The 57,671-nt window shown below is 39.6% G+C and carries 55 protein-coding genes, 3 riboswitches and 3 other annotated features (2 of these 61 running past the window's edge); of the genes, 48 read left to right on the forward strand and 7 right to left on the reverse strand.

All coding sequences use genetic code 11. The features are described from left to right. The 10 genes from IQ283_RS06650 to IQ283_RS06695 all read left to right on the forward strand — a co-directional run. Positions 1–72: the 3' end of a cytosolic protein gene (locus IQ283_RS06650; RefSeq protein ID WP_194219318.1), read on the forward strand. The gene continues 318 nt to the left of window position 1, outside the view; only the last 72 of its 390 coding nucleotides appear in the window; its start codon lies off the left edge, out of view; it ends in the stop codon at positions 70–72. A 73-nt stretch (positions 73–145) separates the two neighbouring features. After that, positions 146–604, forward strand: a complete 459-nt coding sequence (gene nrdR, locus IQ283_RS06655) for a transcriptional regulator NrdR (RefSeq protein WP_194219319.1) — start codon at positions 146–148, stop codon at positions 602–604. Positions 605–677: 73 nt separating this feature from the next. After that, complete coding sequence (locus IQ283_RS06660) at positions 678–2,024, forward strand: replication initiation and membrane attachment family protein (protein WP_242057289.1); 1,347 nt, start codon at positions 678–680, stop codon at positions 2,022–2,024. 15 nt (positions 2,025–2,039) lie between these two features. After that, positions 2,040–2,972, forward strand: coding sequence for a primosomal protein DnaI (gene dnaI / locus IQ283_RS06665; protein ID WP_194219321.1), 933 nt, complete (start codon positions 2,040–2,042; stop codon positions 2,970–2,972). A 103-nt stretch (positions 2,973–3,075) separates the two neighbouring features. Then, positions 3,076–3,912, forward strand: a complete 837-nt coding sequence (locus IQ283_RS06670) for a putative sporulation protein YtxC (protein WP_194219322.1) — start codon at positions 3,076–3,078, stop codon at positions 3,910–3,912. Between the two features lie 56 nt (positions 3,913–3,968). After that, positions 3,969–4,184: a binding site (T-box leader), on the forward strand. A 43-nt stretch (positions 4,185–4,227) separates the two neighbouring features. Next, a complete protein-coding gene (thrS, locus tag IQ283_RS06675; RefSeq protein WP_194219323.1) occupies positions 4,228–6,165 on the forward strand; it encodes a threonine--tRNA ligase in 1,938 nt (645 codons plus the stop codon). Between the two features lie 177 nt (positions 6,166–6,342). Continuing rightward, positions 6,343–6,464: a sequence feature (ribosomal protein L20 leader region), on the forward strand. A gap of 89 nt (positions 6,465–6,553) precedes the next feature. Continuing rightward, complete coding sequence (infC, locus tag IQ283_RS06680) at positions 6,554–7,057, forward strand: translation initiation factor IF-3 (RefSeq protein WP_194219324.1); 504 nt, start codon at positions 6,554–6,556, stop codon at positions 7,055–7,057. Between the two features lie 22 nt (positions 7,058–7,079). Beyond that, positions 7,080–7,280 carry a 50S ribosomal protein L35 gene (gene rpmI / locus IQ283_RS06685; protein WP_048312400.1) on the forward strand — a complete coding sequence of 67 codons (201 nt, stop codon included), beginning with the start codon at positions 7,080–7,082 and terminating at the stop codon, positions 7,278–7,280. A gap of 45 nt (positions 7,281–7,325) precedes the next feature. Continuing rightward, positions 7,326–7,682, forward strand: a complete 357-nt coding sequence (gene rplT / locus IQ283_RS06690; protein WP_098444486.1) for a 50S ribosomal protein L20 — start codon at positions 7,326–7,328, stop codon at positions 7,680–7,682. A 166-nt stretch (positions 7,683–7,848) separates the two neighbouring features. Next, entirely contained in the window at positions 7,849–8,127 is a 279-nt protein-coding gene (locus IQ283_RS06695; RefSeq protein WP_242057262.1) for a DUF1294 domain-containing protein, read from the forward strand. Positions 8,128–8,200: 73 nt separating this feature from the next. On the opposite strand, the gene IQ283_RS06700 is transcribed toward IQ283_RS06695, so the two are convergent. Further along, complete coding sequence (locus IQ283_RS06700) at positions 8,201–9,241, reverse strand: cytochrome d ubiquinol oxidase subunit II (RefSeq protein WP_408962569.1); 1,041 nt, start codon at positions 9,239–9,241, stop codon at positions 8,201–8,203. A gap of 33 nt (positions 9,242–9,274) precedes the next feature. Next, on the reverse strand, positions 9,275–10,597 hold the full coding sequence (locus tag IQ283_RS06705) for a cytochrome ubiquinol oxidase subunit I (RefSeq protein ID WP_194219326.1): 1,323 nt from the start codon (positions 10,595–10,597) through the stop codon (positions 9,275–9,277). A gap of 143 nt (positions 10,598–10,740) precedes the next feature. Between IQ283_RS06705 and IQ283_RS06710 the strand changes: the two genes are divergently transcribed. Continuing rightward, positions 10,741–11,313 (forward strand): TVP38/TMEM64 family protein, encoded by a 573-nt coding sequence (locus tag IQ283_RS06710; protein WP_194219327.1) that lies wholly within the window; start codon positions 10,741–10,743, stop codon positions 11,311–11,313. Positions 11,314–11,374: 61 nt separating this feature from the next. On the opposite strand, the gene IQ283_RS06715 is transcribed toward IQ283_RS06710, so the two are convergent. Beyond that, the gene (locus tag IQ283_RS06715) at positions 11,375–11,770 is read right to left on the reverse strand and encodes a sigma-w pathway protein ysdB (protein WP_194219328.1); all 396 of its coding nucleotides are present in this window, start codon (positions 11,768–11,770) and stop codon (positions 11,375–11,377) included. Positions 11,771–11,867: 97 nt separating this feature from the next. Between IQ283_RS06715 and IQ283_RS06720 the strand changes: the two genes are divergently transcribed. Together IQ283_RS06720 and IQ283_RS06725 are read left to right on the forward strand one after the other, a co-directional pair. Then, positions 11,868–12,356 carry a dUTP diphosphatase gene (locus IQ283_RS06720; RefSeq protein ID WP_194219329.1) on the forward strand — a complete coding sequence of 163 codons (489 nt, stop codon included), beginning with the start codon at positions 11,868–11,870 and terminating at the stop codon, positions 12,354–12,356. An 80-nt stretch (positions 12,357–12,436) separates the two neighbouring features. Continuing rightward, the gene (locus tag IQ283_RS06725) at positions 12,437–13,522 is read left to right on the forward strand and encodes a M42 family metallopeptidase (RefSeq protein ID WP_194219330.1); all 1,086 of its coding nucleotides are present in this window, start codon (positions 12,437–12,439) and stop codon (positions 13,520–13,522) included. Positions 13,523–13,562: 40 nt separating this feature from the next. Here IQ283_RS06725 and sspI read toward each other — a convergent pair whose 3' ends face one another. Further along, positions 13,563–13,769, reverse strand: coding sequence for a small acid-soluble spore protein SspI (sspI, locus tag IQ283_RS06730; protein ID WP_194219331.1), 207 nt, complete (start codon positions 13,767–13,769; stop codon positions 13,563–13,565). A 138-nt stretch (positions 13,770–13,907) separates the two neighbouring features. Here sspI and IQ283_RS06735 point away from each other — a divergent pair, with 138 nt between their 5' ends. The 3 genes from IQ283_RS06735 to pheT all read left to right on the forward strand — a co-directional run bounded on the left by IQ283_RS06735 (position 13,908) and on the right by pheT (position 18,476). Then, positions 13,908–14,660 (forward strand): TrmH family RNA methyltransferase, encoded by a 753-nt coding sequence (locus IQ283_RS06735; RefSeq protein WP_194219638.1) that lies wholly within the window; start codon positions 13,908–13,910, stop codon positions 14,658–14,660. Between the two features lie 54 nt (positions 14,661–14,714). Further along, positions 14,715–14,940, forward strand: a binding site (T-box leader). A gap of 65 nt (positions 14,941–15,005) precedes the next feature. Then, the gene (gene pheS, locus IQ283_RS06740; RefSeq protein WP_194219332.1) at positions 15,006–16,040 is read left to right on the forward strand and encodes a phenylalanine--tRNA ligase subunit alpha; all 1,035 of its coding nucleotides are present in this window, start codon (positions 15,006–15,008) and stop codon (positions 16,038–16,040) included. Between the two features lie 27 nt (positions 16,041–16,067). After that, positions 16,068–18,476, forward strand: coding sequence for a phenylalanine--tRNA ligase subunit beta (gene pheT, locus IQ283_RS06745; RefSeq protein WP_194219333.1), 2,409 nt, complete (start codon positions 16,068–16,070; stop codon positions 18,474–18,476). Between the two features lie 53 nt (positions 18,477–18,529). Here the strand turns inward: pheT and IQ283_RS06750 are convergent, their stop codons facing one another. Further along, positions 18,530–19,720 carry a NupC/NupG family nucleoside CNT transporter gene (locus IQ283_RS06750; protein WP_194219334.1) on the reverse strand — a complete coding sequence of 397 codons (1,191 nt, stop codon included), beginning with the start codon at positions 19,718–19,720 and terminating at the stop codon, positions 18,530–18,532. A gap of 144 nt (positions 19,721–19,864) precedes the next feature. Next, a riboswitch (purine riboswitch) is annotated at positions 19,865–19,967 on the reverse strand. A gap of 140 nt (positions 19,968–20,107) precedes the next feature. Continuing rightward, a riboswitch (purine riboswitch) is annotated at positions 20,108–20,207 on the forward strand. Between the two features lie 97 nt (positions 20,208–20,304). On the opposite strand from IQ283_RS06750, the gene IQ283_RS06755 reads away from it, so the two are divergent. Continuing rightward, positions 20,305–21,276, forward strand: coding sequence for a nucleoside hydrolase (locus IQ283_RS06755; RefSeq protein WP_194219335.1), 972 nt, complete (start codon positions 20,305–20,307; stop codon positions 21,274–21,276). Positions 21,277–21,333: 57 nt separating this feature from the next. Here the strand turns inward: IQ283_RS06755 and rnhC are convergent, their stop codons facing one another. Further along, positions 21,334–22,284: a ribonuclease HIII gene (gene rnhC, locus IQ283_RS06760; RefSeq protein WP_194219336.1), complete on the reverse strand. Its 951-nt coding sequence runs from the start codon at positions 22,282–22,284 to the stop codon at positions 21,334–21,336. 152 nt (positions 22,285–22,436) lie between these two features. Between rnhC and zapA the strand changes: the two genes are divergently transcribed. From zapA to IQ283_RS06870, 21 genes are all read left to right on the forward strand, one after another. After that, entirely contained in the window at positions 22,437–22,697 is a 261-nt protein-coding gene (gene zapA / locus IQ283_RS06765) for a cell division protein ZapA (RefSeq protein WP_194219337.1), read from the forward strand. A gap of 6 nt (positions 22,698–22,703) precedes the next feature. Continuing rightward, positions 22,704–23,246 (forward strand): CvpA family protein, encoded by a 543-nt coding sequence (locus tag IQ283_RS06770; protein WP_194219338.1) that lies wholly within the window; start codon positions 22,704–22,706, stop codon positions 23,244–23,246. 175 nt (positions 23,247–23,421) lie between these two features. Continuing rightward, positions 23,422–25,137: a DNA polymerase/3'-5' exonuclease PolX gene (polX, locus tag IQ283_RS06775; RefSeq protein WP_194219339.1), complete on the forward strand. Its 1,716-nt coding sequence runs from the start codon at positions 23,422–23,424 to the stop codon at positions 25,135–25,137. 31 nt (positions 25,138–25,168) lie between these two features. Beyond that, positions 25,169–27,514: an endonuclease MutS2 gene (locus IQ283_RS06780; RefSeq protein WP_194219340.1), complete on the forward strand. Its 2,346-nt coding sequence runs from the start codon at positions 25,169–25,171 to the stop codon at positions 27,512–27,514. A 17-nt stretch (positions 27,515–27,531) separates the two neighbouring features. Next, positions 27,532–27,939: a DUF350 domain-containing protein gene (locus tag IQ283_RS06785; RefSeq protein WP_194219341.1), complete on the forward strand. Its 408-nt coding sequence runs from the start codon at positions 27,532–27,534 to the stop codon at positions 27,937–27,939. Positions 27,940–28,273: 334 nt separating this feature from the next. Continuing rightward, positions 28,274–29,968, forward strand: coding sequence for an AMP-binding protein (locus IQ283_RS06790; protein ID WP_194219342.1), 1,695 nt, complete (start codon positions 28,274–28,276; stop codon positions 29,966–29,968). A 256-nt stretch (positions 29,969–30,224) separates the two neighbouring features. Then, complete coding sequence (locus IQ283_RS06795; RefSeq protein WP_226614598.1) at positions 30,225–30,818, forward strand: TetR/AcrR family transcriptional regulator; 594 nt, start codon at positions 30,225–30,227, stop codon at positions 30,816–30,818. Between the two features lie 52 nt (positions 30,819–30,870). Then, on the forward strand, positions 30,871–31,644 hold the full coding sequence (locus IQ283_RS06800) for an enoyl-CoA hydratase (RefSeq protein ID WP_194219344.1): 774 nt from the start codon (positions 30,871–30,873) through the stop codon (positions 31,642–31,644). A gap of 29 nt (positions 31,645–31,673) precedes the next feature. Further along, positions 31,674–32,444: an electron transfer flavoprotein subunit beta/FixA family protein gene (locus tag IQ283_RS06805; RefSeq protein WP_194219345.1), complete on the forward strand. Its 771-nt coding sequence runs from the start codon at positions 31,674–31,676 to the stop codon at positions 32,442–32,444. Between the two features lie 12 nt (positions 32,445–32,456). Then, positions 32,457–33,434: an electron transfer flavoprotein subunit alpha/FixB family protein gene (locus tag IQ283_RS06810; RefSeq protein ID WP_194219346.1), complete on the forward strand. Its 978-nt coding sequence runs from the start codon at positions 32,457–32,459 to the stop codon at positions 33,432–33,434. Between the two features lie 254 nt (positions 33,435–33,688). Beyond that, on the forward strand, positions 33,689–34,000 hold the full coding sequence (gene trxA, locus IQ283_RS06815) for a thioredoxin (RefSeq protein WP_194219347.1): 312 nt from the start codon (positions 33,689–33,691) through the stop codon (positions 33,998–34,000). Between the two features lie 145 nt (positions 34,001–34,145). Next, positions 34,146–35,342 (forward strand): hypothetical protein, encoded by a 1,197-nt coding sequence (locus IQ283_RS06820; protein ID WP_194219348.1) that lies wholly within the window; start codon positions 34,146–34,148, stop codon positions 35,340–35,342. Between the two features lie 87 nt (positions 35,343–35,429). Continuing rightward, complete coding sequence (locus IQ283_RS06825; protein ID WP_194219349.1) at positions 35,430–36,377, forward strand: NAD-dependent epimerase/dehydratase family protein; 948 nt, start codon at positions 35,430–35,432, stop codon at positions 36,375–36,377. Continuing rightward, entirely contained in the window at positions 36,350–37,294 is a 945-nt protein-coding gene (locus IQ283_RS06830; protein WP_194219350.1) for a lysylphosphatidylglycerol synthase transmembrane domain-containing protein, read from the forward strand. Before IQ283_RS06825 ends, IQ283_RS06830 begins: the two co-directional genes overlap by 28 nt. After that, positions 37,291–38,754 carry an alkaline phosphatase family protein gene (locus tag IQ283_RS06835; protein WP_194219351.1) on the forward strand — a complete coding sequence of 488 codons (1,464 nt, stop codon included), beginning with the start codon at positions 37,291–37,293 and terminating at the stop codon, positions 38,752–38,754. The genes IQ283_RS06830 and IQ283_RS06835 overlap by 4 nt, the downstream gene beginning before the upstream one ends. Further along, positions 38,751–39,524: a glycosyltransferase family 2 protein gene (locus tag IQ283_RS06840; RefSeq protein WP_194219352.1), complete on the forward strand. Its 774-nt coding sequence runs from the start codon at positions 38,751–38,753 to the stop codon at positions 39,522–39,524. Before IQ283_RS06835 ends, IQ283_RS06840 begins: the two co-directional genes overlap by 4 nt. Positions 39,525–39,590: 66 nt before the next feature. Then, positions 39,591–40,358 (forward strand): hypothetical protein, encoded by a 768-nt coding sequence (locus IQ283_RS06845; protein ID WP_194219353.1) that lies wholly within the window; start codon positions 39,591–39,593, stop codon positions 40,356–40,358. 30 nt (positions 40,359–40,388) lie between these two features. After that, a complete protein-coding gene (locus tag IQ283_RS06850; protein ID WP_194219354.1) occupies positions 40,389–41,327 on the forward strand; it encodes an FTR1 family iron permease in 939 nt (312 codons plus the stop codon). A gap of 113 nt (positions 41,328–41,440) precedes the next feature. Further along, a complete protein-coding gene (locus tag IQ283_RS06855; protein WP_194219355.1) occupies positions 41,441–42,949 on the forward strand; it encodes a glycosyltransferase family 39 protein in 1,509 nt (502 codons plus the stop codon). Positions 42,950–43,026: 77 nt separating this feature from the next. Further along, the gene (gene uvrC, locus IQ283_RS06860) at positions 43,027–44,808 is read left to right on the forward strand and encodes an excinuclease ABC subunit UvrC (RefSeq protein ID WP_194219356.1); all 1,782 of its coding nucleotides are present in this window, start codon (positions 43,027–43,029) and stop codon (positions 44,806–44,808) included. 79 nt (positions 44,809–44,887) lie between these two features. After that, positions 44,888–45,076, forward strand: a riboswitch (Lysine riboswitch). Between the two features lie 246 nt (positions 45,077–45,322). Next, a complete protein-coding gene (locus tag IQ283_RS06870; protein WP_194219358.1) occupies positions 45,323–46,558 on the forward strand; it encodes an aspartate kinase in 1,236 nt (411 codons plus the stop codon). A gap of 30 nt (positions 46,559–46,588) precedes the next feature. Here the strand turns inward: IQ283_RS06870 and IQ283_RS06875 are convergent, their stop codons facing one another. Then, positions 46,589–47,032, reverse strand: coding sequence for a YslB family protein (locus IQ283_RS06875; RefSeq protein ID WP_194219359.1), 444 nt, complete (start codon positions 47,030–47,032; stop codon positions 46,589–46,591). A 308-nt stretch (positions 47,033–47,340) separates the two neighbouring features. On the opposite strand from IQ283_RS06875, the gene IQ283_RS06880 reads away from it, so the two are divergent. The 10 genes from IQ283_RS06880 to racE form a co-directional block, all read left to right on the forward strand. Then, entirely contained in the window at positions 47,341–47,949 is a 609-nt protein-coding gene (locus tag IQ283_RS06880; protein ID WP_194219360.1) for a succinate dehydrogenase cytochrome b558 subunit, read from the forward strand. 74 nt (positions 47,950–48,023) lie between these two features. Further along, a complete protein-coding gene (sdhA, locus tag IQ283_RS06885; RefSeq protein ID WP_194219361.1) occupies positions 48,024–49,787 on the forward strand; it encodes a succinate dehydrogenase flavoprotein subunit in 1,764 nt (587 codons plus the stop codon). Next, positions 49,787–50,545, forward strand: a complete 759-nt coding sequence (sdhB, locus tag IQ283_RS06890) for a succinate dehydrogenase iron-sulfur subunit (protein WP_194219362.1) — start codon at positions 49,787–49,789, stop codon at positions 50,543–50,545. The genes sdhA and sdhB overlap by 1 nt, the downstream gene beginning before the upstream one ends. A 359-nt stretch (positions 50,546–50,904) precedes the next feature. Beyond that, on the forward strand, positions 50,905–51,132 hold the full coding sequence (locus IQ283_RS06895; RefSeq protein ID WP_369810531.1) for a helix-turn-helix domain-containing protein: 228 nt from the start codon (positions 50,905–50,907) through the stop codon (positions 51,130–51,132). Between the two features lie 531 nt (positions 51,133–51,663). After that, on the forward strand, positions 51,664–52,503 hold the full coding sequence (glcT, locus tag IQ283_RS06900; protein ID WP_194219363.1) for a glucose PTS transporter transcription antiterminator GlcT: 840 nt from the start codon (positions 51,664–51,666) through the stop codon (positions 52,501–52,503). Positions 52,504–52,669: 166 nt separating this feature from the next. After that, positions 52,670–54,706 (forward strand): glucose-specific PTS transporter subunit IIBC, encoded by a 2,037-nt coding sequence (ptsG, locus tag IQ283_RS06905; protein ID WP_194219364.1) that lies wholly within the window; start codon positions 52,670–52,672, stop codon positions 54,704–54,706. A gap of 31 nt (positions 54,707–54,737) precedes the next feature. Next, a complete protein-coding gene (locus IQ283_RS06910; RefSeq protein ID WP_136947743.1) occupies positions 54,738–55,004 on the forward strand; it encodes a phosphocarrier protein HPr in 267 nt (88 codons plus the stop codon). After that, the gene (gene ptsP / locus IQ283_RS06915; protein ID WP_194219365.1) at positions 55,004–56,731 is read left to right on the forward strand and encodes a phosphoenolpyruvate--protein phosphotransferase; all 1,728 of its coding nucleotides are present in this window, start codon (positions 55,004–55,006) and stop codon (positions 56,729–56,731) included. Before IQ283_RS06910 ends, ptsP begins: the two co-directional genes overlap by 1 nt. Positions 56,732–56,923: 192 nt before the next feature. Beyond that, positions 56,924–57,373 (forward strand): MarR family winged helix-turn-helix transcriptional regulator, encoded by a 450-nt coding sequence (locus tag IQ283_RS06920; protein ID WP_194219366.1) that lies wholly within the window; start codon positions 56,924–56,926, stop codon positions 57,371–57,373. 30 nt (positions 57,374–57,403) lie between these two features. Beyond that, a protein-coding gene (gene racE / locus IQ283_RS06925) for a glutamate racemase (protein ID WP_194219367.1) crosses the window boundary here: on the forward strand, positions 57,404–57,671 show its 5' portion. Its footprint extends 530 nt past the window's final position; the window shows 268 of its 798 coding nt (coding positions 1–268); the start codon lies at positions 57,404–57,406; its stop codon lies off the right edge, out of view.

The raw sequence follows: 57,671 nt of genomic DNA on the forward strand, positions 1-57,671 counted from the left end.
ATTGAAACCATTTATAATGATTTAAAAAAGAAACTTACGTTAATCGGAACAGGGATTTCTGAGCAGTTTTAAGGGTAGGTGTGTCTTGACACATTTTATGCTAAAATAGTAGTAGAAATCTTGTTCGTTTAGTGGAGATGATCTTATGCGTTGTCCCAACTGCAATCACAATGGTACAAGGGTGCTTGATTCTCGGCCGGTTCACGAGGGCCGTTCGATTCGTAGGCGCCGTGAGTGTGAATCGTGTACGTATCGATTTACGACATTTGAAACAGTTGAAGAAATACCGCTTATAGTAGTGAAAAAAGAAGGAACTAGAGAAGAGTTTAGCAGGGATAAAATTCTTAGAGGTTTAATTAAAGCCTGTGAAAAAAGGCCTGTTCCACTTGAAACTCTAGAAACAATTGTTAATGAAATCGAACGTGATCTTCGTAATCAGGGAGCTTCCGAGATCAGTAGTGATGCTGTGGGAGAGCTTGTTATGGATCAGCTGGCAAAAGTTGATGAAGTTGCTTATGTTCGATTTGCTTCTGTCTATCGTCAGTTTAAAGATATTAATGTTTTTATCCGCGAATTAAAAGAATTAATTAACAGAGCAGAATAACAAAGGGGGAGCTTCGCGTAAGCTCTTTTTTTGTACGGTTTCAAAAATTATGAGGAATACAAAGGTGAAGCATATGCATTGGAAAGAACTTCTTCCTGTTGATACGCTTCAGATTGAAGCATCCGGACTTTTGCACGAGTATGATCGAAGAGTACTAACATTGTTATATCAACCTTTAATCGGGGCTCCGGCCTACAGTCTTTATATGACTCTCTGGAGTGCTCATGAGCAGCAGAATCATTTTGTTACAACAATGACTCATCATAATTTGCTACTTATGATGAGATGGGATTTGAAGAGAGTACTTGAAGAGAGACGTAAATTAGAAGGAATTGGCCTGTTGAAAACATATGTAAAAGACAGTGGAGATCCTAGACATTTTACTTATGAATTGCAAGCTCCTCTCACACCGGAACGCTTCTTCAATGATGGCGTACTGAATATTTATTTATTCAATCGATTAGGACGTAATCGATACAATGATCTAAAAAAGCACTTCACAGTGGAAAAGGCAGATCTAGCTGAGTATAGTGACGTGACTGCATCATTTAATGAAGTATACGATTCTCTTCACCCGTCTGAAATGACTGGTATGAGCGAAGTAGAAGAGGAAGTAACGATAGAGAAACGTGATGAAAATAAAGGCCTTGTTTTTACTTCTTCGCAATTCGACTTCGATATGATGAAGCAGCACATTTCTGATATGATTGTCACTGAGAAAATGTTTACAGAGTCTGTTAAGAAAACGATTGAGCGACTTGCTTTTGTGTATAAAATTGAACCATATGAAATGGGCCGGATTGTGGAACAAGCTGCAATTCACCATGACGAACTTTCTGATGATCTATTGCGAAAGGAAGTAAGCAGTTGGTTCGCGCTTGAAAATCGTGGCAAAGTGCCTGCTCTCCAATATAGAAGTCAACCTGTTTCTTTACAAGAGTTTCATAAGAAAGAACCTGAGACAGAAGAAGAGAAAGCGGCGCAGAGATATGAACAGATGACGCCATATGATATTCTTCAGCGAGCAGCTGAAGGGGGAAAACCTTCTGAAGCAGATATGAAGCTTGTGGAGCGAATAATGGATGAACAAAAGCTGAATCCTGGTGTTATGAATGTCTTACTTGATTTCATTCTAGAAACGCAGGATAAGAGGTTATCGAAGAATTATGTAGAAAAGTTTGCGAGTCACTGGGCAAGGGCAAGGGTAAAGACAGTAAGAGAAGCAATGAACCTTGCCATTAAAGAGCTTCAGCAACCGGCCAAGAAAAAGACAGGCTCTTCCAATCGTGGGAAACCTGCCGCTAGAAAAGACAAAGTGCCTGAATGGATTTCAGATCAAAAAGAACCGGATATGTCTCATGAGGAGCGATCTGAGAAACAGGATCAGCTTAAAAAGATGCTAAGTAAATATAAGAAATAAGCGGGGTGAACAAGAATGGAATCAATCCAGGAATCATTTAACAAGATGCCAGGCAATAAGAAATTCCAGGAACAGTACCAAGAGATGAAGAAGGCTATTATGGCCGATGAAGATATTCGTGCATTTATTGAAGAGCATGACGAGGTCGATGACAAAATAATTGATAGAAGTCTTGCAAGACTATATGAATATACAACACAAGCAAAGCGATGTGAAGGATGCCCTGGTCTCTCGAACTGCATTAATATGATGGAGGGGTACGAGCCTGAGCTATTTATTAATCGTTCGGTGATTGATATTCGCTACAACCGTTGTCCAACAAGAATTGAAGATGATAAGAACAAAAAGCGTAATCAGATGATTCAAAGCTACTATATTCCGAAAGAAATTCTTCAGGCTACCTTCGCGGATTTGGATGATGAAGATCCTGTTAGAATTGAAGCGATTGGGACGGCGATTCAATATGTAGAAGATTTCGTTCCTGGTGAAACCACTAAAGGGCTTTATATTCATGGAGGTTTTGGGGTAGGGAAAACGTTTATTCTCGGGGCTATTGCAAACCAGCTGGCGAAAGAAAAAGGGGTTCGTTCTCAGTTTATTTATACTCCGGATTTCTTCCGTCAAATGAAAAGCGCCATTCAAGATCAATCTATTGATGAAAAGCTTGATTATTTAAAAGAAACACCGCTCTTGATACTTGATGATATTGGAGCGGAAAATATCTCAAGTTGGGTACGAGATGATATTCTTGGAGCTTTATTACAATATCGTATGACTGAGGGGTTACCAACTCTGTATTCATCTAACCTGGACTATGCTTTGCTTGAAGATCATTTAGCTTATTCCCATAAAAGTGGAATTGAAGAAACAAAAGCTAAGCGGATTATGGAGCGAATTAAGCACTTTACCACGCCTGTATTTTTAGAGGGTAAAAATAGACGAGTTTAAAGTCTTCCATTACGGAAGGCTTTTTTTTTGTGGTTCTATACATCATTTCGCATATTCTGCCATATAGATTCTAATGAGAAGGTAGTGGACAGGAGGGAATGCGTTGGTTTCGATAACATTTACTGATATAGATGACTTCCAATTTGTATTCGATCAATTGAACAAGTTCATTAAAATCGGTGACTCAGTCATTGTAAATGAAGAAGAGTTAAGTTTTTCTGTTGCGATAGGCCCATATGATACAAAACTGTGTTATCAGATTTCTCAATGCATTGCTAACTGTGTGAGTACCTTTTATGAGAAGCGTTGGATGGAACAGCTATTAACTTCAACGTATTATTATCAAGATAAAGATGAAATTGGTGAAATTACATCCATTGCTCGAAGTATTGGAGATGGGGATAAAGAAGACTATCCAGGTGCTCATCGCTATGCTAATCGAAGGGACGTACTGCTTCAGTCAACATTATCGTGTATTGAACAGGGTGGAACTATTTTGTTTGATTCTTTTTTAAGATTTCGAACGGGTCCTTATCGTGCTTTGCTAAATGAATTGATTGGAGAAGCGATTGACGAATATAAACTTGAACAAGAATATCAAAACTTCGTTGAAGGTTTAAGAATTCTATTGCGATCCAGGCAATCTCTTCAGAAAAAAGTAGTTCTTGTTTATGATAAAACATATCAATTATTTGATATGAATGGGTCACTATTAACTGGTATAGAAGGGAAGTTGGAAGACCTTCCTGTTGGGCTAACCATAGATGAGATAGATTCTGAAATTCTATTTCCCCTTCTGCTGCTTGCTCCAGAAGAAGTTTGTATTTACACGGATGATTCCGATGAGGGGCTCGTTCAAACAATCCGAAATGTTTTTGAAGAAAGGTTAAGTTTTTTTCCGTATCGTATGTCTAAACTATTTTTTTCAGGCAATCCTTAAAATAAGCTTGATTTTCATATGTACACTACTTATAATACCTACATACACGCATATACGTAATTGTTACGATAAGGACATGAGATGTGTTGTTAGCTTTCAGAGAGGGAAGGATTGGTGCGAACTTCCTAGCGAGACGAGCATACTTACCACCTTTGAACTCTGCCCTGGAAATGGGGTGGCGTTTCTGCTACGTTACAGCAGTCTGAGCCGTATAGGTTATTATCTTATGCGGGAAGCAGGGTGGAACCACGAGATCAACACTCGTCCCTTTTGGGATGGGTGTTTTTTATATGCAAAAAAAAGGAGTGAAGAAGCATGGCTGAAATGGTAAAAATAACGTTTCCTGACGGTTCTGTAAAGGAATTTAATAAAGGGACAACAACGGAAGAGATTGCAAGCTCAATCAGCCCGGGCCTAAAGAAAAAGGCTCTTGCAGGAAAAGTTAATGGTGTTCTTTTTGATTTGAGACGCGAAATTGAAGAGGATGCTTCTATTGAAATTGTAACACCTGAAAGTGAAGACGGTCTTGAAGTGCTTCGTCATAGTACAGCGCACCTGATGGCACAGGCAATTAAGCGCCTTTATAGTGATGTGAAACTAGGAGTAGGCCCGGTTATTGATAGTGGTTTCTACTATGATATTGACTGCCCTGTATCTATTACGCCTGAGGACCTGCCTAAGATTGAGAAAGAAATGAAGAAAATCATTAATGAAAATCTTGAAGTGAAGCGTATCGTTGTAAGCCGCAGTGAAGCAGAGAAAATGTTTAAAGAGATTGGCGATGAGCTGAAATTAGAGCTATTAGAAGCTATTCCAGCTGACGAACAAGTGACAATTTATGAACAGGGTGAATTCTTTGACCTTTGTCGTGGACCACACGTTCCTTCTACTAGTAAGATTAAAGCCTTTAAATTACTTTCGATTGCAGGCGCTTATTGGCGTGGAGATAGCGAAAACCAGATGCTTCAACGCATTTATGGAACTGCTTTTCCAAAGCAATCTCAAGTTGAAGAATACCTTCATCTTTTAGAAGAAGCCAAAGAACGTGATCACCGCAAACTCGGTAAAGAACTTAAGCTATTTACTATTTCCCAAGAAGTAGGACAGGGACTTCCGATTTGGTTGCCAAGAGGGGCGACTATTCGTCGGACGATTGAACGATATATTGTAGATCTTGAGGAGCGTCTTGGTTATAACCATGTATATACACCTCATCTTGCAAATGTTGATCTATATAAAACGAGTGGTCACTGGGATCACTATCAGGATGATATGTATCCTCCGATGAAAATGGATGAAACAGAAGAACTGGTTCTTCGTCCAATGAATTGCCCGCATCATATGATGATTTATAAAAACGATCTAAAAAGTTATCGTAGTCTTCCATACCGCGTTGCAGAGCTTGGAACAATGCATCGATATGAAATGTCTGGTGCGCTAGCAGGTCTTCAGCGCGTACGTTCGATGACGCTAAACGACGCTCACATCTTCTGTCGTCCTGATCAAATCAAGCAAGAATTTATCGAAGTTGTCGAGCTTATCCAGGAAGTTTATAAAGACTTTAACATCAGTGACTACTCATTCCGTCTTTCTTATCGCGACCCAGCAGATAAGAAAAAGTATATCGACAATGATGAAATGTGGGAAAAAGCACAAAGAATGCTTAAAGAAGCAATGGATGACCTTAACGTCGAATATGTGGAAGCTGAAGGCGAAGCGGCATTTTATGGTCCGAAATTGGATGTTCAGGTGAAAACAGCTCTAGGGAAAGAGGAAACTCTTTCGACTGTTCAACTTGACTTCCTACTTCCAGAGCGATTTGATCTATCTTATATTGGTGAAGATGGCAACCACCATCGTCCGGTTGTTATTCATCGCGGCGTTGTTTCTACAATGGAACGCTTCGTAGCATTCTTAATTGAAGAATACAAAGGAGCATTTCCAACTTGGCTTTCTCCTATCCAGGCGGAAATTATTCCGGTATCAGAAGTTCACTTAGAATATGCGAAGAACGTTCAGAAAAAACTTCAGCGTGCAGGAATTCGTGTCGAGGTTGACGAACGCAATGAAAAGATTGGTTACAAAATTCGTGAAGCTCAAATGCAGAAAATTCCTTACATGCTCGTAGTAGGTGATAAAGAGGTTGAAGGTGAAGCGGTTAACGTACGCCGCTACAGCCAGCAGGATTCTGAGACTGTTTCATTGAATGATTTCACAGCTAGAATTGAAGAAGAAATTAAACAGAAGAAGTAATGTAAGACCGGCATAATTGCCGGTCTTTTATTAATATAGAAAAGAAATTTACAAAAAACACTTGTCACAAAGGGAAAGATTCGTTATGATAATCAAGTGCACTTCGAACGAATCTTATCACCTTGACATACATTTGGTCAGCATGGTATACTGTCTTAGGTAATTAAATATCGGAAACAAAGCAAGCAGAAGCGCCCGCTTCTCACCTGATTGACGCCGTAATTGGTAGTTTGCAGGTACACTGTTCTTATAATTGTGTAATGTGTGGGTGCCGTATGCGCCGACGCTTTTTTTATGCTTTGAACCGGATATAAACCATTTAATGACATCATGTTAGATGATCATCATCGAACAATAACCATGGAGGTGGCTGATTATTAGTAGAGATATGAACGTCAATGAGGGCATTCGTGCTCGGGAAGTACGTCTAGTTGGTGCAGACGGAAACCAAATTGGTGTGAAATCCAAAACTGAGGCATTAGATATGGCTCGTAATGCAAATCTTGATCTTGTAATGGTTGCTCCAAACGCGAAACCTCCTGTTTGTCGCATTATGGACTACGGAAAGTTCCGCTATGAGCAGCAGAAGAAAGAGAAAGAAGCGCGTAAGAAACAAAAGATCATTACCGTTAAAGAAGTTCGCTTGAGCCCGAACATTGAAGAACACGACTTCAATACGAAGCTTCGTAATGCACGTAAGTTTCTTGAAAAAGGCGACAAAGTGAAAGCATCGATCCGTTTCCGCGGACGTATGATTACACACTCTGATATCGGTAAAAAGGTGCTTGAGCACCTAGCAGAAGATTGCAAAGATATTGCAACTGTTGAGTCCAAACCAAAAATGGAAGGACGCAGCATGTTCCTAATCTTGGCACCTATCGCAGAAAAGTAATTCTTGAAGGAGGAACTCACTCATGCCAAAAATGAAATCTCACCGTGGAGCTTCAAAACGGTTTAAGAAAACTGGATCAGGTAAACTTAAGCGCAGCCGTGCTTACACTAGCCATATGTTCGGTAACAAGTCTCAAAAGCAGAAGCGTAAGCTTCGTAAAGCTTCTCTTGTTTCCGCAGGTGACTTCAAGCGCATTAAGACTTTAATCTACAACAAGAAGTAATCGGTTATTATATTATTTAGACACAGAAATTAGGAGGGGTTTAGTATGCCAAGAGTAAAAGGTGGCTACGTAACACGTCGTAGACGTAAAAGAACGTTAAAACTCGCAAAAGGATATTACGGATCTAAGTCTTTGCTTTTCAAAGTTGCTAATCAGCAAGTTATGAAATCAAACATGTACGCTTACCGTGACCGTCGTCAGAAAAAACGCGACTTCCGTAAGCTTTGGATCACTCGTATCAACGCGGCAGCTCGTTTGAACGGACTTTCTTACAGCCGTTTGATGTTTGGTCTTAAAACAGCTGGTATCGACATCAACCGTAAAATGCTTGCAGAACTAGCAGTAAATGACGAAAAAGCATTTGCTGAACTAGCTTCAAAAGCAAAAGAAAACTTGAAATAAGTTCTTTAAAACCATCCTCACATGTTGAGGGTGGTTTTTTTGTAAGCTATGTTACTTATATCGTTGATTCTCAATTTTGTCTCACAGAGCGTAAATGAGTCAAAATCAACAGCGTTCATTAACATAGCCTTTTTGAAAAAAGTTATAATAGAGGAGAGAGTAAGTATTGGATGGTTTAATTGTATTAGGAATATATTTGGCGATCATCAATAGTTGGAGTTTCATAGCTATGGGGATCGATAAGCGTAGAGCGCAAAATGGAAAGCGAAGAATTCCCGAAAAGACGCTATGGTTTTTATTTATCTTTGGAGGAAGCTTCGGTGGTTTAACTGGAATGAAGAATTTTAGGCATAAAACAAAACACAAGCAATTTGTGTATGGCATCCCCGCTCTATTAGCTCTTCATCTCGTGCTCTTTGTTATCTATGCATACATCTATATGTAGAAAAAACGCCGAATTGGCGTTTTTTTTATTTAGTGTATTGTTCTTTTTTTTCATAAGACTAACTTGTTTTCAATTAGGATTCATTTTGCTTAAGGTACCTTTTGTCTTTCAGAAATAGGCGCCAGAAGTAGATGAATCCTGGGGTTAAAATAAAGAAGGCTACAATGTAGGTGACGATTAATGCTCTAAATGTAGCGGGGTCTGTGAATCCAGTTTCAATCGTTACATTTGGATATACGATATAAGGTAAATGAGCTGAACCATAAGCATAACTAGCAAGTAAATATTGTGTAACGATACTAACCATAGCAAGCCTCGGAATACCGACACCTGTTTTTCTAGGAATAAAGAGAGCGAGATATCCGATTGCAAAGGTTGTGATAGAACCAATTAACCACGGTACATAGTCCATTAAATTGTCATAAAGCCATGGAGCTTCCGTTCGAATAGTGAGAACGAGTAAACCCGCCATCGCTAGTGAGATTGGACCGACAAGAATAGCATCCCTTCTATAAGTTTGATAAGCTTCTTCATCTCCTGATACGTTAGAGTAATCAGAAAGCAGCAGAGATGATAGAAAGAGCGTGCTTGAGATGGCGAAGGCCATGAAAGCATAAACACTTGGACTTGTAAATAATTCACCCAATAAAAGACGTTCTATCCCGTTTGATGTTTGTATAAATCCGCCATGCGTAATAGGCAACACGCAAATCAAGAGAGCTGGAATAAGAAACCCAGTTATTCCTGATATCAAGGTTAAGAGGCGTTTGTAATTTGAAGAAGCAGAATGAGAAAATACAAGAAACGCACTCCTAAGGGCAAGTAATAGTATAATCAAACTCCCTGGAATGAGAAGGACAGTACCAAGGGTAAACGTTGCTCCAGGGAAAAAGCTGAAAAGAGCTACGACAATGGCAACGATAAATACATTTGTTACTTCCCAAGATGGAGATAAATAGCGATTCGCAATATTTGTCGCTTTCGTGTTGTTTTTATTTAAATAGATCATGGACCAAAACCCAGCACCGAAATCGATTGTGGCCATAACCGCATAAATAAAAACAAGACCCCATATTAATGTGATAGCGTAAAATGCTTCTGACATGTGGTTCACCTCTTATTCTTTTTGAACGGTATAGGCAGGTGCCTACTGATCGAGTTCCTCGCTAATCGGGTTACGATTGAAATAGTAGCGAAGGACGAGGACTGTTGAGATCATTAAAATGATATACACAATGAGAAAGAGAACAAAGAGCAGGCCGATATTTCCTGAAGTTGTGACTGCTTCTTCTGTTTTCATAACGTGATAGATAATCCAGGGCTGTCTGCCGGTACAGGCGAATATCCATCCGAATTCAATTGCTGTAATGGCGAGCGGACCTGCAGCAATAAATGCCCACATAAGCCAGCGTGGAAATTCTTTTCGTTTAAGGATTTTGTACCAAGTAAATCCAACAATAGACAATAGCATGAGTAGGGAACCAATCCCGACCATTGAATTGAACAAGGTATGGACAAATAGTGGTGGCCACTCTTCTTCAGGCCATTCTTCAAGACCGAGTACTTCCGTATCAAATGCGTCGTCGGATAGAAAACTAAGTGCCCACGGAACTTCAATAGCCCACTTTACCTCACGTTCTTCTTTATCGGTGTAGCCGCCAATGGCAAGTGGTGCATAAGTTTGTGTTTCAAACAAACCTTCCGCCGCCGCGAGTTTCTCAGGTTGATATTGATACAGTTGTTGAGCAGATTCATGTCCATTTAAGGCGGTCAAGATTGAAAAAATCCCTCCGATAACGAGCCCCATCATTAATGCTTTATGATGAAATTTATATTCTCTCGTATTACCTCGTTGACGAATCATTTTATATGCCGCAATCGATGCGATAACAAATGCCCCTGTCATTAAAGCAGAAACAGTTACGTGTCCAGCTGTAACTAGGAAGGAAGGATTGAAGAATGCCTCCCATGGATCAACGTTAACGAACTTTCCGTCTACTATCTCAAATCCAGCTGGTGTACCTTCAAAAGCGTGGACATTTGTAATTAAGATAGCTGATGCGCTCGCACCGAATGCAACAAGCGTTACGCTCACAATTCGCATGATTGGAGAAAGGCGATCTGCAGCATAAACATAGATTGACATAAAGAGAGCTTCTAGGAAGAAAGCATAAATTTCAATTTGAAAGGGCAATGCAATCACTCGTCCAACGACTTCCATAAATCCTGGCCATAAGAGAGAAAGCTGTACACCTGCAATGGTTCCTGTAGGAATCGCCACCCCTAGTAAAACAGCAAACCCTTTCGTCCATCGATTGGCCATTATCGCATAATCTCTATCTTTTGTTTTTTGATACATGAGCTCAGCTACAAGAACCATTAAAGGTAAGCCTACACCAAGTGTTGCATAAATAATATGTACGCCCATTGTCATTCCAAATAATGAACGAGCAATAACGAGTTCATCCATAATTTATCCCCTCCAATTACCGAACTGATTAAATCTCCCCTTATTGTCCACGTATTTCCAAATAATATTCTAATCGAGATCCTTCGCTTTTTGACATAACAGCTCGTCTCTTGTCATAAAGGTTAAAGGAAGGGGGGAACATCATGAATGAGCTCGTCCTACCGCTTGTGGAGGTTGTATCTAATAGCGGAATTTACGCCCCGTTCTATTTCATTATTTTTCATTTTATTCGTCAGTTTGTATTTGTTCCAGTTAGTGTTGTTTGTGTTGCTGGTGGAGTGATGTTTGGCGCAATATATGGCACGATTTACTCATTGATTGGGATTACTGTTGTAAGTACGGTTTTTTATTTAGTTGTTAAGCGGACGCCGGGTTTGTTTAAGAAGATTATTCGAATGAAAGAACGATGGACACGTAAACATATGCCAATGTCAGTTGGGCAAATTGCCATCCTTCGATTAGTACCTTTCGTTCATTTTCATTTCATTTCCCTTTGTTTAATTGAGGTGTCTAAAGACTTTAGAGATTATTTGCGGTCATCCCTCATTTCAAATGTACCTCTCGCTTTGTTATATTCTTTCTTTGGAACGGCAATTAGTAGGTTCGATCCGGTCGTTATCGTACTCATGTTGTGTGGACTTGTCATCCTTTTCTATTTACTAAGAAGAAGAGAGTGGATTATGAAGTGGGAGGATTTCTTTCAGCCTGTGAGATAAAAAAGCTTTTATTTTGATCGTAAACAAACAAAACCCCTCCAGATCGGAGGGGTTTTGTTTGTTAAGTATTTTCGCGATGGCGTAAAAATTCTTTGACTGGGCTCTTCCATTCAATTTTTGCACTAGGATAGCGGATGTCCATTTCCTTTTCAAGAAAATAGAAATCTTCTTTCTCAAGCAAATATAGTTCTGATGCATTTTTCACCCCTACTGAAAGGGTAATAATATCGAACGAATTTTCAGTAGTGCCAAGATACTTTTCACCTTCGAATAAGGCACCTTTGTAGGTGACGAGAAAATTCTTTCTTACATTGGACGAGTCATCGAAGAAATAGTATTCTTTATGATCGTGAGCTTTTTCCAGCTTTCGTTTTGGATCCATAAAAAAGCGGATGACAGCATAAGCAATCAACACCATGGCTACGAGAATGACAAGACGAAAAAGAATAATAATCATTAGTCAGCACCTCATTTTCACTATGCTTCTATTCTCTATACGTATATGATAAAGAAAGGTTTCATAAAAAGAAAAGATTTAAGAAAGGAAGAGTTCATTGAAATTCGAACAATTATTTACATTACAAAGACAACTTGATACTCGGATTGTAAAGGAACACAATCTGGAGCATGAAGATTTATTCGAGAATAAACTACTTGCTCTTAAAGTCGAGATTGGAGAACTAGCGAATGAAACACGTTGTTTTAAATATTGGAGTAAAAAAGCTCCTTCCCCTAAAGAAACGATTCTAGAGGAGTATGTGGATGGTATTCATTTTATTCTCTCATTAGGGATTGAATTGGGCATTACAACGTATGAAGCAGTGTCAAAAGGCGATCCCGCTGGCTCTGAAGTACATGCTTTCCATCGTGTCTACAAAGCGATTGATCAAGTGGCAAGTGAAAAAAATAAGGAAGCATTTAACGATTTAATGGAAAGTTATCTTTTACTTGGACAACTTATCGGGCTACGGTTTGAAGAAATGAATGAAGCATATTTGAAAAAAAATAAAGTGAATCATAATCGACAAGATCAGGGATATTAGATTCAAGAGTCCTCTGAATTGTGAAATATTTCGGAAACCGTTATAATGAACAGAGAATACATATCAAGGAGGCAATACATATGGCTAAGCTAGACGAAACGTTGCAGATGCTGAAAGAACTCACTGATGCGAATGGCGTACCAGGTAACGAACGTGAACCTCGTGAAGTGATGAAGAAGCACATTGAATCTCTTTCAGATGAAATCATGTATGATAATCTTGGCAGCTTAATTGCGGTTAAAAAAGGTAAAGCAGAAGGCCCAAAAATTATGGTTGCAGGTCATCTCGATGAGATTGGCTTTATGGTAACGCGTATTGATGATAAAGGCTTTCTTTATTTCCAAACAGTTGGCGGCTGGTGGGAGCAGGTTATGCTTGCACAGCGTGTTAACGTCATGACTCGTAATGGTAACATTATGGGCGTCATCGGTTCTAAACCACCACATATTCTTCCTCCTGAACAGCGTAAGAAATCGGTCGACAAGAAGGATATGTTCATTGATATTGGTGCTTCAAGCCGAGAAGAGGCTATGGAATGGGGCGTTAAGCCGGGAGATTCTGTTGTTCCAGTTTGTGAATTTACTGTTATGAATAACGAAAAAATGCTTATGGCGAAAGCATGGGATAACCGTATTGGCTGTGCTATTGCGATCGAAGTACTTCGTAAGCTAAAAGGAGAAGAGCATCCTAATACTGTCTACGGCGTTGGTACGGTACAAGAGGAAGTAGGTCTTCGCGGAGCGACTACGGCTACAAACATGATTAAGCCTGATATCGGCATTGCGGTTGACGTTGGTATCGCTGGTGATACTCCTGGAGTAAGTGATAAGGACGCTCAATCCAAAATGGGGAAAGGTCCTCAAATTATTATGTATGATGCTTCAATGGTCGGTCACAAAGGTCTTCGTGACTTTGTAACAGATACAGCTGATGAGAACAATATTCCTTATCAGTTTGACTCTATTGCAGGCGGTGGGACAGATTCAGGTAAAATTCATTTAACAGCAAATGGAGTACCTGCACTTTCCATCACAATTGCCACACGCTATATTCATACTCACGCAGCGATTCTTCATCGTGACGATTTTGAGAATGCAGTTAATTTGATTGTTGAAGTGATTAAAAAGCTTGATGCTGATACTGTGAAAGAAATTATCTTTAACTAGAACACAAAATCCGGTGGCTCTTGCCACCGGATTTTGCTTGTTAATTTACACCCTGTGCCATATAAGAGAGCATTTGCTCTCGCTCATTTTCTGGTGCTTCTTTCCAAAGAATTTCGAAAAGAACACCAAGCCCAGGGAGCATTTTCTCTTCTCCGCTTTGCATGGCGTCGAGGATTGTCGCTTCGAGTTGCTCCTCGTTGTTGCCATTAATATTAGCGAGAATCGCTTTGCGTAAGTTAAGGTCCATACTTTCCACCTCACCTTTCTCATTCGCTTGTTGGTTCAAGCCTCATTAGTATGAGCGAATTGAAGAAATTTCATGAGTTTTATTGGAATCTTCCCTTTCAACCCTTTATAATGGAAACATTGAAAACTGAAGGAGAGCATAATGATTATAGAATCCGCTAAAAATCAAAAAGTGAAAGATTGGAAAAAACTTCAGACGCGAAAGGGTAGAGAGAAAGCTTTCTCTTATATCATTGAAGGTCCACATATTGTAGAAGAAGCTGCGAAGGCTGAAGCTTCAATCACAGAATTGATTGTGACAGAAGGCACTGACTTATCTGCTTATCCGTTTAAAGAGCTTCCTGTTGTCTATACTGTTACGGAGAAAGTGATGCAAGAACTAACGGATACAGAAACACCACAGGGGATTATGGCCGTTTGTAAAATGGTTGAGCCTGAACTACCTCGTCATGGCAAACTATTATTACTGGACGCCATTCAGGATCCCGGTAATTTGGGAACGATTATTCGAACTGCAGATAGTGCTGGATACGACGGCCTTCTACTTGGACATGGAACCGTTGATGCTTATAACAGTAAGGTGCTTCGATCCACCCAGGGATCTATTTTTCATCTTCCTGTAATAAAAGGGGACTTAGTGACAGAAGTTCAGAAATTAAAAGAAGCTGGCATGCTGATATACGCAACAGAAGTGAGTGGAGGAACGCCATATCAAGAGCTTGATTCATCATCTCAGTTTGCTGTCATTCTTGGAAACGAAGCAAACGGTGTATCAGACGAGCTTCAACGTTTAGCAGACGTGAACGTATATATTCCGATATATGGTAAAGCAGAGTCGTTAAATGTCGCCGTTGCAGCAGGAATTCTGATGTATGGATTGTTACCTTCATAATAAGGCTTGCGGATATAGCGATTTTTTTCTATAATTAAAAGCAACTTATATATGTTAAAAACAATGATGGAGAGTAGTAAGCTGCCGCTGCCTTTGCAGGGAGGAAATGCCGAGACTGAAAGCATTTCTATTGGGACGCTGCCGAATTCGCTCTGGAGTTGCCGCTTTGTTCGTTCGAAAGCGGATCGGTTTACAAGCCGTTATTCTTTGCTTAAGGCTGATAGGTGTACTCTATCGGTGAATTAGGGTGGTACCGCGAAATCAAATCTTCGCCCCTTTCTGGGGAGCGAGGATTTTTTTATTGCAAAAAGAAGCAAACACGAAAATGAAGTGGAGGTTGAAAAGATGCAAGAGCGTTTACAAACGTTGAAAGAAGAAGCACTATCAGAAATTCAGCAAGCTTCTTCAATGAAAGAAGTGCAGGATATCAAAGTGAAATACCTTGGAAAAAAAGGTCCAATTACAGAAATTTCTAAAGGTATGGGGAAATTGTCTAAAGAAGAACGTCCGAAAATGGGGCAGCTCGTTAATGAAATTCGCTCAGCGATTTCGGATCAATTAGAGGAGAAAGTGACTCGCTTAGAAAAAGCAGCCGTAGAAGAACGATTAAAGAAAGAAACGATCGATATTTCTCTGCCGGGTCGGCCAATTAAGAGAGGAAATCATCACCCACTAACGAGGGTAATCGAAGAAATTGAAGACCTATTTCTTGGTATGGGATTCTCGATTGCGGAAGGACCAGAAGTTGAAACCGATTATTATAATTTCGAAGCGTTAAATCTTCCTAAGGATCATCCGGCTCGAGATATGCAGGATTCATTCTATATAACTGAAGAAACGCTATTAAGAACGCATACCTCTCCAATGCAAGCTAGAACGATGGAGAAGTTAAATGGAGAAGGTCCTGTTAAAATCATCGTGCCCGGTAAAGTTTATCGCCGTGATACAGATGATGCAACACACTCCCATCAGTTTATGCAAATTGAAGGACTAATGGTTGGTGAGAATGTTCGCATGAGTGATCTAAAAGGGGTGCTCCAATCATTTGCGAAGAAAATGTTTGGAGAAGAACGTGAAATCCGTCTTCGCCCAAGCTTCTTCCCATTTACTGAGCCTTCTGTGGAGATGGATATTTCTTGCTTTAATTGTGGCGGGAATGGCTGCTCTGTATGTAAAGGAACCGGATGGATAGAAATTCTTGGAGGCGGTATGGTACATCCGAATGTACTTCGCATGTCCGGCTTCGATCCTGAGAAAGTCACTGGGTTTGCATTTGGTATGGGACCAGAACGGATCGCTATGCTGAAATATGGTATTGATGACATACGTCATTTCTACACGAATGACAGCAGATTTATTAAACAATTTAATTCACTATAATATGATTGGAAGTTAGGAGGAGAAAACATGCTCGTATCAATGAATTGGCTACAGCAGTATGTAGATTTAGATAGTTACTCAGCTGATGAACTAGCAGACCTGATTACTAAGGGTGGTATTGAGGTTGAAACAGTCGAAAAGCTTAATAAAGGAATTACCGGCGTGGTTATTGGTCACGTTCTTGAATGTCAGCAACACCCTGATGCTGATAAGTTGAATATTTGTCAGGTGAATGTTGGTGAAGAAGAGCCGGTCCAAATTATTTGTGGAGCACCAAATATTGCTCAAGGACAGTACGTAGCTGTAGCAAAAGTTGGGGCTGTACTTCCAGGCAATTTTAAGATTAAGAAAGCAAAACTTCGCGGTGAAGCTTCTCATGGTATGATCTGCTCACTTCAGGAGCTTGGAATTGAAAGTAAACTTGTATCGAAAGAGTATGCAGACGGAATCTTTGTATTTAGTGAAGACGTGACACCTGGTGAAGATGCGCTTGAATACTTGAATCTAAATGATGAAGTTCTTGAGCTAGGTCTTACTCCAAACAGAGCTGATGCGATGAACATGATCGGCGTCGCTTATGAAGTTGGGGCAGTATTGAATCGCTCAATTGAGCTTCCGTCTCCAGAGCTTGTTCGCTCGGATGAAGACGTTGAAGAGTATGTGTCAGTTCGTGTAGAGAATGAAGAAGATAATCCTTATTATGGAGCTTCCATTATTAAAGACGTAACGATCAAATCATCACCGCAGTGGCTTGTAAATCGCCTCGTTTCTGCTGGTATTCGTCCAATTAACAACGTAGTCGATATTACGAACTATGTTCTTTTGGAATACGGACAGCCGCTTCATGCTTTTGATTATAATCGATTTGGATCGAAGGAAGTCGTGATACGTCGCGCAACTGAAGGAGAAAAAATTGTCACTCTCGATGATGCTGAACGCACGCTTTCGAATGAGCATCTTGTCATCACGAATGGTTCAAAACCCGTTGCCGTGGCTGGTGTTATGGGTGGTGCTGATTCTGAAGTACAAGAAGACACAACAACGATTTTGCTTGAAGCAGCTTACTTTAACAGCAAGCTTGTTCGGAAAGCATCGAAAGATCTAGGGTTACGTAGTGACTCAAGTGCGCGTTTTGAAAAAGGAATTGATCGAAACCGCGTTGTTGGTGCAAGCGAACGCGCTGCTCAGCTCATTCAAGAAATTGCCGGTGGAACAGTGTTAAAAGGTATTGCTGAACAGGGAGCTCGAACCATCGAAGCTCTTGACGTTAGTATTGAAGTGAATCGAATTAATCAAGTTCTTGGAACAGAAATTTCTGAAACAGAAGTTGCTGCTATTTTTGAGCGTCTGCAATTCTCTTATCAGAACTTTGGTGGCACATTTACCGTTCAGGTACCGCCGCGCCGCCCGGATATAACGATTTCTGAAGATTTAATTGAAGAAGTAGGACGCCTCTACGGATATGATAATGTTCCTGCAACGCTACCTCTTACAGAAAGTACACCAGGACAGCTTTCAGAATATCAAGTGAAGCGTCGCCATGTTCGCCGTACGCTTGAAGGCGCAGGTCTTTTCCAAACAGTAACGTATTCTCTTACGTCGCCTTCTAAACGTCTTTTCTTCTCTGATGAATCAGCCGAAGCTGTTCGTCTTGCGATGCCAATGAGTGAAGAAAGAAGTGAACTTAGAACGAGCCTGATTCCGCATCTTCTAGAGGTAGCGCAGTATAACCGCAACCGTCAGCTAGATAATGTTGCTTTCTATGAAACGGCTTCTGTGTTCTTACCAGGTGATGAGCTTCCGGTAGAACAGGAACACCTTGCTGGCGTAGTGTCAGGATTATGGCAAGAGCACCTATGGCAAAAAGAAAAGAAAGTCGCTGATTTCTTTGTTGTAAAAGGAATCCTCGAAGAAATAGCGGTTGAATTTGGTTTAGAGGATCGTCTTTCGTTCGCTCGTGCAGAAGAGCCAAAGCTTCACCCAGGTCGTACAGCATCGGTTTATCTCGATGATGAGCTCATCGGATATATCGGTCAACTTCATCCAGAAGTTGAGAAAGATCTTGATTTGAGTGAAACATACGTTTTTGAAATCAATCTGGAGAAGTTACTGAATGCAGAAGTTGCTCACCTTCAATACAAAAAGCTTCCACGATTCCCGTCTGTTACTAGAGATGTGGCTCTTGTTGTCAGTGAGTCGCTTGAAGCTGGAGAAGTGAAGAAAGTCATTAAAGAAGCTGGTGGATCTAAGCTTGTGGACATTCAACTATTTGATGTTTACCAGGGTGAACATCTTGATGAAGGTCAAAAGTCACTAGCCTTTTCTCTTAGATATTACAATCCAGAACAAACTTTAACAGAAGAAGAAGTGAAGAAGGCACATGACCGTGTTCTTACAGCAGTAGAAGAACAATTTGGAGCTGCCCTTCGTCGATAACTACAGAAAATCCTCCCTACGTGTATAGGGAGGATTTTTATTTATACTATTTTTTACATAAACATTCCTACAAATATAGCCGTAATAAAGGAGGCTAGTGTACCACCGATAATGGCCTTTAATCCTAATTTAGAAACTTGAGAACGTTTAGTGGGCTCGAGTGACCCTAGTCCAATAATAAGCTGCCCGATGGATGAGAAGTTAGCAAAGTTACATAGTGCGACAGAAAGAATGGCAACGGTTTTGTCAGAAAGCTGTGCTTGAATGGCGGTTAAGTTTTGGAAAGCCACAAATTCATTAATTGACATTTTCGTACCAATGATGGATGCTGCTCGAAATGCTTCATCCGTTGGAATACCTACTAATAGGGCAAATGGATAGAAGATATATCCTAGAATTGAGCTCAGGTCAGTTCCGACGAAACCTAACATGCCGTTTACAACTGCTAGAATACTGATGAATGCTATCAAAAGACCTCCAATATTTAACGCAAGCATCACACCGCTGACTGTTCCGTCGGCGATTGCCTCAAAAATATTGGCATGATCCGTTTTTTTCATTTTTACTTTATCATTAGTTTGTGAAACTTCAGTTTCTGGTTCCATCACTTTTGCAATAACAAGTGAAACGAAAGGAACGCTAAAGACAGATATCAATAAATATTTAAGTTCAATACCCATAAGTGAATAACCGACGAGGATGGCTCCACTAGCAGAAGCAGTACCTCCTACCATGATGGCAAATATCTCAGATCTGGTGAGCAATTTCAAATATGGTTTTACGAGTAAAGGCGCTTCGGCTAGACCTAAAAAGGAGTTTCCGACAGCGTTAAATGTTTCAACTTTCGTCGTTCCCATTAGCTTACCAATCGTAATGCCAATCACTTGAACGATAAGTGGGATAATGCGCATGTAATAAAGTGCTGAGACAAGAGCAGAAATGAAGATGATGACAGCTAAAACATTTATAGCAAATACAAATGTTAAGCCTGTTTCTTCATAGAGGCCGCCAAATACGAATTGAATGCCTTCGTTACTATAGTTAATAACGTTTTGTACAGCTGCAGAAGCTTTTTCGAGCATAACCTTTCCTGCATTTACTTTTAGAACAAATAAAACAAATAGCCCTTCAATTAAAACGCCAACCCCGATCGTTCTCCATTTGACTGATTTTTTCTTGTTGCTCATTAACCAGGCGATAGCAAGTACGCCAATAATCGAGAGTAGTCCTGTGAAAATATTCATGATGTCAATTCCCCCTGAAAACTAGTTGTTTCTTCACAAATCTAAATCGGATGAATACAAAAAAACCCGTACTTTGTAGAAAAAAGTCCGAGTTTACAGGAAGAAAAGTGGCACACAAATAAACAGAATATGCCTGTCTAAGTGACGATGCCATGCCTTCCCTATAGTCCAGCAATTCTCGGTTGCCGGGTAGAAACTCTTTGGACCCTATTTCCAAAATTATATAGAGATAAATGTGAAGTTGTATTCATCAATCTAGCAGAAGATAGAATAGGTAGCAAGACCTATTAAGAAAGTAGGAATGTTTGGAATATTCGAATGAAAAATGTAAACGTACGACATTTTTTTGCTTATTGCTTCCTTATTCACGCTCTGATAGAGTACAAAGTGATTAGAATAATGGAAGCTCATATATGTCGGGAATTGGCCTGAACGTTTCTACCCTGTTACCTGAAATGACAGGACTATGAGTGAATAAAAAGTTGAGAAGACCTTAAACGTACCTCAACGCTATAAATAGAAAAGGTTCACTTTCAGGAAACGATGGTTAGCGACATGCGAGTTATCCAGCAGGGGGATATAGGATGGAAAAAAAGAAGGTATATTTCAATCATGATGGTGGCGTTGATGATTTAGCATCACTGTTTCTATTATTAAACATGGAAGAGATCGAGCTTGCTGGCGTATCGGTTATTCCGGCAGATTGTTATCTAGAACCAGCTGTTTCTGCAAGCAGAAAAATAATAGATCGATTTGGAAAAGCCACTGGATTAAATGTTGCAGCTTCTAATTCAAGAGGGATTAATCCATTCCCTAAAGACTGGCGCATGCATGCTTTTTATGTCGATGCTATACCTATTCTAAATGAATCAAATAAAGTGAATACACCTATGTCAGAACTACCTGCTCATTTGCATCTGATTGATACTCTTGAACGAAGCTCTGAACCGCTAACTCTTCTTTTTACTGGACCATTAACAGATCTTGCTAGAGCGTTAGAAACAGCTCCACATATTGAACAGAGTATTGAAAAGTTAGTATGGATGGGTGGCACTTTCCTAGAAGTAGGAAATGTGGAAGAACCAGAACATGATGGTACAGCAGAATGGAATGCTTTTTGGGATCCCGAAGCAGTATCTACTGTTTTCAAAACTTCTATTAAGATCGAAATGGTCGCACTTGAAAGCACGAATCAAGTCCCGTTAACCAATGATGTAAGAAACATGTGGGCAGCTAAACGAAAGGAAATTGGTGTAGACTTTATTGGACAATGCTACGCCATGTGTCCTCCACTTGTACACGTTGAGACCAATTCGACTTACTATTTATGGGATGTTCTGACTACAGTTTCTGTGACACCAAAATCCTTTATCCATTCAAGAAAAGTAAAATGTCGTGTTGAAGTAGATGGAGTAAGTCAAGGGAGAACCGTTCTTGATGAAACAGGTCGTGAAGTGATTGTAGTAGATGACGTGGATCGTGACATGTTCTTTAACTATTTCACTTCCGTCATGCTGAAAGCAGAAGATCAATTAGAAGCTTCTCACCTTTATTAATAAAATGAACATCAAAAAAGCTGACTCACTCGAGTCAGCTTTTTTCGTAGAGTTCCTTTAACGACGTGATTGATCAGCTATTTTTTGAGCTTTTAAGCTATTAGCAAAATGTAGCTTAGCTAAATTCCCAAGAATCTGATCTCCATGTTTTTGAATAAGCTTTGCAGCTGCTATGTCTACAGCAGGTCCAGCCCCTTTAGGAAGCTTTACATTATATTCTTTTCCAAGTCGATCCATTTCCATTACAAAAGAGTACCTCGCAATAATGGATGCTGCTGCTACAGCCAGGTGAATTTCTTCGGCTTTAGTTGCGAAATATACATTTTCTTTTACGATTGTTGATTGACCTTTTAGGTAGTTGAAATAAACTTCAGGTTTAGCGAATTGATCAATGAGTATGGCATCATATCCCTGGACTTTGCGCATCACATTCTGGATGGCCTGATTATGTAGTAGAGCCTTCATTTTCCCCTGATTCGTTCCCTTTTTCTGCATAGTATTGTATTTTTCATTTGGTAGGATAAGCAGGCTATAAGGAATGGTTTTAATCAAATTTCTAGCTATTTCAATAATTTCTGGATCCTTCATTCCTTTAGAATCTCTTACACCGAGTTCCTTTAAGAGTGGAATTTGCTTCTGGTCGACATATGCAGCAACAACTGTCATTGGACCAAAGAAATCTCCTGTCCCAACTTCATCACTTCCGATGGCGGAAAGAGTTGAGATATTACCAGGTGGAGAGTATTGATGATCGCCCACTGTTTTCTTTTTCGAATTCGTTGCCTTTTTAGAACTCGCTGTTCCGCTAGATTGCCATGGTCTTGCTTCTCCTTCTGCCCCTGCGCCCTGGAACATTATTTTTCCAGATTTATAGCCTGTAATAGTACAGGCAGAAGTTTTCGCTACAAAAACGCTCCCCGGTGGCTGTTTATCGCTTAAGTGGCTGTTGTATTTCTTTTTAATTTCATTCATAATGGAAGGTGATACAGTTAAAACAACCTGTGACATAACAAAACTCCTTTTGTGAACTAGGCTTGCATCCTATTATAGCAGAATCTGAAGATGAACAAGAATGGTTCAGGAGCGCTGTGTTTCAAAAATACCACTTTTCATGCTATGATGTAAAACAGGATTCTCTCTCTTGATAGGAGGCTTATGGGGTGACAGACAGTCATGGAAAAATACGTACAACCGTGGAAATCTATGGTGAACAATATACAATAATCGGTGATAAAAGTCATCAACATATTCGTGAAGTCTCAACTTTAGTGGATGAGAAGATGAATGAGATTAAAGGAATGAATACCTATTTAGATACGAAGCGACTTGCTGTGCTAACAGCAGTTAATATTGTAAATGATTATGTGATGATTAAGAAAGAACTTGAAGAGTTAAAGAAAAAACTGAGAGAAGAGGAATAACGTAAGATGGTTGATCTAATTCTTTTTATTATACTAGTTGGAGGGTTCCTAATTGGACTTCGAAGAGGCTTGATCCTTCAAGTCGTTCATTTAGCAGGATTTATCGTTTCATTTGTTGTTGCGTATATGTATTTTAAGGATCTCTCTCCACATTTGAAGCTATGGATTCCATACCCGTCCTTCGGCAACGAGGCATCTTCAACGGCAATGGTGTTTGACGCTATAAACTTAGAGGCCACATACTATAGTGGAATTGCGTTTGCGCTATTGTTCTTTGGTACCAAAATTATTATGCAAATAGTTGGTTCTATGCTCGACTTTCTTGCAGATTTACCTATATTGAGAACTGTAAATGGATGGCTTGGCGGAGTGCTTGGATTTGTAGAAGTATACATTATCGTGTTTTTATTTCTATTTATTGCAGCGCTTCTTCCAAATGAAACCGTTCAAACAGCCATATCAAATTCGTTTCTTGCGGAAAGCATCGTCAAGCATACCCCTGTGTTGACAGAACAAATTAAAGACCTCTGGAGTACACACGTAGCATAACCCTTCAATTAGAAGGGTTATTTATTTGTATTAGCATAAGTACGATTGGTTAAATTGGTAGCGCTTGTCGGATCTAATCGAGCGCTCCCGCTTTTTTTAAGATAAATTAATTGGATTTGGGTTTGAATATGGATAGGATAGTAGTAATGATCTTATGAAGAAGGGTGAGAAAAAGATGAATAAAAAACAGGTTATTCATTTCCTTGAAGAGATAGCAGTTTATATGGAGTTGAAAGGGGAAAACCCTTTTAAAATATCCGCTTTTCGTAAAGCTGCCCGAGCACTCGAAACAGATGATCGGAGTATGGAGCAAATTGAAGATCCTGCTGAGCTAAATGGCATCGGAAAAGGGACGGCAGCGGTAATAAATGAAATCCTCGAAAAAGGAGAATCAGAAACGCTTGAATCATTAAAGAAGGAAGTCCCATCTGGTCTTGTGCCGTTACTTAAATTACCGGGACTTGGTGGTAAAAAGCTTGCTAAGCTATACAAGGAACTTGATGTTATTGATATGGCGACATTACAAAAAGCTTGTGAAGCTCATCAGATTCAAGAACTCCCTGGTTTTGGGAAGAAGAGTGAGGATAAAATTCTTGAAGCGATTGAGGAAGCAGGTAAAAGACCTGAACGCTTATCCATTGCCTACATGCTACCACTTGCTGAAAACATTGAAAGCCAATTAAAAGAAATCCAGAGCATTGACAAATTTGCAAGAGCGGGGAGCTTGCGAAGGGTAAGGGAAACGATCAAAGACCTTGATTTTATTATAGCGACAACTGCTGCTGCTGATGTGTCAGCGAGCTTACTTGAATTAGAAGGTGTTTCTAAAGTAGTCGTAAAGGGAGAGACGAAGATTACACTTGAACTTGACGATGAATATGGCGTTTCAGTAGATTTTAGAATTGTAATGCCTGAAGAATTTGCTTCTACACTCCATCATTTTACTGGCTCACAGGCTCATAATGTGAAAATGAGGCAAATCGCAAAAAAGAAAGGCGAAAAAATTAGTGAGTACGGTGTAGAGTCTTTAGAAACGGGGGAAGTTCTCACATTTGAAGATGAAAAGGATTTCTACCAGCATTTTGGTTTAGCCTATATTCCGCCAGAAATTCGCGAAGATAAAGGTGAAATTGAAGAAGCTGAGAAAGATGAGATTGAATTAGTCCAGTTGAACGATATAAAAGGAGATCTACATATGCACTCCACCTGGAGTGATGGTGCTTATACGATTGAAGAAATGGCCGAACGAGCAAGAGCAAAAGGATATTCGTATATCGCGATAACAGATCACTCTCAGTACCTTAAAGTGGCGAATGGCTTGACACCAGAAAGGCTACGAGAGCAAAGAGAAGAGATTGATCGTCTCAATCAAAAATGGAATGATTTTAGAATATTTGCAGGGGTAGAAATGGATATTTTACCTGATGGAACACTTGATTATGACGATAAGATGCTGTCGGAAATGGATTTTGTTATTGCTTCGATTCATTCATCCTTTTCCCAAGATGAGGATACGATAATGGCACGTCTTGAAACAGCACTTCGGAGTCACCATGTTGACCTCATTGCTCATCCATCAGGAAGGTTACTTGGAAAAAGGAAAGGGTATGCTTTAAGCCATGATAAGTTAATAAAGCTTGCGAAAGAAACGGATACGGCTCTTGAATTAAATGCAAATCCAAACCGATTAGATCTTGCAGCGGAATGGCTTCAAAAAGCACAAGAAAATCATGTTAAAATAATGATTAATACAGATGCTCACCATATGGACATGCTTGAGCATATGGAAATCGGCGTAGCAGCTGGGAGAAGAGGCTGGCTGCGAAAAGAGACTGTCTTAAACACATTTACGGCTAAAGATCTTGAAGCATTCTTTAACCGTCACTCATAAACAAATCCCGTTTTATTAGGAGGAACGACCATTGCAAAAAAGAGTGTTACGGCTACTCGAATATAATAAAGTGAAAGAACGATTAGGAAAACACGTTTCATCCTCATTAGGAAAACAAAAAGTAGAACAGTTAACCCCTTTGTATTCTTTAGTAGATGTTAACCATCAGTTAGCAGGAACAGAAGAAGGAAGAAAAGTGATCCGTCTTCGTGGTCAAGCTCCGCTTGGTGGCATTCGAGATATTAGACAAAGCGTGAAGCGAGCAGAGATTGGAGGGATGCTAAACCCATCTGAATTACTCGACATCTCGAGTACAATCTACGGCGGTCGTCGATTTAAAACATTTCTTGATAATATGATTGAAGATGGTGTAGAGCTTCCTCTTCTCGGAGATTTAGTTAGTCAAATTATGCCTGAAAATGAGCTGGAGAATGAGATTAACGCCTGCATAGATGAGGACGGGGATTTGCTTGATTCTGCAAGTGATGCACTTCGTCGACTTAGAACCCAGCTTCGTAGCTTTGAATCTCGCGTTCGTGAGAAATTAGAAAGTCTCATTCGATCTTCAAGCACAAGGAAAATGCTTTCAGATGCGCTCATTACCATTCGGAATGAACGGTACGTTATCCCCGTTAAGCAGGAATATAGAGGTTCATTTGGTGGAATGGTCCACGACCAATCCTCTTCTGGTGCGACGTTGTTTATTGAACCACAATCGGTCGTATCAATTAACAACCAGCTAAAAGAAGTAAAAGTTAAGGAAAAACTTGAGATTGAGCGGATCCTAACAGAATTGACTGGACATGTTGCGGAAGCTTCTGAAACGCTTAGACATAATGTTGATGTACTTGCGGATATTGATTTTATTTTTGCGCGTGCCCTATATGCTAACGAATTGAAAGCAACAAATCCTTCCATGAATGATGAGGGGGAACTAGAAATAAGACAGGGAAGACATCCCCTTCTACCTCAAGATGAGGTAGTCCCTTCTTCCCTATTTCTCGGAAAAGACTATTCATCACTAGTTATTACTGGACCAAACACAGGCGGGAAAACAGTTACATTAAAAACGGCAGGACTTCTTACGCTAATGGCTCAATCTGGACTTCATATACCAGCTGATGAAGGATCTACTATGGCTGTCTTTCAAAATATCTTTGCAGACATCGGGGACGAGCAGTCTATCGAGCAAAGCTTAAGTACTTTTTCTTCGCATATGACGAATATCGTTCATATTCTCAAGAACATTGACCACAATAGTCTTGTTCTTTTTGATGAGCTTGGCGCTGGGACCGATCCTCAGGAAGGTGCTGCACTTGCCATATCCATACTTGATTATGTATATAAACGTGGATCAAGAGTTATTGCGACGACACATTACAGTGAATTAAAAGCCTATGCATATAATCGAGAAGGCGTGATGAATGCCAGTGTAGAATTTGATGTTGAGACACTACGCCCCACGTATCGCCTATTAATTGGAGTGCCAGGCCGCAGTAATGCATTTGAGATTTCAAGACGCCTCGGGCTGATGGATGATATTATTGAGGATGCACGATCTCAAATATCAAGCGAAAGTAACAAAGTTGATCGGATGATTTCATCGCTTGAAGATAGCCAGAAGCAAGCCGAATTAGATCGAGAAGGAGCGTCTGAACTTAGAAAAGAAGCAGAGTCACTTAAGAATGACTTGGAAAAGCAGCTTGAGAAATTTGAAAAACAGCGAGAGCGACTTTTTGAGGAAGCGGAACAGAAAGCTGCTGAAGAAGTAGAAAAAGCACAAGAACAAGCCAAGAAAATCATTCAGGAACTGCGTACATTCCAAAATGGATCTGTTAAAGAACACCAATTGATTGATGCTCAAAAGCAGCTTGAAGATGCGAAACCCGAATTGAAATCTTCAAAACCAAAGCCTAAAAAAGCCCAAACTAAATCATATCAACCAGGTGATGAAGTGAAGGTGATTAGCTTTAACCAAAAGGGGCACATTGTTGAGCAAGTCGGGAAGAACGAATACCAGGTTCAACTTGGGATAATGAAAATGAATGTTAAGGCAAATGACCTGGAAGCGATTAAATCAAAACCGGTCGTTGAGCGAAAGCCGTTTGTGACAGTTCGTGGAAGTGATAGTCGAGTGAAAACTGAACTTGATTTGCGAGGTAAAAGGTATGAAGATGCTCAAATGGAAGTTGAGCGCTATATCGACGATGCCTTACTTGCTGGGTATAACCAGGTCTCAATCATTCATGGTAAAGGAACGGGTGCACTTAGAAAAGGTGTCCATGAATGGTTGAAACGTCATTCCCGAGTGAAAAATCTTCGCATGGGTGGAATGAATGAAGGCGGCGGTGGTGTAACTGTCGTTGAATTGAAGTAGAGAAAGGAATTTACACAATGGATCAATTATGGGAGAGTGTCGCATTTCAAACTGCAGCGAATTATAGCGTAGTGATTGTTTGTATGATTGTGTTTCTTTCAGTATTTGAATTTGTAACGTCCTATCGTAACTGGGAAGAAATCCAAAAAGGTAACCTCGCAGTAGCGATGGCTACTGGAGGTAAAATATTTGGTATTGCGAATATCTTTCGTTTTTCAATTGAGCATAATGATTCACTTGTGACCATGATGGGGTGGGGGGTCTTTGGATTTGTCCTTCTATTAATTGGTTACTTCACCTTTGAGTTTTTAACACCTAAATTTAGGATTGATAAAGAAATTACAGCAGACAATCGAGCGGTAGGATTCATTTCTATGGTTATTTCGATTGGTTTGTCCTTTGTTATAGGGGCAGGAATTTCGTAAGGGGAGCACATATGGAGACTTTATGGAAAGTTCTTATGGTTGTATCAGGGATATTCTTTATTGCGGGCATTGTTTATTTATTTTATTTTGTATGATCGTTCAAGAAGAGCAGGTACTTTACCTGTTCTTTTTTTGTTCAAAATTCTGTGCGCTCTTATCACAACTTAACCTAATTATGGATAATGTCGTATGCTCGTCTATCTTTTACGACTTAAAATGCCAATGTATTCAAAAAATTAAAAAAAAGATAGGATATTTGAAGCGTTTTCATTATAATTATCATATAGAGAGAGTTTTGGTTTGGAAGGAGTCGTGAAAGGGAGGTTGATGAAAATTGACAAACAATGGCGCAAAAGAATGGTTTGATTATTACCAAGAAGGAGTACCGACTTCAATAGAGTATGAGGAAAAACCCCTCCATGCGTATCTTGTTGATGCAGCTACAAAACATCCTAACAAAAAGGCAGTTCACTTCCTGGGAAAAGAACTTACCTTTCAGGAGTTATTTCATCGCTCAAGACGACTTGCGAATTCATTGCGTGATCACGGTCTGAGCAAGGGCGGGAGAGTATCGATCATGCTTCCTAATTGCCCTCAAGCTGTGATTAGTTATTACGCTGTATTGATGGCTGGGGGAGTGGTCGTTCAGACGAATCCACTATACATGGAGAGGGAACTAGAACATCAATTAACAGATTCTAAGGCGGATATGATGATCTGTCTTGATCTTGTTTTACCGAAAGTATTAAAAGTAAAAGATAAAACAGTACTAAAGCACATTGTTGTAACGAAGATTCAGGAGTATTTACCTTTTCCTAAAAATGTTCTGTATCCACTCGTGCAAAAGCAAAAGAAGCAGGGATTACTTGTTGAAATGCCTTCAACAGACCAAATTCATAGCTTTTTGGAATGGGTGGCAAACGGTAGTAACGATGATATACATGTTAATGTGGATTCCAAAGAAGATTTGGCTCTTCTTCAATACACTGGGGGAACTACAGGTCTCGCAAAAGGAGTTATGTTGACACACTATAACCTCGTTGTTAATACGATGCAATGTAAGAACTGGATTCGTGATGCTAAATATGGCGAAGAGAGTGTGATGGGAATTCTCCCGTTTTTCCATGTTTACGGAATGACTTGTGTGATGAACTTATCGATTATGTATGCTGCCAAAATGATCATACTTCCAAAGTTTGAACCTAAAGACACATTAAAAACGATTCAAAAACAAAAGCCAACCTTATTTCCAGGTGCACCAACTATTTATATCTCTTTATTAAATGATCCGAATATCGATCGCTATGATCTCTCGTCTATTAAGGCTTGTATTAGCGGTTCAGCTCCACTTCCAATTGAAATCCAACAAAAATTTCAAGAGAAGATTAGCGGTCGTTTAGTGGAAGGTTATGGTTTAACAGAGTCATCTCCTGTAACCCATTCCAATCCTTTATCAGATGGTACTGTTGTTGGTAGTATCGGTTTACCTTGGCCAGACACAGATGCAAAAATTGTGAACGCTGCAAATGAAGAAGCTGAAGTGAAGGAAATCGGCGAATTAATTGTAAAAGGTCCACAGGTGATGAAGGGGTATTGGAATCTACCAGATGAAACCGCTGCCGTATTGAAGGATGACTGGCTTTATACTGGTGACATGGCTTATAGAGATGAGAAGGGCTACTTTTATGTCGTTGATCGGAAAAAGGATATGATTATTGCAGGCGGATATAACATTTATCCACGCGAAGTTGAAGAAGTTTTATATGAACACCCAGCAGTTCAAGAAGCCGTTATTATTGGTGTACCTGATGCTTATAGAGGAGAAACAGTGAAAGCATTCGTTGTGTTAAAAAGTAACGTTGAAATAACAGAAGATGATTTAAATCAACATTGTCGACGTTACCTTGCTGCTTATAAGGTACCTCGATTATATGAATTTCGGGAGGAGCTTCCTAAAACAACCGTTGGGAAAATTCTACGTCGTGTTCTAGTCGACGAAGAGAAAGTTAAACAAAACCAATCGATGTAGCGATTGGTTTTGTTTTTTGGTTTCAGTTAAATCAATACGTATTAAATAAAAAATTCCAATTAAAACTCCGGAAAGATTCGCACATTTCTGCTTATTATGATATGATGAATTTGCAAAATAACTCTCAATTCCAACCGAGCGCTCGTTCAGAAATCTTATGTTGACAATAGCATAGTCGTATCGCTACAATAAGATTATGAATGAATGCTCATTCATTTTGAATGAGTGCCGGATAAAGAATAAGGGAGAGCTTCATATGGTTGAAAAGGGGAAAAAAAGGGGTCCGAAATACGACAAAATCATTGATGCGGCTGTTGTTGTCATTGCTCAAAATGGTTATCATCAAGCGCAAGTATCCAAAATTGCGCGTGAAGCAGGCGTGGCAGACGGTACGATCTACCTTTATTTTAAGAATAAAGAGGATTTGTTAATTTCGTTGTTTCAGAAAAAAATGGGAAGTTTTATCGATAAGACAGAGGAACAAATTGTAAAGAAAGATAATGCAATGGATAAATTGTTCACGCTTATTGATATGCACTTTAAACATCTAGGTTCTGATTATGAGCTTGCTATCGTCACGCAATTGGAACTAAGACAAACAAATAAAGCCCTTCGAGCACAAATTGGCGAAGTACTTAAGAAATACCTTACGCTCGTTGATCACATTTTGCATGAGGGAATTAAATCAGGATTGTTTATTGAGGAACTAGATATTCGTCTCGCAAGACAAATGATCTTTGGGACACTCGATGAAACCGTAACGAATTGGGTTATGAAAGACCACAAATTTGAATTAGAACCACTTGCTAAGCCACTTCATAATCTTTTGATCAATGGCTTAAGCAAATAAATAGAGACCCCGGCTTTGACTGGGGTCACAAAGTTTTGAGAGGAGTGGAGAAGTGGAATTCATTAACATTTCAACTGAAAACAAAGTGGCACAAATTACGCTGAACCGTCCACCAGCTAATGCAGTGGCATCGGACGTATTGCGAGAATTGTCAGAAGCATTCTCTCAAATTGAAAACGATCCAGCAACAAAGGTTATATTGCTCTCTGGAGAAGGAAGGTTTTTCTCAGCAGGAGCTGATATTAAAGAGTTTACAACGGTTAGCACTGAAGAGGGATTTGCTGATTTGGGGAGCTTCGGTCAACAATTATTCGACAAAATGGAAGCGTTCCCAAAACCGATCATCGCTGCTATTCATGGTGCTGCGCTTGGTGGTGGACTAGAACTTGCAATGGCATGTCATATTCGTCTTGTAACTGAAGATGCAAAGCTAGGTCTTCCCGAACTACAGCTAGGTTTGGTACCTGGATTTGCAGGTACTCAAAGGTTGCCAGCATTAGTGGGAAAAGCAAAAGCAACAGAGATGCTGCTAACCAGCGAGCCAATTTCAGGACGTGAAGCTGTTGCAACTGGTTTAGCGAATCAGATGTATACCGAAGAAGAGCTTCTTCCGAAAGCGAAAGAGCTTGCTGAGAAGATTGCTATGAAGAGCGCTGTGGCAGTTGGTTATGCACTTAAACTTCTTACTTATTCTAAATCAGAAAAGTTTGATGAAGGCGTTCAAAAAGAAAAAGAGTATTTTGGAAAGGCATTTGCTTCAGAAGATGGCCAAGAAGGCATTCGAGCCTTCATCGAGAAGCGTCAGCCAAACTTTCAAGATAAATAAGGTGAACTATTTCAGGGAGGGATAAAGATATGAACATTTATGTCATTATGAAAAGAACGTTTGATACTGAAGAAAAAATCGTAATTGAAAATGGGAGAATTAGTGAAGAAGGCGTTGAATTTATTATTAATCCATACGATGAGTATGCCATTGAAGAAGCGATCCAACTTCGCGACGATCATGGCGGAGAAGTAACGGTTGTAAGCATTGGTGACGAAGAAGTTGAAAAAGAGTTAAGAACAGCTCTAGCGATGGGCGCAGACAAGGCAGTTCTCATTAACAATGAAGACATTGATGAGAGTGATCAGTATACGACGACTGCCCTTCTTGCTGCTTATTTTGAAGATAAGGAATATGACATTATCCTTGGCGGGAATGTTTCTAATGATAACAGCACTGGTCAGATTGGACCGCGTCTTGCTGAAAAACTTGGAATCGCTTACGTAACAACGATTACGAAGCTTGATATTGATGGAACAACAGCGACAATGGAACGTGATGTTGAAGGTGATATGGAAGTTGTTGAAGCACAGCTGCCGTTACTTGTAACAGCACAGCAGGGACTTAACGAACCTCGTTATCCATCACTTCCAGGGATTATGAAGGCTAAGAAAAAGCCACTTGAAGAAATCGACTACGACGATCTTGATATAGATGAAGACGAGATCGAAGCTAAAACGGAAACAATTGAAGTTTATTTGCCACCAAAGAAAGAAGCTGGCAAAGTACTTGAAGGTGAAATTGGAGATCAAGTAGAAGAATTAGTGAAATTACTTCGCCAGGAAGCGAAAGTTATATAGGAGGGAATCATCATGGCCAAAAAAGTACTCGTATTCGCAGAAGCTCGTGACAATGAATTACGAAATGTATCATTTGAAGCAATTGGTGCTGGGAAAGAAATCGCAGCCGGTGGTGAAGTGATTGCAGCAATTGCTGGTGAAAGTATTAGTTCTTTAACAGACCAACTATTTCACTACGGAGCAGACCGTGTGATTAAAGTAGAAGATGAAAAGCTTAAAAACTATACAAGTGATGGATATGGTCAGGCATTTTTGCAAATCGTTCAGAGCGTCGATCCGGATGCTATTTTAATGCCCCATACGTCAATGGGCAAAGATCTAGCACCACGTCTTGCAAGTAAGCTTGACGCTGGACTTGTCTCCGATGCTACGGGTATTGAACTTGATGGTGAAGATGTCGTATTTACACGTCCAATTTACTCTGGTAAAGCTTTTGAGAAGAAAAAAGTAAAAGAAGGCGTTGTTCTTGCAACGATTCGTCCAAATAATATTTCTGCTCTTGAAATCGATGAATCACGCTCTGGTGAAGTCTTTGAAGAAACCGTAGAAATAAAGGACCTTCGTACGATCGTGAAAGAAGTGGTCCGTAAATCTACATCAGGTGTTGACCTTTCAGAAGCAAAAGTGATTGTAGCCGGCGGCCGAGGCGTTAAAAGTGAAGAAGGATTTGAACCACTTCAAGAACTTGCGGATCTTCTCGGTGCTGCTGTAGGCGCGTCCCGCGGTGCTTGTGACGCTGACTATTGTGATTACTCCCTTCAGATTGGGCAAACAGGGAAAGTAGTTACACCTGACCTCTATATTGCTTGCGGTATTTCTGGTGCTATTCAACACTTAGCAGGAATGTCTAACTCGAAAGTGATTGTAGCAATTAATAAAGACCCTGAAGCAAGCATTTTTAATGTTGCAGATTATGGTATTGTTGGTGATCTCTTTGAGGTTGTACCATTACTTACACAGGAGTTTAAGAAAGTATTGCAAACAAGCTAAGAAAAAAAGCGAGCTTATCTAGCTCGCTTTTTGTATAGAGATCATTACGATCTTATTTCATTATTTCAGGCTCGTTTTATTAATGAAGAGATAGGGAACAATGAAATTAAGTCAAAAGAATGGAATCAGAAAGAGTATTAATGATATACTCATTTTGTGCCTATTGATATGAAATCAAATTGGCAGAGCACACTGAGGCAACCGGCCTTAACCTGGTAAACTCAAGTGATAATGTTTAAGGAGGAAGATACAGTATGGCTATCGTACACGCAACAGATCAAAGTTTCGCACAAGAAACAAGTGAAGGTCTCGTTCTTGCAGACTTCTGGGCACCATGGTGTGGTCCTTGTAAAATGATTGCTCCAGTACTAGAAGAGCTTGATTCTGAGATGAGCGACGTAAAAGTTGTAAAGCTTGACGTTGACGAAAATCAGGAAACAGCAAGTAAATTTGGGGTAATGAGTATCCCAACACTACTTGTATTCAAAAATGGTGAGGTAGTTGACCAGGTTGTCGGCTTCCAACCAAAAGAAGCACTTGCACAAACGCTTTCTAAGCATCAATAATTAGTTAAGTTTCAAACACTCTGATCTGTTTTAAGATCAGGGTGTTTTTTTTATGTTATCTCCAGATGAAACGGTATTGACACTGATAATCGTTCTCGATATAATCATCATGGATATAAGACCTGACGAAAAGGAGTTTTACATAATGAAGAAATCGGCTATGCTATTCACTTCTATTACGCTTGCAGCTACGGTTCTTGCTGCTTGTGGTAATGATTCTGAAAATGCTACAAACACAGAAAATAACAGTTCTAAGCAAGAACAAACGAATTCTGATGATAAGTCTAGTGAGATGTCAATTGAAAGCGCTGCTACTACGAAACAAGTAGAAGCTTATCAGACGATTACTGATGAACTAAACAAAATGAAGGAAGATCAAGAAGTAGATTGGGAGTTAGTTGAAACTACCTACACTAGTGACCTAAAGAGCGCTGTGAATGAAATTGATAATGAGTTTGATACATTTATCTCTACTGGAATTCAAGCTGGAAAATCTGGAGAGCTTGATAAGAATGTAGCTCGTCAGATCATTGATAAAGGGACACAGTCATACTTTTATCAAAAGCAAAAATCCCTTCAACAGGCAGTGATTGATGCGAAGGATGCTAACAAAGAAGATGAGGCTATGCTTCATTTTGAAGAAATACAATTACTAGCAGAAAAAGTATTTGTTCCTACAGCCGAAAAACGCGACTCCTACTATGAACTTGATGGAGATTCAAGTATTGTTGAGAATATTAACAATGGCCTATCAGCGCAGGAACAGGCGCTTTCTGAAGGGAATATGGAAGATTTTGCTGTGACGAAGCAAGTAACGGATAAGTCCATTTATAAGAGCTACTACTTAGCTTCTAATTCCTATGCAGAAAAGATTGAAGAAGCGGTAAAGACTGGTGAAACAGATGAGTTACAAGTGATGCAAACAGAAGCTCTCGGTTTTTATCAAGCAATAAAAGGATCACTCTCAGGCGGCGATGAAGAAGCGGCTGAGAAGTTAAGCGAATTATTCGATATAAGTAACGATCCAGAGGCAATCAAAGCTGATGAAGTAAACGATTTGTTCGCAAAAGCGTTTACAGGAAAAATCAAAGGATATCACGAGAAAGTAGCTGAGCTAGCTAAAGAAGACAAGCTTTCTGAAGGTAAAGAAGCTGCAATGGAAGCCAATGTATTCTTAAAAGCGATTGAAATGCCATTAATGGAGGCAATCGGTGAAGAGGAAACGGATGCAGTCTATGAAGACGCACAAAACTGGTTTGATGCAGTTGCTAGTGAGAATGCAGATGAAGTGCAAAAGCTAAGTGATCGCATTTTGACCGAACTAGAAAGTGTAGTAGAATAGCTTTAGATTGAAATGGCCGCTAAATGCGGCCATTTCTCTTGTAGGACGGATTAATTTGAAACACTGAAAAATATAGGAGTGCCTGAGATGAAAATACTCATTACTGGCGGGGCAGGTTTTATAGGAAGTAGCCTTGCAAAGTCGCTTTTAACAGCTGGTCACGATGTCTCAATCATTGACCATTTCTCTTCCTATTATGATATTAATCGAAAAGAAGAACATCTAGAAGAAGTGAAAAAAGCTGGGTCAATTAAAGTTCACGTTTTTGATTTATTAGATCATGAAAAAACGGATGCTCACTTCAAAGAGCATTCTTACGATAAGGTGATTCATCTTGCTGCACTTCCAGGAGTTCAATATTCATTAACACATCCACATGACTATATTGATCAAGATATCAAAGTAGTGGTAAATGTATTAAAAGCTGCGGGTGATGCGGGAGTCCCCCATGTTTTATTTGGTTCTTCTTCATCAGTATACGGTAATCGTGAGAATGGCCCGGTGTTAGAAGATGAGGCAAATGGCAAAGTGAAGTCTCCGTATGCAGCTGCTAAAGCTGGAGCAGAATCTTTTTGCCATGCGTATCAATCGCTTTACGGCTTTAAGTTAACGGTTTTACGATTTTTTACAGTGTATGGGCCATGGGGCCGTCCCGATATGGCGATTCCTCTATTTATTAATAAGTTAATAAAGGGGGAGGAAATCATTGTTTATGATCGTGACCAGTCTAGGGACTTTACGTATATTGATGACATTGTTACAGGTATAACATTAGCATTCGAACAAAAAGGAATATCAGAGATTTATAATCTCGGTTCGGGTACACCGATTCAGCTTAATGAACTTATTACTTCGCTTGGTGTCTATTTTCCTGATGCGAAAATACTTGATGGAACATTTCGTCCAGGGGATGTAAGGCATACTTGGAGCGGTATTAGTAAGGCTAGGGAAGAATTGGGATATACTCCGAAGGTGAAGTTTGAGGAAGGATTAAGAAGGACAATCGAATGGGCAAAAAAATATCACGCTTATTAAAGTGGTCATTTGGAATTGGCCTATTCATTTCATTTGGATTTCTTCTTTTTCAAGAGTTTAATCTGTCGAGCCTTTTAGCTCTTACCTCTGAATTGCTAAGTGAACCATGGTGGTTAATCGCTATGATAACTGGATATACATGTTCTTTTTTATTGCGTAGTTGGTGCTGGCGATTACTTGTTGATAAGAATATATCAGTTAGGGTTTATTTAGCAGGGGTTTTTTATAGTCTCTTTTTTAACCATCTACTTCCTTTCAAGGGCGGAGAGGCTGTGCGTATGGGAGTGCTTGCGCAGAAACAAAAAGGGCGATGGGGAATGGCTATTCAATCCGTGCTCGTTCTCAGGTTAATTGATCTCTTCTGGTTGGGGGTTTTTTCAGTTATTGGGGCGGACCTTATTGGGATTGATATCAACCTGACTTTTTTCATAACAGCGCTTGTTATTTTTGGTGTTACCGTGAGTGGGTTGATTATCTATCTGAAAAAACATCACGCTGCTTCTTTTTTTAATAAGCAGCTAACTACCATGCAGACTCTTGTAAGTTCACCACATATGGTGCTTGTTCTAACGCTATCTTGTATAAGCTGGGTAGCTGAAGGAATCGTCGTATTTAGCGTAGCGAGTCTTATTGGACATCTGTTTACATATTCAGATGCCATGTGGGTTACATCATTATCAGTCGGATCTGGTGTCTTTCAATTAGCTCCAGGTGGCTTTGCGACTTACGAAAGTGTGATGAGCTTTTCACTTAATCGGGTAGGTTTCGGATGGGAAGAAGCCCTTTCAATTGCGATTGTCACGCATGCATTTAAGTATATTTATTCTTTTGGCGCTGGATTAGTGGCGTTCTATCTTTATCCTCTTCGATTACAGGAGTTGAAGTCGTTTATGAATAAGAAAGGAGAAACATCATGAAACAAGCGTCAGGCTTTGAAAAGATAGCAGCAAGATGCTGGAATCTGTTAAATGAAGGTAAGCCATTTACACCAATCTTTGTTACAGGGACAATTTTGTTATTTTACATTTCACAATGGACTTCTATAGAGTTCTGGGGGGCTTTCTTTGTTGGACTAGGCGTCGTATTGCCTCTTTTAGTACTCTACTACGTTTATGATTACCCATTATTTTTACGAAATTATTTATGGATGCCTCTAATTGGGTACCTGCTGATTTTTGATTCATTTTCACTTCAAGTAGCCATGCTAGGTATAGGTCTCTATTTTTTCTTTACTGTCTTTTTCTGGGGAACATTCTATTACCATCTTCGAATTGGAACGAGCTGGCTTAACTTCACTCGTTTTTGGAAGTTAGTGCTTAAGAATAGCGATTCTACTAGTGGTAACGCGCAAGAACAACTTCCGAAGTTTTTATTAATTCTACCATTATGGGTGATGGTTATTGACTCTTCAGTAAAGAATGAAATGACTTTTGAATGGACGACTCTTGTTTTCTTTTATGCAGGAATTTGGTTATTTAGTTTTATTCTTCACCATTACTTATTTGACTGGAAGCCCGCAATTAAATCAGATTATACGAAAGCTGTGCCACCTACGTCGACTAATGAGCGTGTCATTATGATTGTAATCGATGGAATGCGAAAAGAACGATTCCAGGAAGCCAATACGCCTTTTCTTGATTCATTAAAGAAAAATGGGACAGAATACAGTCAAATGGAGACGGTATACCCTGCGCGTACAGTTGTTTGCTTCTCCTCGATGATGACAGGTACATATCCTCTTGAGCATGGTATTAAGTCCAATATGGTTTGGAATCTTGGAGTGAAAGTAGAGACGATCTTTGATTCGTTAAGAAAAGTTGGGAAAACAGGAAGGTTACTCGGTATTGCCCACCTTGTTGACGCTATGGGAGATGACGTAGATACTGTAACGGCAGTTATGAATAACGATGTGGCTGATACGAAAATTATGGAGGGCGCTCGTCAGATTATGTTAGATAAAAACCCTGACTTTTTCACTGTACAGCTTATTGGGACCGACCAAACTGGTCATGCGAGAGGAGTCTTTTATGATGATTACATTCAAAAAATTGAAGAAGCTGATAAATTAGTGGAAGATTACGTTGGTTTTCTTGAAGTGAATGGGTTTATGGAAAATACAACACTCATTGTTTGTGCCGATCATGGACAAGCAGATGGCATTGGGGGACATGGTCATCTTGATGAAGGAGAACGATTTGTTCCATTCTTTATGAATGGGCCATTTATCGAAAAGGGGAAAATTGTAGAAGAAAGGCATAGCCTTACTTCAGTAGCGCCAACCGTTGCTCATTTATTAGGTGCCCCTATCCCTTCACATAGTAGAGGAGCGATACTAGAAGAAGCGCTTCAGGATAGGAAGGAAGACATTATCAAATGAAACAGCATGTGATTGTTTTTTTACCCGCGCATAATGAAGAGCATGCCATTGGAGAAGTGATTAAGCAAATTCCTAGAAGTATTCATCCTTCTGTTCAGGTGAGCGTTCTCGTAATCGATGATGGCTCAACAGATCGGACAGTAGAAGTAGCCAAAAAGGCTGGAGCTAACTATATTTATTCTTTTGATAACAATCAAGGTCTTGGTGCCGCAGTTCGAAAGGGGCTTTCCTATTCAGTAGAATTAGGTGCTGACATAGGTGTGATGCTTGACGCGGATAATGAATACCCCGCCTGGCAATTAGCTGACCTTCTCGAACCTCTATTCAAAGGGGAGGCAGACTACGTGATGGGTTCTCGTTTTAAAGGTACGATTGATGGGATGCGACTTCATCGTCGTTTAGGCAATTATTGTTTTACATTTATTCAGTCCCTTCTTTTACAAAGGTGGATTTATGATGGTCAGTCTGGGATGAGAGTTTTCTCTAGACAAGCTATGGAGCATGGAGAAATCATTCATGACTACAACTATGCACAGGTCATTACATTGAACCTTGTTCGAAAAGGATTTAGAGTTAAAGAAGTTCCAATTACGTACCAGGTTCGATCTACTGGTGAATCATATATTAAGTTTAAAGCGTATTTAACATCTGTTTTACCGGCTATTTTGAAAGAAATGATGCGACCAGTTCACAAGGTGTCGATTGACTATAGTGCGCATAAAATCTTGCCTGGACACATTACAAGTATGGTGGCAGAAAAGTCACACTAATTGCAGATCTGTTATTGACTTCAATGGTGATAATCATTATCATTATCAATGAGGAGGATATTTCAAATGATAAAACGTATTCTGTCATCAGCATTAATAATGACACTAATTTGTATACTAGCAGTTCCTGATCTTGCTAGTGCATACTCTTATGGTGACCCAACCGAAGAGAAAGTAGCTGAAGCATACAGTGAGATGTCTGCAAAACTTAATGAATCTCCTCCGAATTTTGCAGAAGCGAATAAAATTTTTGCTTCCGTTAAAGACGAAATTCAATTACATATGGGTGACGATGCGGTTCAAGCTGTTCAAAATGAGCTAGACAACGAAGATAAGGAAGCTGTGATAACGAATATGCAGCAAGTCCTGGTCTTAAATATTTCACGTCGACTTGAAAACGCTGAAACAGATTTTGAAGAATATGATACAACAAGAAAGCTAGTTGGCAAGGCAGATGCCACATATAAAACGCTCTCTCCCGTGGTGAAACAAACGAATCCAGAACTTGATGAAAAGATAAAGAATGAATTTGAGGTATTGCTTAATTCGCTTGGTAACCCTGGCCTTTTCGGAGTGGGGGAGAAAGATTCAGATGAAGAGAAATACGCTGAAAGTAAGAAAGTTATACTTGATGGACTAAAAAATCAATTTGATATGAAATCAGTTGAAATTGGTCACTTTGGAGAAAGTGCAACAGAGGATGAAAGCAGTGGTAGTGAAAAAACGGATTGGACTGATCTCAGTCAGCTATCGAATTGGCTGCCAATCGTTATTCTCATCGTTGTGATTGCAGGAGTAGTGATTTACACAACAAGAAAACGCCGACGCTCCTAAAATCTTTATTTGCGGAAAGGGGAAAGTTTAATGGAAATTCAGGCATTACTGATCATGTTCAGGGAAGTACTTGAAGCGCTTCTCATAATTGGAATCATAACCACCTATATGAAACGAATGGGACAGTGCCAGTATAATAAATATGTCTGGTTAGGTGCTGGGCTTGCTGTTGTTGCAAGTGTAGGCGTAGCCATGTTGTTCCAGGTTGTTTTCACCGGGTTCGCAGCGATGGGAAGCGAGATTTACCTGAAAATTTCCATTATGCTGATCTCCGCCGTATTATTAACTCAAATGGTTTTTTGGATGGCTTCACATAGTCGCAATCTTAAAGGAAAGACAGAAGGGAAAATGACGGAATACATTACAACGGGGAACGTGATAGGCATGGTCATCCATTCTTTCCTCGTTGTCCTTCGTGAAGGTGTAGAAACGGTATTTTTCTTTGCTGCAATTACTGGTGGCGATATTGGTAAAGGATTTGAAGGATGGGGAGCGATTACTGGAATCTTGATTGCTTCCGCTGTATCGTACTTTTTCTTTAAGGGCACGATGCGCATTCCGCTTAAATCGTTCTTTAAGATTACTGGAATCTTTATTGTACTTATTGCCGGTGGGTTATTTGTACAGGGCATTTCGATGATGCAGGATATTAAACTAATTGGTAGCGTAATGCCTCACGTATACGACCTTACATGGTTCTTGCCAGAACATCCAATTGACTACGCGCATTATGTTCGTGATCATGGTGTGGCACCTCTTCTCTCAGGAGACATTGGAATTTTCTTTAAAGCGTTGTTCGGATACTCTTCAATGCCTTCTATTGAAGAAATCATCGCGTACGTTGGTTATTTTGCAGTGATTTATCTTCTTGTGAACTCAAAGAATGAACCTGTAAAATCAGAAGTGAAAGAATCGAGTAAAGCGATTTTTAAAGCGACAAACGAAATGAAACAATCGACAGTTAAATAAACTTCCAAAGTGCAAGGCGAAATTCTTCGTCTTGTACTTTTTTTCATCGGGAATATTTAAAAAGGATAGATCAACGTATGACCCATATCAAGAATTATAAAGGATGATTAGGATTGGATCGATCAGGTAGATACCTTATACGAGCTAGAAGCATTAAAATACTCATCTGGCTGATTTCAATGAGCAGTATTCTGTTGATTGCTTGGTGGAGATTCGCCTATGCAACTGAGTTACCACGTTCTTGGGATCAAGTCGATTTCTCACTCGCCCTAAATCGATTTGATTTATTCGCCATGCAACCTCACTTTCCCGGATATCCCTATTTTATTCTAGGTGGGATGTTGTTAAATGAATGGATAGGAAATCCCGTTGAGGCTTTAACGTTATGGAATGGACTATTAATGTTACTTTCTATGTATCCAGCATATGCGGTTAGTCGCTCTTTTCTTTCAAAAACACTTAGCATGGCATCAGTAGCTCTTATTCAATCAATAGTATTTGTCAATGTGTTAACCATTCAACCGATGAGCGAGGCGGCAGCGGTGGCTATTCTATGGTGGTACTTATGGAGCTTGCAAAAAGCATTTCATCGCGAACATTCATTCATGAGCATCGTTGTCGCTTCTTTTTTGTTTAGTTTACTTTTAGGAGTTCGTTTATCTTATTTACCTTTTGGTGTCGGCCTTCTACTACTATTAATACAGAGAAAAAAGCAGCATAAGTCCATTAAATCTTACAGTTCATTTTTACTCACCCAGGTCGGTATAGCCGTTATCTTTCAATTAATTTGGGTAGGGGGTCTTGCTGCTTCTGAAGGTGGCGTAGCTGCATTTTTACAGCTAGCCTTTGGGTTTTCTGAAGGTCACTTTGAAGAGTGGGGTGGAACGGCGGTTTCAGCCTCAGCCCCACTTTTGGAACGAATATCACATCTGATATTGAATAATATAGTTTGGACAGGTCTTAGCGGTCAAGCGCTAACGATTTTACTACTATATCTAACCTTGTTTACGTTCATAATCTTCCAAGGGGTGAAAAATAGGGGGAGAACTTTACGAGAAATTTCATGGTTTGGCTGGGCATTTGTCGCTATGGCATTTAGCTATTTTCTATGGGCGCTTTTGGCGCAAAACATTGATAAGCCAAGACATATCCTGCCTCTACCTGGGATAATAATACTTGGATTTCTTTGGATAGGATTAAGAAGACAGGGGAATAACTCAACGAAAATAATGCTTGGTTTAACCGTAATGATTAGCATACAAACAATTGTTTCCTATTCAACTATGAAAGAAGCAAACGATCCAGCAGCTGTTTATCAATTGATGGATTATGTAGAGCAAATTAACGAGCCGGTCATTGTGTATACTTGGGAAGAAACTAGGGTAATGTCCTATAACAAGGTGTCATTTGAACACGAACAAATTTATACGTATTCCAACTTTCTATCTGATCTTCAATATTTTGATGAGCATCGCGTATTTTTAACAGGACAGGTTCTCGATGGATTTAAGAAACAGAATATATCGATGGATGGTCAAATCAAAAAGGTCAAAGAATTCCATTCCTCCACATTGTATGATCCTGTCTATCATGACATTGTTTTATATGAGTTCTTAAGATAATAGAAAATTGAGGTAATGTGTTACAATGAGAGGGGAACATAGATACGCCTTGAAAAGGAGTAGTGAGGTGAGGCAGCATGGAACAACATCTTAAAAATAAGCTAGCGATCCTTCCTGACCAGCCCGGGTGTTATTTAATGAAAGATCGCAAGGGAACGATTATTTATGTTGGGAAGGCAAAGGTGCTAAAAAATAGAGTCAGATCTTATTTTAGTGGATCACACGATGGAAAAACGCAGCGGCTTGTAAGTGAAATACGTGATTTTGAGTATATCGTAACCTCCACAAATCTTGAAGCTCTTATTCTTGAACTTAATTTAATCAAAAAACATGACCCGAAATATAATGTGATGCTTAAAGATGATAAAAGCTATCCTTATATAAAAATAACGGCAGAAGAACAGCCCCGCTTAATTACGACACGTAAAATAAAAAAAGATAAAGGTAAGTATTTTGGTCCATATCCGAATGCTTATGCAGCTAGTGCAACAAAGAAGCTTTTGGACCGACTATATCCTTTACGTAAATGTCGTAAAATGCCTGATCGCGTCTGTCTTTATTATCATATAGGCCAGTGTCTTGCTCCATGTGTCAACGACGTGTCTAAAGAGCAAAATAAAGAGATGATTGACGGGATTACGCGTTTTCTAAACGGAGGTCACCAGGAAGTTAAAGAAGACATAGAAAGAAAGATGACCACAGCATCTGAGAACATGGATTTCGAGCGAGCAAAAGAGTTTCGCGATTTAATGTTTCATATTGATAAAGTTATGGAAGTGCAAAAGATCCAATCTAACGATGGTATTGATCGGGATATTTTCGGTTATAGTTTCGACAAAGGATGGATGTGTGTTCAAGTTTTCTTTGTACGACAAGGGAAGTTAATTGAGAGAGAGGTTTCTCTTTTTCCTTTTTATAATGATGCTGAAGAAGATTTCTTAACTTATATCGGTCAGTTCTATCTTCAACAAAATCATCCTAAGCCAAAAGAAGTATTGCTTCCTCAGCAGGTTAATGCTCAGATGGTAGAAGAACTTCTACAAATTCCAGTTCACCAGCCAAAACGAGGCAAGAAAAAAGAGCTTGTGGAGCTTACGATGAAGAACGCGACCATTGCCATTAATGAGAAATTTTCATTAATTGAACGCGACGAGAAAAGAACGATTGATGCTGTTGAAAACTTGGGAGAAAAGCTTAATATAGAAGCTCCGCTCAGAATTGAAGCTTTTGATAACTCGAACATTCAGGGCACGAACCCTGTATCCGCTATGGTTGTTTTTCTTGATGGAAAGCCAAAGAAAAATGAGTATCGCAAGTACAAAATCAAAACAGTGGAAGGACCAAACGATGTAGGTTCTATGAAAGAGGTTGTGAGAAGAAGATATTCAAGAATGCTTAAGGAAAATGGTCCGCTTCCTGACTTAATTATTATTGACGGCGGAATAGCTCAAATACAGGCGTCACAGGATGTGCTCGAGAATGAGCTTGGTCTGGACATACCGGTTTGCTCGCTGACGAAAGATGAGAAACATAAAACGTCTCATCTTCTTATTGGTGATCCTCCTGAGGCTGTTTATCTACCAAGAAATAGTCAGGAATTCTACCTGTTGCAAAGGATTCAAGATGAAGTACACCGATTTGCGATTACGTTTCATCGACAGCTTCGAGGAAAATCGATGCTTAAGTCAAGTCTTGATGATATTCCCGGTATCGGAGAGAAGAGAAGAAAGAAGCTGCTAAATCATTTTGGATCGATCAAAAAAATGAAAGAAGCAAGCGTTGAAGACTTACACAACGCAGGCCTACCAATGAATGTTGCAGAAGAAGTAATCGCTCGATTTGAAAGTCAATCAAATTAATTTGTAAGAACATGTTGCGGCATTCACGTAAGTTCGTTATAATGAGTGAAATTTAATAGTTCCACACTTCGAAAGTTGAAGTGATGGTAGAGGCGCAAAAACCAATAGTAAGCTTACTGAAGAGTGTTAAGACTCAGTGATAGGAGCTGAAAGGGGGATTTGCCGAAGTGGAAAGACGCTTATCCGTCTGAAGCTGGATCTGTATTGAATAAGTGCAGAGCTGTCATCCAATACCTACCCGGGGATTGGATGGAGAACTATCTCACGAAGGGACGTTTTCTTGGATTTGTTATGAAAACAACAGTGAGGTTTTTCTCATTGTTGTTTTTTTATACTTTAATAAACGCTTTACAAGTTTAAAGTATAACAAAAATGAAGGCTATCGCTATTTCAATTTGGTGAGTGGCCGAGTTTTTTAATATCCATTTCGACTCTTAGTTAGTGAGTGTTTGTAACGTGCGATATTTACGCACTATGAGGGATAACGAGCTGCATGAAAGAAAGGATGGAGAGAGTGGGACTACGCGTATTGAAATTCGGAGGTACGTCTGTTGGAGATGTAGAGAAAATCAAAAATGTTTCCAAAAGGCTTATGGAAGCTGTAAATAATGGAGATGAGGTTGTTGCGGTTGTTTCAGCGATGGGCAAAACAACGGATGAGCTTTTAGGATTATCAAAAGGGATAACAGCTACACCGTCTGCAAGAGAGCTTGATATGCTTCTAACGACTGGAGAACAAGTAACAACAGCGCTTCTTTCGATGGCATTAAATGAAGAAGGGTACGATGCCATTTCATTAACAGGCTGGCAAGCAGGAATTAAAACAGAGTCGCTTCACGGCAATGCCAGAATCCTCGATATTGATGCATCACGTATGAATCAACACCTTGCTGAAGGGAAAATTGTGATAGTAGCAGGATTCCAGGGGCTAACTGATACGTCTGACATCGCAACGCTAGGGCGAGGTGGTTCCGATACAACAGCTGTGGCGATTGCAGCAGCTCTTAAAGCGGATCGTTGTGAGATTTATACAGATGTGGATGGTGTGTATACGACAGATCCTCGATATGTGAAAGGTGCAAGAAAGCTTTCTACGATTTCTTATGATGAAATGCTTGAACTTGCTAACCTTGGGGCTGGTGTCTTACATCCTAGAGCGGTTGAGTTTGCAAAAAACTATAACATCTTGCTAGAGGTCCGCTCGAGCTTTACGAATGAACCTGGAACGCTAATTGAGGAGGTCGTATCAATGGAACAAAATTTGGTGGTTAGAGGTCTGGCTTTTGAAAGTAATGTAACGAAAATAACAATTTCAGGTTTGCCGAATGAGATTACAACACTTCCTTCCTTGTTCTCATCTCTTGCGGCAAATGGTATTAATGTAGATGTGATCATTCAAAGTACAGGAGAGAAAAATACAACGAGTATCTCATTTTCAATTGAAACAGCCTCTCTTGAATTAACTCTTGATGTGCTCCGTCGCATTAAAGTGAAACTTCCCTACGAACATATTTATCACGAATCAGAACTTGCTAAGGTATCCATAGTAGGATCAGGTATGATTTCTAACCCTGGTGTTGCGGCACAAATGTTTGAAGTACTTGCTGAACACGGGGTAGAAATGAAGATGGTGAGTACATCAGAAATCAAAGTGTCAACAATCGTTCCAGAAGATAAAATGATTTATGCTATTGAGTCGCTACACGATAAATTTCAACTAGATGAAAGAACCCCTGTTAAACAAATGTAATCAAAAAGGAGACCACGTGTGGTCTCCTTTCTATTCAACCTGATCTTTTGGGTCCCATTTTACTGTGAATTGAATTTCATTCTTTTTATCAGTTTCATAGGCTTCAGCGATGCAACGAAGCATATTTTGATATTGTTCGGCTAGAAAACCTGCTTCTAGTTGATAACAAGCATTTCGACTAGTTTTTCTTCGCTCAGTGATAAGAGCTGACTGAAGATCAAACGTTACTTCATTCTTTTTTTCTTGTGCAATTGATAATTTACCCCATCCAGCACGCTGAAAAAAATCCTCGATCTCTTCTCGAGTGGAGAGCGGGAATTGCCTGGCCATTTCTTTTCCAGTCCAATATAAAACAGCCGGCTGTTCACTTCCAAGAAGTTCAGGAATAAGAACTTCTCTATAAAATTCATATCCAAAAGCAGTTGTTTCTATTTCATGACTATAATCAATCGAGTTTGTGCGCTTCTTAAACATAAATTCCTCCCAGCTTTTCTACAAAATAATTATAACGTTTTATCGACAAATCCTCCATAGCACCATAGATAGAATTTATTTATATAGAAAGCGTATTCAATTGAGATATACGCAGGTGTTGCAAGGGAATTTTGAAAAATCTAAATGTACACGTTTTCTTGACGGTCCTAAATGATGGGAGTACAATGGGTATGTCACAATATAATCGACAGAAAGCGATGATTTCTGTGCATGCAAAGACTTCTTTATTAGAAAAAAATGCACTGGCAGATGGTAGCTTAACAACTTAAAAGGGGGACACACAAAACATGGCCGCAAGTCGAGACTTTGTAAGCCGAAAATTGCATTCGCTTCTAGGAGTAATTCCGCTCGGACTTTATGTTACTCAGCATCTTACTGTTAACTATTTTGCAACAAGAGGGCCCGAGGCGTTTAATGACGCAGCTCATTTTATGGAGAGCCTTCCTTACAGGTATTTGCTTGAAATTTTCGTCATTTTCTTACCGCTCTTATTCCATGCGATTTACGGTGTTTATATCGCATTTCAATCCAAAAACAACGTAAGTCGATATGGTTATTTACGTAACTGGATGTTTTATTTGCAGCGGATTTCTGGCGTTATCGTATTAATATTTGTAACTTGGCACGTCTGGCAAACGAGAATACAAGCTGCGATGGGAGCAGAAGTAAACTTCCAAATGATGGCTGATATCTTGTCTAATCCAGGAATGATGATCTTTTACATCGTTGGTGTACTTGGTACTGTCTTCCACTTCGCAAATGGCTTATGGTCATTCTTTGTAAGCTGGGGCTTCACAGTAACACCAAAATCACAGCGTACGATGACATACGTAACAATGGTCATTTTCGTTGCACTTTCAGTTGTTGGCATGCGCGCATTATTTGCATTCGTTTAAGAAAGTGAACTGTCTTCACCACGTCTGATACATAACTTTCAGACAGAGCCAGCATTTAAGGGGGAACTGTTCTTATGAGTAAAGGTAAATTAGTGATAGTTGGAGGCGGCCTTGCAGGTTTGATGGCTACCATCAAAGCTGCGGAAGCTGGAATGCAAGTAGATCTTCTTTCCATCGTTCCAGTAAAACGTTCTCACTCTGTATGTGCGCAGGGGGGAATTAACGGGGCTGTTAATACAAAAGGAGAAGGAGATTCTCCTTGGGAGCACTTTGATGATACAGTTTATGGAGGAGATTTCCTTGCAAATCAACCTCCAGTAAAAGCAATGTGTGATGCAGCGCCTGGTATCATTCACTTAATGGATCGTATGGGCGTAATGTTTAACAGAACACCAGAAGGTCTACTAGATTTCAGACGCTTTGGTGGAACACAACATCACCGCACTGCTTTTGCCGGTGCAACAACCGGGCAACAGCTACTATATGCGCTTGATGAGCAAGTTCGTCGCCATGAAGTAGCAGGCCTCGTTACAAAATATGAAGGATGGGAATTTCTCTCCGCTATTTTAGATGATGAAGGTGTATGCCGAGGAGTTGTTGGTGAAAACTTAACAACTTCTGAAATAAGAAGTTTTGAAGCAGATGCGGTTATTATGGCGACTGGTGGACCTGGTATTATCTTCGGTAAGAGTACAAACTCTGTTATTAATACAGGTTCTGCTGCTGGTGCGCTTTATCAGCAAGGGGCTATTTATTCCAATGGGGAATTTATTCAAATTCATCCAACGGCAATCCCTGGTGATGACAAGCTTCGTCTTATGAGTGAATCTGCACGTGGCGAAGGTGGCCGCGTTTGGACGTATAAAGACGGTAAACCATGGTATTTCCTTGAGGAAAAATACCCAGCATATGGAAATCTTGTACCGCGTGATATTGCTACGAGAGAAATTTTTGATGTGTGTGTAAGTCAAAAGCTTGGTATTAATGGTGAGAACATGGTTTACCTTGACCTCTCACATAAAGATTCAAAAGAGCTTGATGTTAAGCTTGGCGGTATTATTGAAATTTATGAGAAGTTCATGGGTGACGATCCTCGTAAAGTCCCTATGAAAATTTTCCCTGCTGTACACTATTCAATGGGTGGTTTATGGGTTGATTTTAACCAGCAGACTAATATTCCTGGGCTATTTGCTGCTGGTGAATGTGATTATTCTCAACACGGTGGCAATCGTCTTGGAGCAAACTCGCTATTATCTTCTATTTATGGTGGCATGGTTGCTGGTCCAAATGCGGTTGACTATATTAATGGATTAGAAGCAACGGTTGAGGATCTCTCTTCTTCATTATTTGAAAAGCATCAACAAGAAGAGCAGGCAAAGCAGGACGCAATCATGAAGATGAATGGAACAGAGAATGCTTACCAAATTCATAAAGAGCTTGGCGAATGGATGACAGCTAACGTAACGGTTGTAAGAAACAACGATAAGTTAAAGGAAACAGATGAGAAAATTCAAGAGTTGATGGAGCGTTACGAGAACATCAATATTAATGATACATCCAAGTGGAGTAATCAGGGGGCTTCATTTACTCGACAATTATCTAACATGCTACAGTTGGCACGGGTAATTACAATCGGGGCCTTAAACCGTAACGAAAGTCGCGGTGCGCACTACAAGCCTGAATTCCCTGAGCGGAATGATGAAGAATTTCTTAAAACAACAATGGCTAAATACGATGCAGTAAACAACAAACCAGAATTCTACTATGAAGAAGTAGATACATCATTAATTCCACCTCGTAAACGCGATTATTCTAAGAAGAAAGCGGGGGATAAATGATGAGTGAGAATAAAACTGTTACACTTAAGATAAAAAGGCAGGATGGACCTGAATCTAATTCATATGAAGAAACGTTTACGATTCCATACCGTCAAAATATGAACGTTATTTCTGCTTTAATGGAAATTCGTCGTAATCCAGTTAATGCAAACGGTGAGAAAACTACACCTGTTATTTGGGAAATGGGTTGTTTAGAAGAAGTATGCGGAGCTTGTTCGATGGTCATTAACGGAAAACCACGTCAATCTTGTACTGCTTTACTAGATCAACTTGAGCAACCAATTCGCTTAGAGCCAATGACCACATTCCCGGTTGTGCGAGATCTTGCTGTAGATCGAAGCAGAATGTTTGATGCACTTAAGAAAGTGAAAGCATGGATTCCGATCGATGGTACCTATGATCTTGGACCTGGTCCGAGAATGCCTGAGAATAAGCGACAGTGGGCATATGAACTATCAAAATGTATGACATGTGGTGTTTGTCTTGAAGCGTGTCCGAACGTAAATAGTCGCTCGGAGTTTATTGGACCGGCTGCTATTTCACAGGTTCGATTATTCAACTCACATCCAACAGGTGAGATGAACAAAGAGGAGCGTCTGGAAGGCTTAATGGGAGAGGGTGGACTTGGGAACTGTGGTAACTCACAGAACTGTGTGCAATCTTGTCCGAAAGGAATTCCACTAACAACATCTATTGCTGCAATGAATAGAGCAACGTCACTTCAAACGTTCAAAAACTTTTTTGGAAGTGATCACTAGGAAAAGATCCCCTGCAAGGGGGTCTTTTTTTAGTTTCAGATAATTCTTAAGCTATGTTAGCTTATACTGATGATTCTCGATTTTTTCCGAGAAGGGATTGATCATCACAGAACTTAAATGATTCTAAAATCAACAGCGTTCATTAACAGAGCCAAGTCTTAAGAAAAGAATAGAATAAAACCTTATTACGATATTTCTCAGGAAATGATGAAGAAGAACGAAGGTTGTCATAATAAATTCTCTAAACTGTTTTTATGCAATGTGTGAATTAATGTAACACGTAAGATAGAAATTCATATATTGTATGGACTATATAATTTCAATCGAAGTTGCTTTGTTGCCCTATCGAGGAGGGTGGAATGTTGAAAGGGAACCACTACCGACCAAAGCCACTATTAACCAAAAGAGAAAGAGAAGTTTTCGAATTGCTTGTTCAAGACAAAACGACAAGAGAAATAGCAGAAGAATTGTTTATTAGCGAAAAAACAGTTCGGAACCATATTTCGAACACGATGCAAAAGCTGGGGGTAAAGGGGCGTTCTCAGGCTGTTGTCGAATTGCTTCGACTGGGAGAATTAGAAATATAAAACTGTGCCGGCTTAAAAGCCGGTTTTTTCTTTTGTGAAACATCATGTTTGCTTATACTGTTAATTCTAGATTATTTCCTCATTCGAGTTAAATGTCATTCTGTGAAAAAGAAAGAATGAGATACATAGGAACTTAAACTTCATGATAAAGAGTAAGGAAGAGAGAGATCAGTCTATGAAGTGAGTAGGTTAAAATAAAAAAGAATGAATAGTATGTTAAGATAACAAAAAGGCATGTAACAAGATGGTTTCATGCGAAGAAGAGACACTTATACAAAAAGCGTAGCTTATTAGTAGATTTTCTTTTGTATGATAATGACATAATAAAATATCGGCATATGAAATGAATGGAAGATAGAAAAATATCTTCGGGTTGTTATAAATGAAGCAATAGATTATGATATCAACTATATTACATGAGTAAGGGGCAACCTATTGGAACGTTTTCTCATTGACGTTCGATCTGTTATTTACTATCATTAGTACGTTCATAATCACAAATGAAACCGGTTTAATGAGGGGAAATTGAACATGAATGGTGAATTTGAAATAAAGAAAATTCTAAATAATAATGTCGTAATTGCCGTTTCGGAGAATAATAATGAAGTCGTTTTAACGGGAAAAGGGATTGGCTTCAATCAGAAACAAGGCGAAAGACTCGATGAATCCAAAGTAGACAAGTATTTTGTTCTTATAGATAAGCATGAGCAGGAACAATATAAGTTATTAGTTCCACATGTCCCAGAATCTTTTATCGGCATGATGAATGATACTATTTCGCTAATCGGAGATAAGCTGGATGCGGAGTTAGACGAGCATATCCACGTTTCCTTAACGGATCACCTTTCCTTTGCGATTAAACGCCTTCGTCAAGGATTGGATGTAAAGAATCCTTTTCTAGTCGAAACGCAAACAATGTATCCAAAAGAGTATACAATTGCTGAAGAAGTGATACAGTTAATTAATCATAAGCTTGATGTGGCTCTTCCTGATGGAGAGATTGGGTTTGTTGCGTTACACATTCACAGTGCCATTACCAATAGAAGCGTAGGTAAACTTAACAAATATTCCGCTTTAATTAGTCAACTCGTTAAAGTAATTGAAGAATCTCTTCGAATTGAAATTAGTCGGACAGGAATTGATTATTTGCGTCTTGTACGTCATCTGAGACATGCGATTGAACGCAGTGAGTTAAATCAACCCGTTGAAGCACATGAACGATTAGAAAAAGTGTTGAAAGAAGAATATCCAGTGTGTTATAATCTGTCATGGAAGTTGATTAAAATTATGCAGAAGGAACTTCGTACGAATTTTCCTGATGCAGAAGCAGTCTACTTAACGATGCACTTGCAAAGGCTTTCTCCTAAATAATTTTATACTTAACGGTAACGTGTTACTGATACGATCAGGCATGAGTGAAGCCGGAATGACAAAAACTGATTGGGGTATAGTATATCCTGATTGAGTTGTCATACCGTCCACTCATGCCTTTTTTATATTCAAATTTTTTGGGGGAAAAATAAAAGGAGGAAAACACATGTTTAAACAGGCTTTCGGGGTTTTACAGCGCGTTGGTAAAGCGCTAATGCTTCCAGTTGCAATTTTACCTGCAGCTGGACTATTGCTAGGTTTTGGTAATGCATTTCAAAATCCAACTTTACTTGAAAAACTACCGTTCTTGTCAGCTGAATGGTTCCAGCTTCTTGCTACTGTCATGGAGGAGTCTGGTGGGATAGTATTTGCTAACCTTGCACTACTATTTGCGGTTGGGGTAGCAATTGGTTTATCTGATGGAGACGGCGTTGCGGGTATTGCTGCAATTGTAGGTTTCCTTGTTATGAATATTACAATGGGTGTACTTGAAGGCGTATCAGCTGATCAAGTTGCTGAAAGCGCATCATATGCTAATGTGCTGGGTATACCTACATTACAAACAGGGGTTTTCGGAGGAATTATAGTCGGTATTCTTGCCTCCTATATGTATAAACGGTATTATAATATTCAACTTCCTCAATATCTTGGTTTCTTTGCTGGGAAACGATTTGTTCCAATCGCTACGGCGGTTTCAGCTTTGATTCTTGGTGTAATTATGATTTTCGTTTGGCCACCTGTACAATCTGGCCTAAATGCTTTTTCACACAACATGCTTGATGCTAATCCAGCACTTGCTGCATTTGTATTCGGTGTCATTGAACGTTCGTTAATTCCATTCGGACTGCACCATATTTTCTACTCACCATTCTGGTTTGAGTTTGGACAATATACAAATGCTGCAGGTGAAATCATTCGAGGAGATCAAAAGATTTTCTTCGAACAGTTGAAAGATGGTGCTGAGTTAACTGCTGGTACATTCATGACTGGTAAATTCCCGTTTATGATGTTTGGTCTTCCTGCAGCAGCGCTTGCTATGTATCATGAAGCTAGACCAGAAAAGAAAGCGGTTGTAGCAGGAATCATGGGCTCTGCTGCACTTACTTCTTTCTTAACAGGGATAACTGAGCCGCTTGAATTTTCTTTCTTATTCGTAGCTCCAGTCCTTTTTGGAATTCATGCGATTTTTGCAGGTCTTTCTTTTATGACAATGGCTTTACTTGATGTTAAAATTGGTATGACTTTCTCTGGTGGTGTCATTGATTTCCTTCTATTCGGAGTACTTCAAGGTAGAACTGCCTGGTGGCTTGTTATTCCAGTAGGGTTAGTATTCGCATTAATCTATTACTTCGGCTTCCGTTTTGCGATTCGTAAGTTTAACTTAATGACTCCTGGACGAGAAGAAGATGAAGAGGATGAAATTGCTGACGATGGTCAGGACAATACAGCGCTTGCTTACAATGTGCTTCAAGCTCTTGGCGGTGAAAGCAATATTACAAGTCTTGACGCTTGTATTACACGACTTCGTGTTTCTGTTTCAGATAAAGGCGAAGTGGATAAGAAGCGTTTGAAACGTCTTGGTGCATCAGGTGTTATGGAAGTAGGAAATAACATTCAGGCTATTTTTGGAACGCAGTCCGATGGTTTGAAAGGACAAATCAGAGATATCATGAGTGGAAAAACACCAAAGCCACTTCAAGATGAGAAAAAAGAAGAAAAGAGTGAGCAAACTTCTGGAGTGAAGGGTGCTGATCATCTTATTTCTCCTCTAGAGGGTAAGATTATGCCAATCACGGAAGTGCCTGATCAGGTCTTTTCTGGTAAGATGATGGGAGACGGTTTTGCGATTGAACCAACTGATGGCTTGATTGTCGCACCGGTTGATGGCAAAATAATGAATGTGTTCCCAACGAAGCATGCAATTGGTATTGAGTCTGTTAATGGACGTGAGATCCTAATTCACGTTGGAATTGATACGGTTAACCTCAAAGGTGAAGGTTTTGAAGTATTCATTAGCGAAGGCGATGAGATTAAGCAAGGACAGAAGCTTATGAAGGTTGATCTCTCATTTATTAAAGAGAATGCAACATCAACTATTACGCCTATTGTATTTACTAACCTTGAAGAGGGAGAAACAATTGATCTTTCGAAAGAAGGAACTGTTTCTCGGGAAGACAAAGATATTATTACAATATCAAAATAAAAAATATAACATTTGAAAGAGGGAATTGAAAATGGCAGAGAAAAATTTCACAGTAACAAGCGAATCAGGAATCCACGCACGCCCAGCGACAGCACTAGTAAACAAAGCAGGTCAATACAGCTCTGACGTAACGCTTGATTACAACGGGAAGTCTGTAAACTTGAAATCCATCATGGGTGTTATGAGTCTTGGTATCCAACAAAATTCTGAAATCACTATCAAAGCAGAAGGATCAGATGCTGACGATGCGATTGCAGGACTAACTGAAGTTATGGAAAACGAAGGTCTAGGCAAGTAATGTCTAACCAACTGACTGGAATTGGCGCTTCTGCGGGAATTGCTATCGCTAAAGCGTTCGTACTTGAAAATCCGGCACTTGAAATTGAACAAAAGTCAATTACTGATGCTGGTGCTGAAATCGAACGTTTTGAAGCGGCCGTTCATCGTGCTAAAGAAGAACTAGAAGTCATTAAGAATCACGCCAATGAACAGCTCGGAGAAGATAAAGCAGCGATTTTTGCTGCTCATCTTCTCGTTTTATCTGATCCAGAGTTGTTGAATGCAGTGAAAGATAAAGTTAATAATGAAAAAGTAAATGCTGAAAGTGCAATGAGTGAAGTTTCCAATATGTTTATTAGCATGTTTGAGAACATGGATAATGAGTATATGAAAGAACGTGCTGCTGATATTCGAGACGTATCTAAACGTGTACTGGCTCATTTACTTGGCGTTACGTTTACATCTCCAGGTGCAATCACCGATGAAGTTATTGTTCTAGCTGAAGATCTCACTCCTTCTGACACTGCTCAATTAAATAAGCAGTTTGTTAAAGGGTTTGCGACGGATATTGGTGGTAGAACATCTCACTCTGCTATCATGGCGCGTTCAATGGAAATTCCAGCTGTCGTTGGAACGAAAACCATTACTTCTGAAGATGTGGAAGGTAAACTAGTTATTATTGATGGTATCGATGGTAATGTGATCGTTGATCCTTCTGAAGAAGAAATTGCGGAATATACAAAGAAAAAGGAACACTTTGAAGCTAAAAAACAAGAGTGGGCGAAGCTTGTTAATGAGCCAACAACAACGAAAGATGAGAAACATGTTGAGCTTGCAGCAAACATCGGAACTCCTGAAGATGTAAAAGGTGTCCTTGAAAACGGTGGAGAAGGCGTCGGCCTTTATCGTACTGAATTTCTATATATGGGCCGTAACGAATTGCCATCAGAAGAAGAGCAGTTCAAGGCTTACAAAGAAGTTCTTGAAAAAATGGATGGTAAGCCTGTCGTAATCCGTACACTTGATATCGGTGGAGATAAAGAGCTACCTTACTTAAATCTTCCGAAAGAAATGAATCCATTCCTTGGGTTCCGTGCGATTCGTCTTTGCCTGGAAGAGACGGAAATTTTCCGTACTCAGCTGCGTGCACTTCTTCGCGCAAGTGTTTTCGGTAACTTGAAAGTAATGTTCCCTATGATTGCAACTGTCGGTGAATTCCGTCAGGCTAAAGAGATGCTTCTTTCTGTTAAAGAGGAGCTAATCGGGGAAGGTATTCAGGTATCAGAAGATATTGAAATTGGTATGATGGTTGAAATTCCTGCAACGGCGGCAATGGCTGACGTTTTTGCTAAAGAAGTTGATTTCTTTAGTGTTGGAACTAACGATCTTATTCAATATACGATGGCTGCTGATCGTATGAATCAAAAGGTATCTTACCTTTACCAACCATATAATCCTGCAATTCTTAGACTTGTTAAAATGGTCATTGATGCAGCTCATAAAGAAGGCAAGTGGGCTGGTATGTGTGGTGAAATGGCGGGAGACCAGATTGCGATCCCAATCCTTCTTGGTCTTGGACTCGATGAATTCAGCATGAGTGCGACTTCGATTTTGCCTGCTAGAAGTCAAATGACGAAGCTATCTAAAGAAGAGATTTCTTCTCATATCGATCATATTCTTTCACTTGCAACAAATGAAGAAGTGGTTGCCTATGTACAAGAACATTTCGCAACGGAAGAGCTATAGGAAACTATAGCTCTTCTTTTTTTATTTACATATGTTCATGATTCGTTTTTAAGGCAATGATGAATTAGGTAAGTATTTTACGCTACTTCTTATACATGGGCAAATGAATAAGAAGTTAGAAGGAGTCATCTCTTGCAATTCATATCGGTTACAATCAAAATAGAATGTAAGATATTATAAGGGGGAGACTAGATGTCTGAAGAATTAACAAGAGAACCAGCGTCAATTGTTGATATAGAGAAATCACTTCGTATGGTTGCTGGTATTATTAAACAACATGGACGGGAACTTTTGAGTGAATTTTCCATTACACCTCCTCAATTTCTTGCGCTCCAATGGCTTTCTGAATACGGTGATTTAACTATTGGAGAACTGTCTAATAAAATGTATCTTGCCTGTAGTACGACGACGGATCTCGTGGATCGTATGGAAAAAACGGAGCTAGTAAAACGAGTGAAAGACCCACACGATCGACGAGTCGTACGAATTCATATATTAGATAAGGGAAATGAAATAATTAAAAAAGTGATTCATAAAAGACAGGTCTATTTGGAAAACATTACCCAGAAATTCTCGGGGGATCAAGTAAAAGCACTTGAAGAAAGTTTGCATTTACTTTATGACGAAATGAAAAAGAACTAACTGGACCGGTAAGTAGAGAGGCGAAATATTTTGAAGAAACCAATCGGGGTTATTGATTCAGGTGTTGGCGGGCTAACGGTAGCAAGAGAGATTATGCGACAGCTACCAAAAGAAGAAATTGTTTATTTAGGTGATACAGCAAGATGTCCTTATGGGCCTAGAACGGTTGCTGAGGTGAGGCAGTTCACCTGGGAAATGACGAATTACCTATTAGAGCAATACCATATTAAAATGCTCATTATTGCTTGTAATACTGCGACGGCTGTCGTTCTTAAAGAGATTCAAGATGAACTATCTA

The sequence above is a fragment of the Pseudalkalibacillus hwajinpoensis genome (genome assembly GCF_015234585.1).
GTDB classification, from domain to species: domain Bacteria; phylum Bacillota; class Bacilli; order Bacillales; family Guptibacillaceae; genus Guptibacillus; species Guptibacillus hwajinpoensis_B.

Bases quoted from the DNA above. Each gene is read 5' to 3' on its own strand.
- nrdR (WP_194219319.1), top strand. From the start codon at position 146: ATGCGTTGTCCCAACTGCAATCACAATGGTACAAGGGTGCTTGATTCT.
- IQ283_RS06660 (WP_242057289.1), top strand. From the start codon at position 678: ATGCATTGGAAAGAACTTCTTCCTGTTGATACGCTTCAGATTGAAGCA.
- dnaI (WP_194219321.1), top strand. From the start codon at position 2,040: ATGGAATCAATCCAGGAATCATTTAACAAGATGCCAGGCAATAAGAAA.
- thrS (WP_194219323.1), top strand. From the start codon at position 4,228: ATGGCTGAAATGGTAAAAATAACGTTTCCTGACGGTTCTGTAAAGGAA.
- infC (WP_194219324.1), top strand. From the start codon at position 6,554: ATGAACGTCAATGAGGGCATTCGTGCTCGGGAAGTACGTCTAGTTGGT.
- rpmI (WP_048312400.1), top strand. From the start codon at position 7,080: ATGCCAAAAATGAAATCTCACCGTGGAGCTTCAAAACGGTTTAAGAAA.
- rplT (WP_098444486.1), top strand. From the start codon at position 7,326: ATGCCAAGAGTAAAAGGTGGCTACGTAACACGTCGTAGACGTAAAAGA.
- IQ283_RS06705 (WP_194219326.1), bottom strand. From the start codon at position 10,597: ATGGATGAACTCGTTATTGCTCGTTCATTATTTGGAATGACAATGGGC.
- IQ283_RS06710 (WP_194219327.1), top strand. From the start codon at position 10,741: ATGAATGAGCTCGTCCTACCGCTTGTGGAGGTTGTATCTAATAGCGGA.
- IQ283_RS06715 (WP_194219328.1), bottom strand. From the start codon at position 11,770: ATGATTATTATTCTTTTTCGTCTTGTCATTCTCGTAGCCATGGTGTTG.
- IQ283_RS06725 (WP_194219330.1), top strand. From the start codon at position 12,437: ATGGCTAAGCTAGACGAAACGTTGCAGATGCTGAAAGAACTCACTGAT.
- sspI (WP_194219331.1), bottom strand. From the start codon at position 13,769: ATGGACCTTAACTTACGCAAAGCGATTCTCGCTAATATTAATGGCAAC.
- pheS (WP_194219332.1), top strand. From the start codon at position 15,006: ATGCAAGAGCGTTTACAAACGTTGAAAGAAGAAGCACTATCAGAAATT.
- pheT (WP_194219333.1), top strand. From the start codon at position 16,068: ATGCTCGTATCAATGAATTGGCTACAGCAGTATGTAGATTTAGATAGT.
- IQ283_RS06750 (WP_194219334.1), bottom strand. From the start codon at position 19,720: ATGAATATTTTCACAGGACTACTCTCGATTATTGGCGTACTTGCTATC.
- IQ283_RS06755 (WP_194219335.1), top strand. From the start codon at position 20,305: ATGGAAAAAAAGAAGGTATATTTCAATCATGATGGTGGCGTTGATGAT.
- rnhC (WP_194219336.1), bottom strand. From the start codon at position 22,284: ATGTCACAGGTTGTTTTAACTGTATCACCTTCCATTATGAATGAAATT.
- IQ283_RS06770 (WP_194219338.1), top strand. From the start codon at position 22,704: ATGGTTGATCTAATTCTTTTTATTATACTAGTTGGAGGGTTCCTAATT.
- polX (WP_194219339.1), top strand. From the start codon at position 23,422: ATGAATAAAAAACAGGTTATTCATTTCCTTGAAGAGATAGCAGTTTAT.
- IQ283_RS06785 (WP_194219341.1), top strand. From the start codon at position 27,532: ATGGATCAATTATGGGAGAGTGTCGCATTTCAAACTGCAGCGAATTAT.
- IQ283_RS06795 (WP_226614598.1), top strand. From the start codon at position 30,225: ATGGTTGAAAAGGGGAAAAAAAGGGGTCCGAAATACGACAAAATCATT.
- IQ283_RS06805 (WP_194219345.1), top strand. From the start codon at position 31,674: ATGAACATTTATGTCATTATGAAAAGAACGTTTGATACTGAAGAAAAA.
- IQ283_RS06810 (WP_194219346.1), top strand. From the start codon at position 32,457: ATGGCCAAAAAAGTACTCGTATTCGCAGAAGCTCGTGACAATGAATTA.
- trxA (WP_194219347.1), top strand. From the start codon at position 33,689: ATGGCTATCGTACACGCAACAGATCAAAGTTTCGCACAAGAAACAAGT.
- IQ283_RS06820 (WP_194219348.1), top strand. From the start codon at position 34,146: ATGAAGAAATCGGCTATGCTATTCACTTCTATTACGCTTGCAGCTACG.
- IQ283_RS06825 (WP_194219349.1), top strand. From the start codon at position 35,430: ATGAAAATACTCATTACTGGCGGGGCAGGTTTTATAGGAAGTAGCCTT.
- IQ283_RS06830 (WP_194219350.1), top strand. From the start codon at position 36,350: ATGGGCAAAAAAATATCACGCTTATTAAAGTGGTCATTTGGAATTGGC.
- IQ283_RS06835 (WP_194219351.1), top strand. From the start codon at position 37,291: ATGAAACAAGCGTCAGGCTTTGAAAAGATAGCAGCAAGATGCTGGAAT.
- IQ283_RS06840 (WP_194219352.1), top strand. From the start codon at position 38,751: ATGAAACAGCATGTGATTGTTTTTTTACCCGCGCATAATGAAGAGCAT.
- IQ283_RS06845 (WP_194219353.1), top strand. From the start codon at position 39,591: ATGATAAAACGTATTCTGTCATCAGCATTAATAATGACACTAATTTGT.
- IQ283_RS06850 (WP_194219354.1), top strand. From the start codon at position 40,389: ATGGAAATTCAGGCATTACTGATCATGTTCAGGGAAGTACTTGAAGCG.
- uvrC (WP_194219356.1), top strand. From the start codon at position 43,027: ATGGAACAACATCTTAAAAATAAGCTAGCGATCCTTCCTGACCAGCCC.
- IQ283_RS06875 (WP_194219359.1), bottom strand. From the start codon at position 47,032: ATGTTTAAGAAGCGCACAAACTCGATTGATTATAGTCATGAAATAGAA.
- IQ283_RS06880 (WP_194219360.1), top strand. From the start codon at position 47,341: ATGGCCGCAAGTCGAGACTTTGTAAGCCGAAAATTGCATTCGCTTCTA.
- sdhA (WP_194219361.1), top strand. From the start codon at position 48,024: ATGAGTAAAGGTAAATTAGTGATAGTTGGAGGCGGCCTTGCAGGTTTG.
- sdhB (WP_194219362.1), top strand. From the start codon at position 49,787: ATGAGTGAGAATAAAACTGTTACACTTAAGATAAAAAGGCAGGATGGA.
- IQ283_RS06895 (WP_369810531.1), top strand. From the start codon at position 50,905: ATGTTGAAAGGGAACCACTACCGACCAAAGCCACTATTAACCAAAAGA.
- glcT (WP_194219363.1), top strand. From the start codon at position 51,664: ATGAATGGTGAATTTGAAATAAAGAAAATTCTAAATAATAATGTCGTA.
- ptsG (WP_194219364.1), top strand. From the start codon at position 52,670: ATGTTTAAACAGGCTTTCGGGGTTTTACAGCGCGTTGGTAAAGCGCTA.
- IQ283_RS06910 (WP_136947743.1), top strand. From the start codon at position 54,738: ATGGCAGAGAAAAATTTCACAGTAACAAGCGAATCAGGAATCCACGCA.
- ptsP (WP_194219365.1), top strand. From the start codon at position 55,004: ATGTCTAACCAACTGACTGGAATTGGCGCTTCTGCGGGAATTGCTATC.
- IQ283_RS06920 (WP_194219366.1), top strand. From the start codon at position 56,924: ATGTCTGAAGAATTAACAAGAGAACCAGCGTCAATTGTTGATATAGAG.